General features: G+C 70.5%; 59 protein-coding genes and 1 riboswitch (2 of these 60 cut by a window edge). Of the genes, 36 read left to right on the forward strand and 23 right to left on the reverse strand.

The features are described from left to right. The 16 genes from BKH32_RS09360 to BKH32_RS09435 all read left to right on the forward strand — a co-directional run. Positions 1–521 carry the 3' portion of a response regulator gene (locus BKH32_RS09360; RefSeq protein WP_075249770.1) on the forward strand. The gene continues 193 nt to the left of window position 1, outside the view, so 521 of the gene's 714 nt are visible here — the last part of the coding sequence; its start codon lies off the left edge, out of view; its stop codon occupies positions 519–521. Between the two features lie 140 nt (positions 522–661). Then, the gene (locus BKH32_RS09365; RefSeq protein ID WP_075249771.1) at positions 662–1,426 is read left to right on the forward strand and encodes an L-threonylcarbamoyladenylate synthase; all 765 of its coding nucleotides are present in this window, start codon (positions 662–664) and stop codon (positions 1,424–1,426) included. Further along, positions 1,423–2,673 (forward strand): MraY family glycosyltransferase, encoded by a 1,251-nt coding sequence (locus tag BKH32_RS09370; protein ID WP_075249772.1) that lies wholly within the window; start codon positions 1,423–1,425, stop codon positions 2,671–2,673. The genes BKH32_RS09365 and BKH32_RS09370 overlap by 4 nt, the downstream gene beginning before the upstream one ends. After that, entirely contained in the window at positions 2,670–3,131 is a 462-nt protein-coding gene (locus tag BKH32_RS09375) for a pseudouridine synthase (protein ID WP_075249773.1), read from the forward strand. The genes BKH32_RS09370 and BKH32_RS09375 overlap by 4 nt, the downstream gene beginning before the upstream one ends. Before the next feature lie 94 nt (positions 3,132–3,225). Continuing rightward, entirely contained in the window at positions 3,226–4,209 is a 984-nt protein-coding gene (gene atpB, locus BKH32_RS09380) for a F0F1 ATP synthase subunit A (RefSeq protein ID WP_081376769.1), read from the forward strand. Positions 4,210–4,286: 77 nt separating this feature from the next. Next, positions 4,287–4,493 (forward strand): ATP synthase F0 subunit C, encoded by a 207-nt coding sequence (gene atpE / locus BKH32_RS09385; RefSeq protein WP_075249774.1) that lies wholly within the window; start codon positions 4,287–4,289, stop codon positions 4,491–4,493. Continuing rightward, positions 4,493–5,077: a F0F1 ATP synthase subunit B gene (locus BKH32_RS09390; RefSeq protein ID WP_075249775.1), complete on the forward strand. Its 585-nt coding sequence runs from the start codon at positions 4,493–4,495 to the stop codon at positions 5,075–5,077. Before atpE ends, BKH32_RS09390 begins: the two co-directional genes overlap by 1 nt. Continuing rightward, a complete protein-coding gene (locus tag BKH32_RS09395; protein ID WP_075249776.1) occupies positions 5,074–5,889 on the forward strand; it encodes a F0F1 ATP synthase subunit delta in 816 nt (271 codons plus the stop codon). Before BKH32_RS09390 ends, BKH32_RS09395 begins: the two co-directional genes overlap by 4 nt. 103 nt (positions 5,890–5,992) lie before the next feature. Beyond that, a complete protein-coding gene (gene atpA / locus BKH32_RS09400) occupies positions 5,993–7,624 on the forward strand; it encodes a F0F1 ATP synthase subunit alpha (RefSeq protein WP_075249777.1) in 1,632 nt (543 codons plus the stop codon). 1 nt (position 7,625) lies between these two features. Further along, the gene (locus BKH32_RS09405; RefSeq protein WP_070661188.1) at positions 7,626–8,573 is read left to right on the forward strand and encodes a F0F1 ATP synthase subunit gamma; all 948 of its coding nucleotides are present in this window, start codon (positions 7,626–7,628) and stop codon (positions 8,571–8,573) included. Positions 8,574–8,667: 94 nt separating this feature from the next. Beyond that, complete coding sequence (atpD, locus tag BKH32_RS09410; RefSeq protein WP_075249778.1) at positions 8,668–10,104, forward strand: F0F1 ATP synthase subunit beta; 1,437 nt, start codon at positions 8,668–8,670, stop codon at positions 10,102–10,104. 52 nt (positions 10,105–10,156) lie between these two features. Further along, positions 10,157–10,423: a F0F1 ATP synthase subunit epsilon gene (locus tag BKH32_RS09415; protein ID WP_075249779.1), complete on the forward strand. Its 267-nt coding sequence runs from the start codon at positions 10,157–10,159 to the stop codon at positions 10,421–10,423. Positions 10,424–10,426: 3 nt separating this feature from the next. After that, complete coding sequence (locus BKH32_RS09420; RefSeq protein ID WP_075249780.1) at positions 10,427–10,843, forward strand: DUF2550 family protein; 417 nt, start codon at positions 10,427–10,429, stop codon at positions 10,841–10,843. Positions 10,844–11,270: 427 nt separating this feature from the next. Then, on the forward strand, positions 11,271–11,966 hold the full coding sequence (gene nucS, locus BKH32_RS09425) for an endonuclease NucS (protein ID WP_075249781.1): 696 nt from the start codon (positions 11,271–11,273) through the stop codon (positions 11,964–11,966). Between the two features lie 10 nt (positions 11,967–11,976). Further along, positions 11,977–13,233, forward strand: coding sequence for a DNA glycosylase AlkZ-like family protein (locus BKH32_RS09430; protein WP_075249782.1), 1,257 nt, complete (start codon positions 11,977–11,979; stop codon positions 13,231–13,233). Between the two features lie 109 nt (positions 13,234–13,342). Further along, positions 13,343–14,578, forward strand: a complete 1,236-nt coding sequence (locus tag BKH32_RS09435) for an N-acetylglucosamine-6-phosphate deacetylase (RefSeq protein WP_178384605.1) — start codon at positions 13,343–13,345, stop codon at positions 14,576–14,578. A gap of 116 nt (positions 14,579–14,694) precedes the next feature. Here the strand turns inward: BKH32_RS09435 and BKH32_RS09440 are convergent, their stop codons facing one another. The 15 genes from BKH32_RS09440 to rpmB all read right to left on the reverse strand — a co-directional run bounded on the left by BKH32_RS09440 (position 14,695) and on the right by rpmB (position 24,180). After that, positions 14,695–15,219: a DUF664 domain-containing protein gene (locus tag BKH32_RS09440; RefSeq protein ID WP_075249784.1), complete on the reverse strand. Its 525-nt coding sequence runs from the start codon at positions 15,217–15,219 to the stop codon at positions 14,695–14,697. A gap of 371 nt (positions 15,220–15,590) precedes the next feature. Continuing rightward, positions 15,591–16,463, reverse strand: a complete 873-nt coding sequence (gene purU / locus BKH32_RS09445; RefSeq protein ID WP_075249785.1) for a formyltetrahydrofolate deformylase — start codon at positions 16,461–16,463, stop codon at positions 15,591–15,593. A 4-nt stretch (positions 16,464–16,467) separates the two neighbouring features. Further along, positions 16,468–17,403, reverse strand: coding sequence for an urea transporter (locus BKH32_RS09450; protein WP_075249786.1), 936 nt, complete (start codon positions 17,401–17,403; stop codon positions 16,468–16,470). A gap of 63 nt (positions 17,404–17,466) precedes the next feature. Then, positions 17,467–18,282, reverse strand: coding sequence for an urease accessory protein UreD (locus BKH32_RS09455; protein ID WP_075249787.1), 816 nt, complete (start codon positions 18,280–18,282; stop codon positions 17,467–17,469). Next, positions 18,279–18,956: an urease accessory protein UreG gene (gene ureG / locus BKH32_RS09460; RefSeq protein WP_178384599.1), complete on the reverse strand. Its 678-nt coding sequence runs from the start codon at positions 18,954–18,956 to the stop codon at positions 18,279–18,281. The genes BKH32_RS09455 and ureG overlap by 4 nt, the downstream gene beginning before the upstream one ends. A 34-nt stretch (positions 18,957–18,990) precedes the next feature. After that, a complete protein-coding gene (locus BKH32_RS09465) occupies positions 18,991–19,734 on the reverse strand; it encodes an urease accessory protein UreF (protein WP_075249788.1) in 744 nt (247 codons plus the stop codon). Further along, on the reverse strand, positions 19,715–20,206 hold the full coding sequence (gene ureE / locus BKH32_RS09470) for an urease accessory protein UreE (protein ID WP_075249789.1): 492 nt from the start codon (positions 20,204–20,206) through the stop codon (positions 19,715–19,717). The genes BKH32_RS09465 and ureE overlap by 20 nt, the downstream gene beginning before the upstream one ends. Positions 20,207–20,227: 21 nt before the next feature. Beyond that, a complete protein-coding gene (gene ureC / locus BKH32_RS09475; RefSeq protein WP_075249790.1) occupies positions 20,228–21,940 on the reverse strand; it encodes an urease subunit alpha in 1,713 nt (570 codons plus the stop codon). Positions 21,941–21,957: 17 nt separating this feature from the next. Next, the gene (locus BKH32_RS09480) at positions 21,958–22,269 is read right to left on the reverse strand and encodes an urease subunit beta (protein ID WP_075249791.1); all 312 of its coding nucleotides are present in this window, start codon (positions 22,267–22,269) and stop codon (positions 21,958–21,960) included. Then, the gene (locus BKH32_RS09485) at positions 22,266–22,580 is read right to left on the reverse strand and encodes an urease subunit gamma (protein WP_075249792.1); all 315 of its coding nucleotides are present in this window, start codon (positions 22,578–22,580) and stop codon (positions 22,266–22,268) included. Before BKH32_RS09485 ends, BKH32_RS09480 begins: the two co-directional genes overlap by 4 nt. 286 nt (positions 22,581–22,866) lie before the next feature. Then, on the reverse strand, positions 22,867–22,989 hold the full coding sequence (gene ykgO / locus BKH32_RS09490; protein WP_003782012.1) for a type B 50S ribosomal protein L36: 123 nt from the start codon (positions 22,987–22,989) through the stop codon (positions 22,867–22,869). A 79-nt stretch (positions 22,990–23,068) separates the two neighbouring features. Continuing rightward, a complete protein-coding gene (locus BKH32_RS09495; protein WP_009403829.1) occupies positions 23,069–23,320 on the reverse strand; it encodes a type B 50S ribosomal protein L31 in 252 nt (83 codons plus the stop codon). Between the two features lie 145 nt (positions 23,321–23,465). Next, positions 23,466–23,771, reverse strand: a complete 306-nt coding sequence (gene rpsN / locus BKH32_RS09500; protein ID WP_075249793.1) for a 30S ribosomal protein S14 — start codon at positions 23,769–23,771, stop codon at positions 23,466–23,468. Further along, complete coding sequence (gene rpmG, locus BKH32_RS09505; protein ID WP_003789591.1) at positions 23,771–23,944, reverse strand: 50S ribosomal protein L33; 174 nt, start codon at positions 23,942–23,944, stop codon at positions 23,771–23,773. Before rpmG ends, rpsN begins: the two co-directional genes overlap by 1 nt. After that, positions 23,941–24,180 (reverse strand): 50S ribosomal protein L28, encoded by a 240-nt coding sequence (gene rpmB, locus BKH32_RS09510; protein WP_034514114.1) that lies wholly within the window; start codon positions 24,178–24,180, stop codon positions 23,941–23,943. Before rpmB ends, rpmG begins: the two co-directional genes overlap by 4 nt. Before the next feature lie 55 nt (positions 24,181–24,235). On the opposite strand from rpmB, the gene BKH32_RS09515 reads away from it, so the two are divergent. From BKH32_RS09515 to BKH32_RS09530, 4 genes are all read left to right on the forward strand, one after another. Then, on the forward strand, positions 24,236–25,447 hold the full coding sequence (locus BKH32_RS09515; RefSeq protein WP_075249794.1) for a GTP-binding protein: 1,212 nt from the start codon (positions 24,236–24,238) through the stop codon (positions 25,445–25,447). A gap of 63 nt (positions 25,448–25,510) precedes the next feature. Continuing rightward, positions 25,511–25,596: riboswitch (ZMP/ZTP riboswitch) on the forward strand. A 65-nt stretch (positions 25,597–25,661) separates the two neighbouring features. Beyond that, entirely contained in the window at positions 25,662–26,972 is a 1,311-nt protein-coding gene (gene glyA / locus BKH32_RS09520) for a serine hydroxymethyltransferase (protein ID WP_075249795.1), read from the forward strand. Continuing rightward, a complete protein-coding gene (locus BKH32_RS09525; protein WP_075249796.1) occupies positions 26,969–27,865 on the forward strand; it encodes a bifunctional methylenetetrahydrofolate dehydrogenase/methenyltetrahydrofolate cyclohydrolase in 897 nt (298 codons plus the stop codon). Before glyA ends, BKH32_RS09525 begins: the two co-directional genes overlap by 4 nt. 41 nt (positions 27,866–27,906) lie before the next feature. Beyond that, complete coding sequence (locus BKH32_RS09530) at positions 27,907–29,649, forward strand: glycoside hydrolase family 32 protein (protein ID WP_075249797.1); 1,743 nt, start codon at positions 27,907–27,909, stop codon at positions 29,647–29,649. Positions 29,650–29,756: 107 nt separating this feature from the next. On the opposite strand, the gene BKH32_RS09535 is transcribed toward BKH32_RS09530, so the two are convergent. Beyond that, positions 29,757–31,664 (reverse strand): glycoside hydrolase family 68 protein, encoded by a 1,908-nt coding sequence (locus tag BKH32_RS09535; RefSeq protein WP_075249798.1) that lies wholly within the window; start codon positions 31,662–31,664, stop codon positions 29,757–29,759. Positions 31,665–32,050: 386 nt separating this feature from the next. Between BKH32_RS09535 and BKH32_RS09540 the strand changes: the two genes are divergently transcribed. Beyond that, a complete protein-coding gene (locus BKH32_RS09540; RefSeq protein ID WP_075249799.1) occupies positions 32,051–33,196 on the forward strand; it encodes a choice-of-anchor L domain-containing protein in 1,146 nt (381 codons plus the stop codon). A gap of 102 nt (positions 33,197–33,298) precedes the next feature. Here BKH32_RS09540 and BKH32_RS09545 read toward each other — a convergent pair whose 3' ends face one another. After that, complete coding sequence (locus tag BKH32_RS09545) at positions 33,299–33,523, reverse strand: hypothetical protein (protein ID WP_075249800.1); 225 nt, start codon at positions 33,521–33,523, stop codon at positions 33,299–33,301. Between the two features lie 12 nt (positions 33,524–33,535). Further along, positions 33,536–33,841, reverse strand: coding sequence for an acylphosphatase (locus BKH32_RS09550; RefSeq protein WP_075249801.1), 306 nt, complete (start codon positions 33,839–33,841; stop codon positions 33,536–33,538). Between the two features lie 46 nt (positions 33,842–33,887). Between BKH32_RS09550 and BKH32_RS09555 the strand changes: the two genes are divergently transcribed. Further along, positions 33,888–34,721 (forward strand): exodeoxyribonuclease III, encoded by an 834-nt coding sequence (locus tag BKH32_RS09555; protein ID WP_075249802.1) that lies wholly within the window; start codon positions 33,888–33,890, stop codon positions 34,719–34,721. Positions 34,722–35,025: 304 nt separating this feature from the next. Here the strand turns inward: BKH32_RS09555 and BKH32_RS09560 are convergent, their stop codons facing one another. The 5 genes from BKH32_RS09560 to BKH32_RS09580 form a co-directional block, all read right to left on the reverse strand. Further along, positions 35,026–36,444 carry an ABC transporter permease gene (locus tag BKH32_RS09560; protein ID WP_075249803.1) on the reverse strand — a complete coding sequence of 473 codons (1,419 nt, stop codon included), beginning with the start codon at positions 36,442–36,444 and terminating at the stop codon, positions 35,026–35,028. Continuing rightward, positions 36,441–37,229 carry an ABC transporter ATP-binding protein gene (locus BKH32_RS09565; protein ID WP_075249804.1) on the reverse strand — a complete coding sequence of 263 codons (789 nt, stop codon included), beginning with the start codon at positions 37,227–37,229 and terminating at the stop codon, positions 36,441–36,443. The genes BKH32_RS09560 and BKH32_RS09565 overlap by 4 nt, the downstream gene beginning before the upstream one ends. Further along, positions 37,226–38,293 (reverse strand): efflux RND transporter periplasmic adaptor subunit, encoded by a 1,068-nt coding sequence (locus tag BKH32_RS09570; protein ID WP_075249805.1) that lies wholly within the window; start codon positions 38,291–38,293, stop codon positions 37,226–37,228. Before BKH32_RS09570 ends, BKH32_RS09565 begins: the two co-directional genes overlap by 4 nt. 181 nt (positions 38,294–38,474) lie before the next feature. Then, positions 38,475–39,746: a galactokinase gene (galK, locus tag BKH32_RS09575; RefSeq protein ID WP_075249806.1), complete on the reverse strand. Its 1,272-nt coding sequence runs from the start codon at positions 39,744–39,746 to the stop codon at positions 38,475–38,477. After that, positions 39,743–40,618: a DeoR/GlpR family DNA-binding transcription regulator gene (locus tag BKH32_RS09580; protein ID WP_075249854.1), complete on the reverse strand. Its 876-nt coding sequence runs from the start codon at positions 40,616–40,618 to the stop codon at positions 39,743–39,745. Before BKH32_RS09580 ends, galK begins: the two co-directional genes overlap by 4 nt. 312 nt (positions 40,619–40,930) lie before the next feature. Here BKH32_RS09580 and BKH32_RS09585 point away from each other — a divergent pair, with 312 nt between their 5' ends. From BKH32_RS09585 to BKH32_RS09650, 14 genes are all read left to right on the forward strand, one after another. Beyond that, positions 40,931–41,593, forward strand: a complete 663-nt coding sequence (locus BKH32_RS09585) for a 2'-5' RNA ligase family protein (RefSeq protein WP_075249807.1) — start codon at positions 40,931–40,933, stop codon at positions 41,591–41,593. Beyond that, the gene (locus BKH32_RS09590; protein ID WP_075249808.1) at positions 41,590–42,612 is read left to right on the forward strand and encodes a YihY/virulence factor BrkB family protein; all 1,023 of its coding nucleotides are present in this window, start codon (positions 41,590–41,592) and stop codon (positions 42,610–42,612) included. The genes BKH32_RS09585 and BKH32_RS09590 overlap by 4 nt, the downstream gene beginning before the upstream one ends. Before the next feature lie 72 nt (positions 42,613–42,684). After that, the gene (locus BKH32_RS09595) at positions 42,685–43,935 is read left to right on the forward strand and encodes a mannose-1-phosphate guanylyltransferase (RefSeq protein ID WP_075249809.1); all 1,251 of its coding nucleotides are present in this window, start codon (positions 42,685–42,687) and stop codon (positions 43,933–43,935) included. 239 nt (positions 43,936–44,174) lie between these two features. Then, positions 44,175–45,275 carry a BMP family lipoprotein gene (locus BKH32_RS09600; protein ID WP_075249810.1) on the forward strand — a complete coding sequence of 367 codons (1,101 nt, stop codon included), beginning with the start codon at positions 44,175–44,177 and terminating at the stop codon, positions 45,273–45,275. 57 nt (positions 45,276–45,332) lie between these two features. Then, positions 45,333–46,862: an ABC transporter ATP-binding protein gene (locus BKH32_RS09605; protein ID WP_075249811.1), complete on the forward strand. Its 1,530-nt coding sequence runs from the start codon at positions 45,333–45,335 to the stop codon at positions 46,860–46,862. Beyond that, complete coding sequence (locus tag BKH32_RS09610) at positions 46,859–48,202, forward strand: ABC transporter permease (RefSeq protein WP_075249812.1); 1,344 nt, start codon at positions 46,859–46,861, stop codon at positions 48,200–48,202. Before BKH32_RS09605 ends, BKH32_RS09610 begins: the two co-directional genes overlap by 4 nt. A 3-nt stretch (positions 48,203–48,205) precedes the next feature. Beyond that, positions 48,206–49,498, forward strand: coding sequence for an ABC transporter permease (locus tag BKH32_RS09615; protein ID WP_075249813.1), 1,293 nt, complete (start codon positions 48,206–48,208; stop codon positions 49,496–49,498). Further along, positions 49,495–49,929, forward strand: coding sequence for a cytidine deaminase (locus BKH32_RS09620; protein WP_075249814.1), 435 nt, complete (start codon positions 49,495–49,497; stop codon positions 49,927–49,929). Before BKH32_RS09615 ends, BKH32_RS09620 begins: the two co-directional genes overlap by 4 nt. Before the next feature lie 24 nt (positions 49,930–49,953). Next, entirely contained in the window at positions 49,954–51,315 is a 1,362-nt protein-coding gene (locus tag BKH32_RS09625) for a thymidine phosphorylase (RefSeq protein ID WP_218638464.1), read from the forward strand. Further along, positions 51,312–52,115: a hypothetical protein gene (locus tag BKH32_RS09630; RefSeq protein ID WP_075249816.1), complete on the forward strand. Its 804-nt coding sequence runs from the start codon at positions 51,312–51,314 to the stop codon at positions 52,113–52,115. Before BKH32_RS09625 ends, BKH32_RS09630 begins: the two co-directional genes overlap by 4 nt. A 161-nt stretch (positions 52,116–52,276) precedes the next feature. Further along, positions 52,277–52,930 carry a deoxyribose-phosphate aldolase gene (deoC, locus tag BKH32_RS09635; RefSeq protein ID WP_075249817.1) on the forward strand — a complete coding sequence of 218 codons (654 nt, stop codon included), beginning with the start codon at positions 52,277–52,279 and terminating at the stop codon, positions 52,928–52,930. Between the two features lie 144 nt (positions 52,931–53,074). Then, positions 53,075–54,259 carry a metal ABC transporter substrate-binding protein gene (locus tag BKH32_RS09640; RefSeq protein ID WP_075249818.1) on the forward strand — a complete coding sequence of 395 codons (1,185 nt, stop codon included), beginning with the start codon at positions 53,075–53,077 and terminating at the stop codon, positions 54,257–54,259. An 8-nt stretch (positions 54,260–54,267) separates the two neighbouring features. Next, a complete protein-coding gene (locus tag BKH32_RS09645; RefSeq protein ID WP_075249819.1) occupies positions 54,268–55,086 on the forward strand; it encodes a metal ABC transporter ATP-binding protein in 819 nt (272 codons plus the stop codon). Beyond that, positions 55,083–55,184 carry the start of a metal ABC transporter permease gene (locus BKH32_RS09650; protein ID WP_075249820.1) on the forward strand. The gene runs 957 nt beyond the window's last position, so the window shows 102 of its 1,059 coding nt (coding positions 1–102); its start codon is at positions 55,083–55,085; its stop codon lies beyond the right edge, outside the window. The genes BKH32_RS09645 and BKH32_RS09650 overlap by 4 nt, the downstream gene beginning before the upstream one ends.

Raw genomic sequence — 55,184 nt, forward strand, 5'->3', positions numbered from 1 at the left:
ACGCCCTGCGGCCCGACGTCGTCCTGCTCGACGTCCACCTGCCCGGAGGCAACGGCGGGGGAGGGGCCGAGGTCGTCGCCTCCTGCCACGACGTCCCCGAGACGCGCTTCCTGGCCCTGAGCGTCTCGGACGCCAGCGACGACGTCGTCGGCGTCATCCGGGCCGGCGCCCGCGGCTACGTCACCAAGGCGATCTCCACCGCGGACCTGGCCCAGGCCGTGCGGCGCGTGGCCGCCGGAGACGCCGCCTTCTCCCCGCGCCTGGCCGGATTCGTCCTGGACGCCTTCGGCGCCGGAGCGGGCGAGGTGGCCGTGGCCGACACCGAGCTCGACCGCCTCTCGGCGCGCGAGCGGGAGGTAATGCGGCTCATCGCCCGCGGCTACACCTACAAGGAGTGCGCCTCCGAGCTGTTCATCTCGGTCAAGACCGTCGAGACCCACGTCTCCGCGGTCCTGCGCAAGCTCCAGCTGTCCAACCGCAACGAGCTCACCCGCTGGGCCGTGGCCCGCCGCATCGTCTAGGAATCGGGCCAGTCCTGGGCTCGTCCTGGCAACGAACCGGGGGCGTGCGGGTGAGCAGCAGCCCGGTCAGGTGACGGTCCGGCATCGCGTCCGGGCCCACACCGCCGCACTGTCCCGCCGCCGACCCGATCCGTGGCAGGATGCAGGACGTGAGCCAACCCCCGCAGCCCTCCGCGAGCACCGCTCATCCCCACCCCGACCCTCTCCAACCGGCCTGCGAGCACCTGCGCGCAGGCGGGCTCGTCATCCTGCCCACGGACACCGTCTACGGCATCGGGTGCAACGCCGCCGACGCCGGGGCGGTCGAGCGGCTGCTGGCCGCCAAGGGGCGCGGACGCCAGATGCCCCCGCCGGTCCTCGTGGCCGACCCCGCCGACCTGAGCGGGATCGTGGCCCGGGTGCCGGAGGCCGCCCGCGCCCTCATGGAGGCCTTCTGGCCGGGCGCACTGACCCTCATCCTGGAGGCCGACGAGACCCTGACCTGGGACCTGGGGGAGACCGGCGGCACCCTCGCCGTGCGCATGCCCGCCCACGAGCTCGCCCTGAGTCTCCTGCGCCGCAGCGGCCCGCTGGCCGTCACCTCCGCCAACCCCACCGCCTCCCCGCCCGCCACTGACGCCGCCTCCGCCCGGGCCGCCTTCCCCGGACGGGTCCGGGACCTCGAAGAGCTCGCGCCGGGTAGCGCCGGCGCCGCCCGGCGCGAGGACATCCTGCTGCTCGACGGCGGCGCCACCCCCGGACCGGTTCCCTCCACCATCGTCACCCTCGCCGGGGCGTACGCCCGCACCCCCCGGATCCTGCGCCAGGGGGCTTTAGCGCACGAGGACCTGGAACGGGTGGCCGGCGTCGCCCTGTCCGAAGGGACGGCAGGGGCGGCGCGCGACAGGACGGGGGCGGGCGCGTGAAGGTCTACCTCCTGGTCATGGCCATTGCCGCCGCGACCACCTACGTGGCCGTCCCGATCATCCGGCACATCGCCCTGGTGGGGGACGCGCTCACCCCCGTGCGGGCCCGCGACGTCCACTCCACGCCCATCCCGCGCCTGGGCGGCGTGGCCATGTTCTTCGGCCTGTTCTCCGCGATCTCCGTGGCCTCCACCATCCCCTACCTCTCCGACGTCATCGACTCCAGCGCCTGGGCGGTGGTCCTGGGTGCGGGACTGGTGTGCCTGCTCGGCGTCGTCGACGACCTGTGGGAGCTGGACTGGATGACCAAGCTCGCCGGCCAGATCCTGGCCGCCGGCGTCATGGCCTGGCAGGGCGTCCAGCTCCTCACCTTCCCCGTGGCGGGACTGACGATCGGCTCCTCACGCCTGTCCCTGGTCTCCACCGTCATCGTCGTGGTGGCCGCCATCAACGCCGTCAACTTCGTCGACGGACTCGACGGGCTGGCGGCCGGCATCATCGGGATCGGCTCGACCGCCTTCTTCCTGTACACCTACGTCCTCACCCGCGCCACGAGCCCGGGCTCCTACAGCTCCCTGGCCGCCACCATCGTGGCCGCGCTCATCGGCGTGTGTGTGGGCTTCCTGCCCCACAACTTCAACCCCGCCACCATCTTCATGGGCGACTCCGGGGCGATGCAGCTGGGACTGGTCTCGGCCGCCTCCACCATCATCGTCACCGGGCAGATCGACCCGGGCAGCTTCGACGGCTCGCGCGCCCTGCCGGCCTTCATGCCGATCCTCCTGCCGTTGGCGGTGCTCCTGCTGCCCCTGACCGACATGATCATGGCGATCGTGCGCCGCGCCCGGAAGGGACTGAGCCCCACCCACCCCGACCGCATGCACATGCACCATCGGCTGCTGGCCGCCGGGCACTCCCACCGCCGCGCGGTGCTGGTGATGTACCTGTGGACGGCCGTCGCCTCCTTCCCCGTGGCCGCCATGGCCTTCTTCCCCCTGCCCTGGGTGCTGGCGGGGCTCGCCATCTCGGTGCTGTTCGCCTTCGTCGTCACCGTCGACCTCATGCCCGGAGTGCGCCACGGCCTGCGCTCGGCGCTGCGCCGTCGCCGCGACCGTCAGGAGCATCGGATCGTCATCTCCCGCAACGTCTCGGGGACCGGTGAGGTGACGCGCCCGGCCGAGGGACAGGCGCCGCATGGGATCGCCCTGCAGGCGTCGCCCGGCCCCTCTGAAAGGACACGCCAGTGAGCGAGGCGCCCCCTACTAACGCCCGGGCACTGCGCGAGGCCTCAGCGCGGCTGCGCCGAATCCTCTCCGTGTCCGCCGTCGTCATCGTGGCCGGCGAGGCCCTGTGGTGCCTGATCGGCGGAGTCCGCGGCGCCGTGGCCCAGCCGCTGGGCACGCTGCTGACCGCAGTAGGGACGACGACGCTGCTCCTGACCGCGAGCTGGTGGTTCCTGGACCGTATGGTCCGCTCCGAAACGGGGGGCCTGGTGGCCTGGGTGGCAGGCGGCTACCTGGGAAAGATCGCGCTCCTGACGGTGGGGCTCCTGGGAGGAAGAGCCCTGGGATACGACACCAGAGTGATTGGGGTCTCACTCATTGTGGCGATCCTGGTGGGCATGTTCGCCGAGTCGACCGTCCTGGCGCAGGCGCGAATCCTCGCGGTGGAGCCGAAGAAGGATGAGCCTGCGGACCGCCCCTGACCGACGGGTGGGGCCGGGCGCGCAGGATGTCGTGACTGTGACGGACCGCGATAAGGCCCCAGATTGCTTCGTGAGACCACTATGAGGCGTTAGCATGGCTTGTGATGAGCAGGCCTGTCAGGACGGGCCTCGAAAGCGTGAGAGACATCGGGAGGAACTCCTGTCCACCAACACCGTCACCGAGAACGGCACGGCAGCCGACGCCGTGCCGCGGACGGCTGACGCCAAGCCGTTCGTCAAACCGCTGTGGTACTGGGTACTCCTGATCGTCCTGGTCGCTGTCATCGCGGTGACCGCGGTGCCCGCCTTCACGGAGGACACGCACATGCCCGGTGTCGCGGACTTCACCCCCGAGGCGCTCTTCGGTGAGGGGACTCTCCTGCAGTTCAACCGCCTCACCTTCGTCCGCCTGGTCATGGGTGGGGCCCTGTGCCTGATCCTGGGGGTGGCCGCCGCCCGCCGCTTCAGGCTGGTTCCCGGACGAGGCCAGGCCCTGCTGGAGATCATCGCCGACTTCGTGCGCAGCAATGTGGCTCTCATGCTCCTGGGCAACAAGAACGGTCGCCGCTTCGCCCCGCTGCTGGGAACCCTCTTCCTGGGCATACTCGCCATGAATATCTCCGGCGTCATCCCAGGCCTCGACATCGCCGCCTCCTCAGTGGTCGCCGTCCCCATGGTGTTCGCGGCCCTGACCTACGTCACCTTCATCGGCGCCGGCATCAAGGAGCAGGGGGTCGGGCACTTCTTCGCCTCCCAGCTCATGCCTCCGGGACTACCCAAGGCGATGTACCTGCTCATCACCCCCATCGAGTTCCTCTCGAACTTCATCGTGCGGCCGGTGACGCTCACCCTGCGTCTGCTGTGCAACATGGTCTCCGGGCACATGCTGCTGGGGATGACCTTCTACGGCACCACCATCCTGCTCCACCAGCTGCAGGTGACCTCGGCGGCCAGCGCCCTCACCGGCGCCGCCATGATCGTGGTGACCCTGTTCGAGATCTTCGTCGCGGTCCTGCAGGCCTACATCTTCACCATCCTCAGCGCCGTCTACATCAAGCTCTCCATCGAGGCCCACTAGACGCCACAGCGCGTCGCCCCAAGCCTCTTCCACCGACCCCACCTGCGCCACCCGGCGCCAGAAAGAAGGAACCAGATATGACCTCCGTCGCGCTCGCATACGTCGGCTACGGCCTGGCCACGCTCGGCCCGGGCATCGGCATCGGCCTGATGGTTGGCAAGACCCAGGAGGCCACGGCCCGTCAGCCCGAGGTGGCCGGACGCCTGTTCACCAACATGATCATCGGCGCGGGCATGGTCGAGGCCCTCGGCCTCATCGGCTTCGTCCTGCCCCTCATCAAGTGATGCTCCCGCTGGCTGCTGAAGGCGGGCACGGAGGAGAGTCGGAGTTCAGCCTCCTCCCCCCGGCCTATGAGATCTTCTGGGCGGCGATCGTCCTCCTGCTCATCCTCCTGGTGGTGGGCCGCTTCGCCCTGCCCCGGCTCTACGCCGTCCTGGACGAGAGGGCGCGCCGCATCCAGGAGGGCCTCGACCTGGCCGACAAGGCCAAGCAGGACCAGGCCGACGCCGAGAAGCGCGCCGCCCGGCTCGTGGACGAGGCTCGTCGCGAGGCCGCCCGCATCCGCGACAACGCCCAGAGCGAGGCCAAGGAGATCGTCGCCCAGGCCCGCAACGACGCCCAGGCGGAGGCCGCCGGCATCGTCGAGGGCGCCCAGCGTCAGATCCTGGCCGAGAAGCAGGCCGCGCAGATCTCGCTGCGCACCGACGTCGGCATGCTCGCCTCCACCTTGGCCGAGCGCATCGTCGGTGAGCACCTGAGCGACACCGCCCTGTCCGAGCGGGTCATCGACCGCTTCCTCGACGAGCTCGAGACCATGGAGCCGGTCGAGGGACTCGACGCCGGTTCCACCGCGGAGGCGACGCGGTGAGAACAGGAACTGCCGCCACCCGTGAGACCGTGAGCCAGGCCTGGAGCCCGGTGCTCACGGCCGCGGGCGTCGAGGGCCAGGAGCTGGGTCGTCAGATCCTGGCCCTGGCCCACCAGGTCGCCGTCCACTCGCTGCCCGGTCCGCTGACCGACCCGGGCCGCGAGGCCGAGGACAAGGTGGCCCTGGCCCGCCGGCTCTTCACCGGCACCGTGGACGAGCGCGTCGTCGACCTGCTCAGTGCCATGGTCCGTGGCCGCTGGTCCAAGGCCGTCGACCTGGTCTCCGCCCTCCACGACCTGGGCATCGAGGCGATCCTCGCCGGCGCCCACGCGGACGGCTCGGTGGGGCAGATCGAGCAGCAGCTCTTCGAGGTCCACGAGCAGATCGCCGACAACCGTGAGCTGCGCGAGGCCCTGACCCCCTCGCGCCGTACCAGCACCGAGGCCCGGGTCCGCCTGGTCGAGGCCGTCTTCGCCCCCCACGTCAGCGCCCCCGCCATGAGCCTGGTGGACTGGTGCGTGCGCCACCACGCCGAGGGTGGTCCGTTGCGCAACCTGCGCCGCGTCGTCGAGCTGGCCGCCGAGATGCGCCAGCGCACCATCGTCGACGTCGTCACCGCCATCCCCATGACCTCGGCCCAGGAGGAGCGCCTGCGCACCATCCTGGAGCGCCGCCTGAGCACCCGGATCGAGCTCAACTGCGAGGTCGACTCCGCGGTCATCGGCGGAGCCCGCATCTCGACGAGGAACTACGTCATGGACCGCACCGTGCGCAGCGCCGTCGCCGAGCTGCGCACCCGCCTGGCTGGCTAACCCCGCCATCGCACACCGACCCACAACTTCACCACCCCACCGCGCCGTCGTCGCTCACGCCCAGCGCCGCCGGCCCCAAGAACGCAACCAGCAAGGAGACGAGATGGCAGAGCTGACCATCAGGCCCGAGGAGATCCGCTCGGCCCTGAACGAGTTCGCCGAGTCCTACAAGCCCGCCGAGGTCGCGGCCGAGGAGGTCGGGCACGTCGTCTTCGCCGCTGACGGCATCGCGCACGTCGAGGGCCTGCCCGGCGTCATGGCCAACGAGCTGCTCACCTTCGAGGACGGCACCGCCGGCCTGGCCATGAACCTCGAGGACCGCAGGATCGGTGCCGTCGTCCTGGGCTCCTTCGACGGCATCGACGAGGGCCAGGTCGTGCGCCGCACCGGCGAGGTCCTCTCCGTGCCCGTGGGCGACGCCTACCTGGGCCGCGTCGTCGACCCGCTGGGCCGGCCCATCGACGGCCTGGGTGAGATCGAGGCCGAAGGACGCCGCGCCCTGGAACTCCAGGCCCCCGGTGTCATGGCCCGCAAGTCCGTCCATGAGCCCCTCCAGACCGGGCTCAAGGCCATCGACTCGATGATCCCGATCGGCCGCGGCCAGCGCCAGCTCATCATCGGCGACCGCCAGACCGGCAAGACCGCCATCGCCCTGGACACGATCCTCAACCAGAAGGGCGCCTGGGAGTCCGGCGACCCGAACAAGCAGGTGCGCTGCATCTACGTGGCCACCGGCCAGAAGGGCTCCACCATCGCCGCCGTGCGCGCCACCCTGGAGGAGCGCGGCGCCCTGGAGTACACCACCATCGTGGCCTCCCCGGCCTCCGACCCGGCCGGCTTCAAGTACCTGTCGCCCTACACGGGCTCGGCCATCGGCCAGCACTGGATGTACCAGGGCAAGCACGTCCTCATCGTCTTCGACGACCTGTCCAAGCAGGCCGAGGCCTACCGCGCCGTCTCCCTGCTGCTGCGCCGTCCGCCGGGCCGCGAGGCCTACCCCGGTGACGTCTTCTACCTCCACTCGCGCCTGCTGGAGCGCTGCTCCAAGCTCTCCGACGAGCTGGGGGCGGGCTCCATGACCGGGCTGCCGATCATCGAGACCAAGGCCAATGACGTCTCGGCCTACATCCCCACCAACGTCATCTCCATCACCGACGGGCAGATCTTCCTCCAGTCCGACCTGTTCAACGCCGACCAGCGCCCCGCCGTCGACGTCGGCATCTCTGTGTCCCGCGTGGGCGGCGCCGCCCAGGTCAAGGCCATGAAGAAGGTCGCCGGAACCCTCAAGATCACCCTGGCGCAGTACCGCTCCATGCAGGCCTTCGCCATGTTCGCCTCCGACCTTGACGCCGCCACCCGCGCCCAGCTCACCCGCGGTGAGCGCCTCATGGAGCTGCTCAAGCAGCCCCAGTACACGCCCTACCCGGTGGCCGAGCAGGTCGCCAGCGTCTGGGCCGGAACCAAGGGCTACCTCGACGACATCGACGTCTCCGACGTCCTGCCCTTCGAGGCCGCCTTCCTGGACCACCTGCGGCGCAACACCGACATCCTCGACACCATCGAGTCCACCGGCCAGCTCACCGACGAGACCGAGGATGCCCTGGTCAAGGCCGTCGAGGCCTTCCGGCGCACCTTCGCCTCCGGTGAGCAGATGCTGGGCGCCCAGGTCGCCGAGCCCGAGGAGGAGCCCGCCGCCGAGAGGACCACCGAGCAGCTCGTGGTCAAGAGGGGCTGACGTGGCAGGAAACCAGCGCGTCTACAAGCAGCGCATTCGATCGACCCAGACCCTCCAGAAGGTGTTCCGGGCGATGGAGCTCATCGCCTCGTCCCGGATCGGGCAGGCGCGCCGCAACGCGCAGGAGGCCTCCCCCTACGATCACGCCCTGAGCCAGGCGGTGGCCGCACTGGGGACCTACTCCCGCTTTGATGAGCACCCCATCACCCAGAAGCGCACCGACACCAAGCGCGTGGCGATCCTCGTGGTCACCTCCGACCGCGGCATGGCCGGCGCCTACTCGGCCACCATCCTGCGCGAGACCGGCCGCCTCATCGAGGAGCTGGTCAAGGACGGCAAGGAGCCGGTGATCTTCACCTTCGGCCGACGCGCCCATAACTACTTCAGCTTCCGGGACAGGCCGATCGAGTTCTCCTGGACCGGACAGTCGGACCGTCCCAGCGACGAGTCCATCGAGGAGGTCGCCACCGTTCTCCTGGACTACTTCCTCCAGCCGCCCGAGGCCGGTGGCGTGGCCGAGGTCCACATCGTCTTCACCCGCTACGTCTCGATGATCTCCCAGGTCCCCGAGGTGCGTCGTATGCTGCCGCTCAAGGTGGTCGACGTCGAAGGCGCCGGTGAGCTTGACGAGGCCGGCAACGAGGCCCTGGAGAAGGAGCTGGAGGCCGAGCGCGGCAGCTCCATGCCGTTGTATGAGTTCGAGCCCGGGCCCTCCGAGGTGCTTGACGCCCTCTTGACCCGCTACATGGGCTCGCGCATCCGCAACGCCCTGCTGCAGTCGGCCGCCTCCGAGCTGGCCAGCCGCCAGCAGGCCATGCACACGGCCACGGACAACGCCGAGGACCTCATCACCACCTACACCCGCCTGGCCAACGCGGCCCGCCAGGGCGACATCACCCAGGAGATCACTGAGATCGTCTCGGGTGCCGACGCCCTGGGGGCCGAATAGACCGGGCAGCCCCCCGACGTCGTCGAGAACCCCACACAGACTCACCTCACCGAGCAGGACCCCTCTCAGCTCTGGAAGATACGGAAGAACGCACATGGCTGACACCACTACTCCCGGGACGGGACGTATCACCCGCATCATCGGCGCCGTCGTCGACGTCGAGTTCCCGCCTGATGCGATCCCGGCGATGTACAACGCCCTCAAGGTGACCGTCCAGGCCACCAGCGCCGGCGAGGAGCCCCACGAGATCACCCTGGAGGTCGCCCAGCATCTGGGTGACAACATCGTGCGCACGATCTCCCTCAAGCCCACCGACGGCCTTGTGCGCGGCTCGCAGGTGCGCGACACCGGAGCGCCGATCTCCGTGCCCGTGGGCGACGTGACCAAGGGCCACGTCTTCAACGTCACCGGCGACGTCCTCAACCTCGCCCCCGGCGAGCAGCTGGAGATCACCGAGCGCTGGCCCATCCACCGCCAGCCCCCGGCCTTCGACCAGCTCGAGTCCAAGGAGCAGATGTTCGAGACCGGCATCAAGGTCATCGACCTGCTCACCCCCTACGTGCAGGGCGGCAAGATCGGCCTGTTCGGCGGCGCCGGCGTGGGCAAGACCGTCCTCATCCAGGAGATGATCCAGCGCGTGGCCCAGAACCACGGCGGTGTCTCCGTGTTCGCCGGCGTGGGGGAGCGCACCCGTGAGGGCAACGACCTCATCGTCGAGATGGACGAGGCCGGCGTGTTCGACAAGACCGCCCTGGTCTTCGGCCAGATGGACGAGCCGCCGGGCACGCGTCTGCGCGTGGCCCTGTCCGCCCTGACGATGGCCGAGTACTTCCGCGACGTCCAGCACCAGGACGTGCTGCTGTTCATCGACAACATCTTCCGCTTCACCCAGGCCGGCTCCGAGGTCTCCACGCTGCTGGGCCGCATGCCCTCGGCCGTGGGCTACCAGCCCAACCTGGCCGACGAGATGGGCCAGCTCCAGGAGCGCATCACCTCCGCCGGCGGCCACTCCATCACCTCGCTGCAGGCGATCTACGTGCCCGCCGACGACTACACCGACCCGGCGCCGGCCACGACCTTCGCCCACCTGGACGCCACCACCGAGCTCAGCCGTGAGATCGCCTCGCGAGGCATCTACCCCGCCGTGGACCCGCTGACCTCCACCTCACGCCTGCTGGCCCCCGGCTACGTGGGCCAGGAGCACTACGACGTCGCCACCCGCGTGAAGTCCATCCTCCAGAAGAACAAGGAGCTTCAGGACATCATCGCGATCCTCGGTGTTGACGAGCTCGGTGAGGAGGACAAGGTGACGGTGGCCCGTGCCCGCCGCATCGAGCAGTTCCTGTCCCAGAACACCTACATGGCGGAGAAGTTCACCGGCGTGGCCGGCTCCACCGTGCCGCTGTCGGAGACCGTCGAGGCGTTCCGCCGCATCTGCGAGGGTGACTACGACCACCTGCCGGAGCAGGCCTTCTTCAACATCGGTGGCATCGAGGATCTCGAGCGTCGCGCCGCCGAGCTCAAGGCCTGAGTCGTTAGGATCCGGGTAGAGCCGGACGCAGGAAGCAGGAAAGGAGGGGGACATGGCCTTACATGTTGAGGTGGTCTCGCCGGCGGGCGAGGCCTGGGCCGGTGAGGCGACGCAGGTCTCCGTGCCCCTGATCAACGGGGAGCTGGGGGTCCTGCCGGGTCGTCAGCCCCTTGTGGCGGTCCTGGGGTCCGGTCCGGTGCGACTGAGTGCCGTCGACGGTGAGATGCGCAGGATCGAGGTGTCCGGCGGCTTCTGCTCCGTGGACCACGACGTCATCACGATCGCCGCCGACCACGTGAAGCAGGGCGCGGAGGCCTGAGTCATGGGGCAGCACGTGTGGATGGTCGTGGTGATTGCCGTCACCGCCCTCGTGCTGCTGACAGGCGGGTTCCTGGTGCGTCTGCGCTACCTGGCCGGGCAGGTCGGCTCCTTCGAGTGCGCCATGCGCCCCACCGGGGGGCAGCGTTGGATGAGCGGGGTGGCCTCCTTCCAGCTCGACTCCCTGGAGTGGTACCGGCTCGTGTCCCTGTCCACGCGGCCCACACGGGTGTGGAGGCGCCTGGACCTGGAGCTCTCCGCCGCCCGGCGCCGCCGGGAGCAGGGGCGCGTCGTCGAGGTGCACTGCGTAGACGCCACCCGCAGCCCCGAGGGCTTCGACCTGGCCATGATGGAGGAGTCCCACTCGGCGCTGGTCGCCTGGGTGGAGTCCGCCGCCCCCGAGCAGCCCAGGCTCTACTGAGGCCCGCCGCCGGGCTCGGCGATGAGCCCGGCGGTTGAGGCTGGCCGATGAGCCTGGCCGATGATCACAGCGGCCGGATCCGCTGGGGCTGGGGGCCTCTGGGGCGGAGACACAGCCCCTGGCCGGATCGGCGACGTACCTTTCGCCCGAGGACTGCGTTTTCCTCCAGGCCACTGGGGTCTGCTCCCAGTCATCTGGAGGACATCGCAGTCCTCGATCACGATGTACGTTCTCGATGACGGGGCAGGGCGCTGCCATCGCCTGACGCTGCGTCCCCGGGCCCCGGGTCACGCCTGAGAAACAGCCCCTGATCCGGTGCGGGCGCCGTGCATGTGGACAGGAGGGGAGCGCCTCGGGTGACACGATGCTCAGGCCCGCCGGCCCCGGTGTTGCGCCGAGGCCGGGCCCGCCCCGCTAGGGTGGACGGGTGCGCCTCGTTATCGCCTCATGCTCCGTCGACTACTCCGGCCGCCTGGACGCCCACCTGCCCCGGGCCACCCGCGTGCTCATGCTCAAGGCCGACGGCTCGGTCCTCATCCACTCCGACGGCGGCTCCTACAAGCCCCTGAACTGGATGAGCGCCCCGGCCCGCCTGGCCGTCACCGAGCCGGACGAGGAGGCCGCCGCCGACGGCGTGCGCGAGGTCTGGGAGGTCAGTGCCACCAAGACCGACGACCGCCTCGTCATCAGCCTCTTCGAGACCATCTCCGACGTCAGCCACGAGCTGGGCGTGGACCCCGGGCTCACCAAGGACGGCGTCGAGGCCCACCTCCAGGAGCTCCTGGCCGAGCAGATCGAGGTCCTGGGCGCCGGCTACCGCCTGGTGCGCCGCGAGTTCCCCACCGCCATCGGCCCGGTCGACATCATGGCCAAGGACGCCCAGGGCCGCTCCGTGGCCGTGGAGATCAAGCGCGTCGGCGGGATCGACGGCGTCGAGCAGCTCACCCGCTACCTCGAGCTCCTCGACCGCGACCCGCTGCTGACCCCCGTCCAGGGCGTCTTCGCCGCCCAGACGATCAAGCCCCAGGCCCGCGTCCTGGCCGAGGACCGCGGCATCCGCTGCGTCACCCTCGACTACGACGCCATGCGCGGCATGGACGACCCGAGCTCCCGCCTGTTCTGAGGAGACTGCCGTGCCCGCCGCCCGCGCCTCCTCCGCGCCGCTGCCGACCGAGGTGAGCCTGGCCCGCATCATCTCCCAGGGTCTCATCCCGGCCACCGCCGCGCCCGACGTCGTCGCGGCAGTGGCGCGCCAGCTCGCCATCCAGGGCCAGCAGGTCTCCGCCGTCCCCCACGCCCTGCTCGTGCGGGCCCCGCAGGCCGCCCCGGCCGACGTCGAGGCCGCCTTCGCGCGAGGCGACCTGGTGCGCTCCTGGCCCATGCGCGGCACCGTCCACATCACCACCGCCGCCGACCACCACTGGCTGCGGGCCGCCCTCATGCACCGCACCGACACCTGGGTGCGGAACAGCGAGAAGGCTTACGGCGTCGATGCCGCCCTGTGCGAGCGCGCCGCCGAGGTGGCCCTCGGCCTCATCGAGGACCAGGGCCCGCTGACGCGCTCGGTGCTGCTGGCGGCCTGGCAGGAGGCCGGTCTCATGGAGGCCTTCCGCGGCGAGGACATTTCGGCCTACCGGCGCCGCCACCTCCTGGTGCGCCTCCAGCGCGAGGGGATCCTCGTCCAGGGGCCGCGGTCCGGCAACGAGCACCTCGTCATGGACGCACGTTCCCTCCCCGACGCCGACTCCGGGCCCGCCGGAGCAGGCGTCGCCCACGGCGGGACCGGTCACCGCGCCGCCTGCGCGCACATCGCCTACCGCTACGCGGCCGGCCACGGCCCGGTCGGTGCTGAGGACCTGGCCCGCTGGACCACGCTGCCCAAGACGCAGGCCGCCCGTGCCCTGGAGGACGCCGTCGAGCTGGGGCAGGAGCAGGCCCCGGGCTCAGCCGGGGGTGCCGGCGGGCCGGCTGGGAGCCGCCTCCCGCTCGTACGGGCGCTCGTCGAGGGCGGGGCCCGCGGAGGCCTGCGCCCGCTCGGTCCCGGCGAGTCGGCCCCGAAGGCCGGCCTGCTCTACATGCGCGCCGACCTGCCCGACCTCCTGTCCGCCCACCGCGGCGCCGCGCAGGCCACGCACTTCCTGGGCTCCTTCGACGAGCTGCACGTGGGCTACAAGGACCGCTCCTGCCTGACCGACGACGACGGCGAGCGCCTCATCTGCCCGGCGAGCAACGGCATGTTCCGCCCGATTCTGGTGGACCGCGGCCGCGTCGTCGCCGTGCGGCCGGTCGGTGAGGGCCTGCTGTGGAAGGGCGGGGCGGCGCCGTCGGCCCGCGTGGAGCGCGACGTCAACCGGGCCGTGTCCCGCATGGAGCAGCGCCTGGCCGGGTGACCGGAGCAGAAGCGGAACCCACCTGCGCAGTGTGGGGGAGGAGACGCCCCGAAGGAGGTTGTCTGATGTCTGAAGAGGTGACAGAATCCGACTCATGAGCAACGAAGCCATGCAGGTCCGCGCACTGCGGGGGTGCGTCGTCACCCCCGACCACATCATCGACGACGGGGCGGTCGTCCTGTCGGGATCCCACATCGCGTGGGTCGGGCCCGCTGACCAGGCCGCCAGGGCCGGCTTCGGGGGCGCCGTCGAGCAGGCCCAGGCCGCCCCCGAGGGCGGCTACCTCCTGCCGGGCCTGGTGGACGTCCACTGCCACGGCGGGGGCGGTGAGTCCTTCCCCAACGCCGAGACCGCCGAGCAGGCCATGGTCTCCGTGCTCGAGCACCGCCGCTTCGGCACCACCTCGCTCGTGGCCTCCTGCGTGACGGCCGCCCCCGACGTCCTGCGCGCACGCACCCGGGTCCTGGCAGGGCTGTGCGAGGACGGCGAGCTCGCCGGCATCCACTTCGAGGGGCCCTTCGTCTCGGTGGAGCGCTGCGGCGCCCAGGACCCCACCTACATCATCGACCCCGACGCCGCCCTGACCCGTGAGCTCATCGAGCTCGGCGGCGGGCACGTCGTCACCATGACCATCGCCCCGGAGAAGCCCGGCATTGCCGGCGACGACGGCGTCAACGCGGCCCTCATCGAGGGTGGGGCGCTGCCCTCCTTCGGGCACACCGACTCCGAGGCCGCCCCCGTGCGCGCCGCCCTGGCCGACGCCGCCGCCCGCATCGCCGAGCGCCTCGAGGCCGGCAAACCGGTCCGCTCCCCGCGCTCGACCGCCACCCACCTGTTCAACGGCATGCGCCCGATGCACCACCGCACGCCCGGGCCCGTGCCTGAGTTCCTGGCGGCCGCCCAGCGCGGCGAGTGCGTCCTGGAGATGATCGGCGACGGCGTGCACTTGAGCCCCGCCATCGTCCTGGACATGTTCGAGACCCTGGGGCGCGACAACGTCGTCCTGATCACCGACGCCATGGCGGCGGCCGGCATGGCCGACGGCGACTACGTGCTTGGCTCCCAGCCGGTCACCGTGGCCGACGGCGTCGCCCGCCTCACCGAGGGTGGTGCGATCGCCGGGGGGACCGCTCATCTCATCGACGTCGTGCGCACCACCTGGCAGGGGGGAGTCGACCTGGTCGACGCCGTCTACGCCGCCAGCGTCCAGGGCGCCCGGATCCTCGGCGACCCCTCCGTGGGGGCGTTGCGGGCGGGCCTGTGGGCCGACGTCGTCGTCACCGACGCGGAGCTGCGGCCCGTCACCGTGCTGCGCCGCGGCGAGGCGGTGGAGCCCGCCGCCTGAGCCTCCGGGCCACCGGCCCACGCGGGCCCCAGCAGACTCTTGTCATGTGGGAGCCGTTCGCCCCGACCTGAACCGCCAGGTCGGGGCGAACGTGTGGTGCGGGGTGGGCTGCGCGCTTAGCCCGGCAGGCCCAGGAGGCGGCGGGTGTAGATGGCCTGGCCGGAGTGCTGGGCGGCGTCGTCGATGACCGAAGCGAGGCGGACAGCCCGGGTGACGGGTGGGTCCCAGGAGTCGTCGACGATGTCGTCGAGCGTCTCCGGGGTGAGGGAGCGCAGGTAGGTGGTGGCCAGGGCGTAGGCGTCGTCGAGGTAGGAGAAGAGGAGGCTGAGGTCGCTGACGATGACCTGGGCTGCCTGTTCGGGTGTGTGGTGCCAGTCCTCGGTGTCGTCGGGCAGGGGCAGGGCGAAGCGCTCGCGGTGGCCGCCGGTGACCCAGACGGGCTCGACGCCCGCCAGGGGCGCGACCTGGATGTCGAGCTCTCGGGCCGTGTGCCAGGCCAGCCAGGTCAGGGAGTCGATGCGGGGCGCCAGGTCCGGGGCGGGCCGGGTGTTGGCCTGCTCGAGCGTGACGCCGTCGAAGGCGCGGTCGAAGCGCTCGCGGGACCGGGACAGGACGTCAATGAGCATCTCAAGAGTTGTCATGGTGTCAGGTTACGTTCCGGGCCTGGGTGGCGGTGGGTTGTGAGGTCTTGGTGTCACGATTGGCGACTTTTAGGGCACCTGTCGGCTGACGTGCCTGAGCCTGTGTGTCTCTGACCTGCGCATACGTGTCGGAGCGTGACGGCAGTCAGTCTGGCTTGTCCCTAAAAGTCGCCCACAGTGACACCACACTAAGAGACCCACCCGATTCCAGGTGTGGGAAACCAGCCCCAGGTGGCACGAGTTGGGCAGTGGTGGCCCTGAAGGAACCACGCCGGTTCTGCGGAGAACGCGGCATGGCCCCGAGTGGGCGTGAGATCAGGGAAATGTGGGTCTCCCGCCCTGTCGCCCGGCCAGCACCGGCCCGCCCCCGCTCAGGCGAAGACGACGGTGCGGTGCCCGTTGAGCAGCACCCGGTGCTCGGTGTGCCAGCGCACCGCCTGCGCCAGCACCCGGCGCTCGACGTCCTGCCCCTTGGCCTGCAGCACGGACACGGAGTCCTCGTGCCCGGCCCGCGTCACGTCCTGCTCGATGATCGGCCCCTCGTCGAGGTCCGCCGTCACGTAGTGCGCCGTCGCCCCGATGAGCTTCACCCCGCGCTCGTGGGCCTGGGCGTAAGGACGCGCCCCCTTGAAGGACGGCAGGAACGAGTGGTGGATGTTGATGACGCCCCCGTGCAGCCGCTCGCACAGGGCGGGGGAGAGGATCTGCATGTAGCGGGCCAGCACCACCAGCTCGACATTGAGAGAGTCCACCAGCCCCAGCAGCTCGGCCTCGGCGGCCTCCTTGGTCTCCTTGGTGACCGGGATGTGGTGGAAGGGCACCCCGTAGAACTCGGCGACGTCCCGCAGCGTCTCGTGGTTGCCCACCACGCCGACGACGTCGACCGGCAGTCCCTGGCTGCGCGCCCGGAAGAGCAGGTCGGTCAGGCAGTGCCCCTCCTTGGAGACCATGATGAGGGTGCGCATCGCGCGCCCCACCTCATCGAGGCTCCACTCCATCTCGTACTCGCCGGCCAGCTCGGCCAGGTCCTTCTCCAGCTCCACTCGCGGCACGGTGGTGAGCACCTGGACCCGCATGAAGAACAGGCCCGTGGAGGAGTCCCCGAACTGCTTGGACTCGGTGATGTTCCCGCCGCGGCGCGCCAGCGTGCCGGTGACCGCGTGGACGATCCCCGGGCGGTCGGGGCAGGACAGGGACAGGACCAGGTGGGCGGCGGAGTCGGGTTGCGCCGTGGAATGAGCCATGGCCTCAGCCTAGTCGGCGCTCGCGCCACTTGACGACGGCGAGCACCAGCCACGTGGTCACGATGAAGGGCCAGGTGTAGGTCGGCACCGGGATCGCCGTGAAAACCCGGTCCACGACGACGGTCAGCACCGACCCCACCACCGCCAGCACCCAGGCCCGCCTCCCGGGAGGCAGAAGGACGACGCCGATCGCGATCGCCGTCAGGCACGGCGAGTATCCGCCCAGACCATGCGCCGCCTGACCGGCGGGAACGAGCGCCAGCGTCGCTGCCGTCCCGACGACGCTGCCCAGCAGCGCCGCCGCCCCGACTCTCCACCCGGCGATGAACAGCCCGGCCAGGATCAGCGCCCCGCCCACCCAGGAATCGACGAGCACCACCTGGGACTCCCCGGTCAGCACCGCCTCCGGGACCAGCCACGCCGTCGCCCCACTGACCGGCGCCGGATCCGGCACCATCGGCGCATCGATCGCCCTGAGCAGAGCCGTCAGCAGGCCGGAGACGATGCAGAAGGGAGCCGTGAGCGCCGGGAGCCCGACCGGGGCGAGTGCGCGCTCCAGCGCGCGGTGGACCGCGGGGCACGCCGCCGCCCCGACCACGGTGACCAGCGTCGCCGGCCAGAAAACCCCCACAGCGGCCCAGGCCGCCGCTCCCACCAGCGCCCCGTTGTAGCCCTGGAGTCCGTCACGCACACGCAGATCCAGCAGCCTGGCCGCCACCGTTGACACCGTTGTGCCGAGGACCACCTGCAAGGCCATGAGCGGTGAGTAGACGGCGATGCCGGCCACGATGAGCAAACCGGTGAGCGCCCGGGGCTGGAGGAAGATCTGCCCCACCCCACGCCCCAGCGCGCCCACGCCGGATGAGACGATCGACGGGACGGCCGAGGTGCCCGGTCCGTCAGCCGGGCGGTGGGACTGGTGAACAGGTGACTCAGGCATGAGGGGCTCCGATCGATAGAGGCATCGCGGGAGGTGCCCGCTGACCAGGCGAGCGGGCTGTTGCTAGTACTTGCGCAGGTTGAGCCTCGGCGCGCCGAACCACCGGCCGCGCAGAAGCTCGCTGATGTCGAGCATGAGAGCGGTCAGACGGGTCGTGTCATCGCCCAGCGCCCGGGCGATGAAGCCGGGTCCCTGCACCCGCGTCACTGCCCCGCGCACGTCGTCGACCTCCAGCATCTGGGCCGCCTCATTGACCAGGGCGGCATCGACCCGGGCGTCGAGCGCCGTGAAGGAGGCCAGGTGGCTGTGCCCCTCCAGGCCTCCCAGGCCCGCCAGCCCGGCCTCACCGGGGACCAGGCGCAGGTTGTCGACGACGGCGCACCGGCCACCGACTCGGATGTCAGTGCGCATCCGCACGCAGTCGTAGCCGAAGGCCGAACCGTCCGGGGCCCATCCGGGGGTGAGGACCTCCAGGGACATGAAGGTCGCCGTCGGGTCCATCTCAACCAGGGTGGTCTGCCGGTAGGAGGACTCCCGGTAGGCGATGACCTGGTCGGGAACGAGCTCCAGCAAGGCCCGGGGCCCCAGGCTCACCCGGGTGTCCTGGCGGACCGGGCAGGTGGGGGTGCGGTAGATCTTCGTGGCCGCCTGGGTCGTCAGCACCGCCGAGGCCCCCTGGAGGACCTCGACCTCGGTGAGATAGGAGTCGCCGTCCAGGTACCCGCCTCCGGGATTGACCACGTAGTAGGTCACCTGCCCGGTCTCATCGAGGTACAGCGGGCGGAACACCCTCAGTGCTCCCCGGTGGTACTGCTCGACGGCGGTACTCCGGTCCCCGCCCCGGGCGATCCGCAGGTGCAGCTCGCCGGTGGTGCTCACGGCTCCAGGTCCGTCATGAGCACGTCGTGGTGGATCCACTCGATGACCTGCTCCAGGCCCTCGTCGGTCTTGAGGTTGGTGAAGCAGAAGGGCTTGTCACCTCGGAACACCTTGGAGTCGGCCTCCATGACCGCCAGGTCGGCGCCGACGTGAGGGGCCAGGTCCGTCTTGTTGATGACGAACAGGTCGGACTTGATCATCCCCTGACCGGCCTTGCGGGGAATCTTCTCGCCCTGGGCGACGTCGATGACGTAGATGGAGAAGTCGACCAGCTCGGGGGAGAAGGTGGCCGAGAGGTTGTCGCCTCCCGACTCCACGAACACCACCTCCAGGTCGGGGTGGCGCTCCACCAGCTCGGCGATCGCCGCCTCGTTCATGGAGGTGTCCTCACGGATGGCCGTGTGCGGGCAGCCCCCGGTCTCCAGCCCGACGATGCGGTCCACCGGCAGGACCCCCTGGGCTGCGAGGATCTTGGCGTCCTCGATCGTGTAGATGTCGTTGGTGACGGCGGCCATGGAGACCTCCCGGCTCATGGCCCGGGTGATGCGCTCGATGAGCTGGGTCTTGCCGGCCCCCACCGGGCCGCCCACTCCGATACGGACCGGACCGGGGTGGGAGCGGGGCGCCGGCCGCCCGGGCGCATCCGCGTTCTCCTGGCTGGTTGCTGCTGACATGCGATTCTCCTCAATTGCTCTTCAGGAAGGTCTTTCAGGACATGAACATGCGGGCGCGCTGGCGCTCGTGCCGCATCTGGCTGATCTCGATCCCGGGCGCGGCGGCCCCCAGATCCGTCTCGTCGAGGCCCCCGATCCGCCTGACTGCGGCGTAGACGTCCTCGCGCACCGAGGCGATGGCGCGCTGACCGGCGTCCTGCCCCAGGGGGATGGCTCGTACGGCGTTCTGCGTCAGTGAGACGACACTGGACTGGAGGTGGGCCGCCGTGACCGCCGCCGGCGGCGCCGCCAGCGCGTAGCCGGCGATCGCCAGCACGATGGCGGGGTGGGAACGGCAGCCCCCGGTGTCCACGAGCGTCGCATAACGGCTCAGCAGCCTGTCGCCGTCGGTGCCTTCCAGGGCCAGGCGGGCGATGGTGAGCAGCCGCCGTCCCATCGTCACTCCGGCCCGGCGCACCTGGATCGGCACCGCCTGAGCCACGAGGAGCTCGTCGAGGTGCGCGATCGCCTCCCAGTCGTCGGCCGCCACCGCCTCGAAGGCCAGCCTCAGCCCCAGCCCCTCGGAGAAGGTCAGCTGGGTGGACACGAGCGCGCGCAGCCAGGACACGAAGGAGGCCTCGCCGTCCACGACGCCCTCGCAGATGTAGGTCTCCAGCCCGAAGGAGTGGGAGAAGGCGCCCGTGGGCAGGGCGGAGTCGCACAGCTGGGCCAGCGGCAGCTGCCAGCCGGCGGGCTCGCCCCACTGCGGGTCGGGGGTGTCAGTGAGTGTGCTCGGCATGACGGAAGGGGACGGGCATGGACCGTTCCATCCGCGCGTGACGCACCCCCAGGTGCTCCAGGTAGTGCTCGGCGGTGTGGTCGTACTGGATGACCATGACGCCGTCATGCCCCTCAAGGCCCGGGAAGGGCTCCTCGGGGCCGAAGAACTGGGCGGGCAGGTGCCGGTTGCCCAGGTTGTGGGCGACGACCCCCATCTCGCGCACCGTGGCGGGCGCGATGACCAGGACGTCGGTGGGCTCCAGGCGCACGACGACGATTCCGCGCTCGTTGCGAAGCAGGATGTCTCCCTCGCGCAGGTCCGGTGCGCCCGGCGCGAGCCGGATGCCGAGCTCGGTGCCGTGGTCGGAGCGCACTCGTTGGATGCGTTTCGTGAGATCGGCCAGAGGGAGGACCACGCTCTCAACGTGCACGTCCTCCAGGTCCTCGCCGGGCAGGTCGTGGATATTGCCTGAGATGGACTCGATGATCATGAAGGCTCCAGGATTGAGAGATCAGAAGAGGAAGTAGCGCTGGGCCATGGCCAGGACCTGGGCGGGCTCGCAGGTGATCTTCTCGCCGTCGACGGTGACCTCGTAGGTCTCGGGATCGACGGTGAGCACCGGAGTGGCGTCGTTGAAGGCCATGTCCGCCTTCGTCAGCCGCCTGACCCCGCGGGCCGGGCAGATCTTCTTGCGCAGCCCCAGGCTCTGGGGCACTCCCGCGTCGATGGCCGCCTGGGACATGAAGGTGATCGAGTTCGACGCCGGCGCCGTCCCGTAACCGCCGAACATGGTGCGCATGAGCGTGGGCTCGGGGGTGGGGATCGAGGCGTTGGCGTCACCCATGACCGCCGAGGCGATCTGGCCGCCCTTGAGGATCAGGGACGGCTTGACCCCGAAGAAGGCGGGGTCCCACAGCACCAGGTCGGCCCACTTGCCCACCTCCACGCTGCCCACGACCTCGGCGATCCCGTTGGTGCGGGCCGGGTTGATCGTGTACTTCGACACGTAGCGCTTGATGCGCAGGTTGTCGCCGCCCTGCGGGTCCCCGGCGAGCCTGCCGCGCGCCTTCTTCATCTGGTCGGCCACCTGCCAGGTGCGGATGACGACCTCGCCGACACGCCCCATGGCCTGGGAGTCCGACGACGTCATCGAGAACACGCCCAGGTCGTGCAGCACGTCCTCGGCCGCGATCGTCTCCGGACGGATACGCGAGTCGGCGAAGGCGACGTCCTCCGGGATGGCGGGGTTGAGGTGGTGGCACACCATGAGCATGTCGAGATGCTCCTCAGCGGTGTTGCGCGTGAAGGGCAGCGTCGGGTTGGTCGAGGACGGCAGGATGTTGGGGTCCTGCGCCAGGGTGATGATGTCGGGGGCATGGCCGCCGCCGGCGCCCTCGGTGTGGAAGGTGTGGATGACCCTCCCGCCGATCGCGCGGCGGGTGTCCTCAACGAAGCCGCACTCGTTGAGCGTGTCGGTGTGGATGGCCACCTGCACGTCGAACTCGTCGGCGACCTTGAGGGCCTCGTCGATGACGGCGTGCGTGGCGCCCCAGTCCTCGTGGATCTTGAAGCCGACCGCACCGGCGCGCAGCTGCTCGGCCAGAGGCTCCCGGGTCGAGGCGTGGCCCTTGCCCAGCAGGCCGATATTCATGGGGAAGTCCTCGACGGCCTGGAGCATGCGGGCCAGGTTCCACGCCCCGGGGGTGATCGTGGTGGCGTTGGTGCCGTCGGCGGGTCCTGTCCCTCCTCCGATCATGGTGGTCACCCCCGAGGCCAGGGCGGTGGCGACCTGGGTGGGGGAGATGAAGTGAATGTGGGAGTCGATGCCTCCGGCCGTCAGGATGCGGTGCTCGCCGGCGATCACCTCCGTGGAGGCGCCGATGACGATGTCGACATCGTCCATGATGTCCGGGTTGCCCGCAGCGCCGATAGCGCTGATGACGCCGTCGCGGATGGCGACGTCGGCCTTGTAGATGCCGGTGTGGTCGATGATGATCGCGTTGGTGATGACGGTGTCGGGGATGCCCTCGTCCCGCGTGCGCTGGCCGTTGTGGCCCATACCGTCACGGATGACCTTGCCGCCTCCGAAGACGGCCTCGTCACCACGGTGGGTCAGGTCCCGCTCGATCTGGGCGAAGAGGTCGGTGTCGGCCAGGCGGACGGCGTCCCCGGTGGTGGGGCCGTACAAGGCGGCATGCTCCCGACGGCTGAGTTCCTTGCTCATGATGTGCTCCTGTGCTCTCAGCCCTCGACCGGGCCGTTCGTCTCGCCTGCCAGTCCGAAGACTCGTCGCGCTCCCGCCAGCGCCACCAGGCGGACTGGTCGGGAGTCGCCCGGCTCGAAGCGAACCGCGGTTCCGGCCGGAATGTCGAGGCGGAAACCACGAGCGGCCCGCCGGTCGAAGGACAGCGCGGAGTTGACCTCGGCGAAGTGGAAGTGCGAACCGACCTGAATGGGACGGTCCCCGGTGTTGATGACGTCGAGACGGAGGGTGGGGCGGCCCTCGTTGATGGTGATGGTGCCGCCCGCGAGTCGGTACTCTCCGGGGATCATGGCAGCCTCCTGCGAATCGGGTCGTGGACGGAGACGAGCTTGGTCCCGTCGGGGAAGGTCGCCTCCACCTGGACCGCGCGGATCATCTCGGGGACTCCCTCCATGACGTCGTCGTAGGTCAGCAGGGTGGTCCCGTAGGCCATGAGATCCGTGGCAGTGCGCCCTTCGCGGGCCCCCTCGAGGATCTCAGCGGTGATGTAGGCGACTGCCTCGGGGTGATTGAGACGGATGCCCCTGTCCTTGCGTCTTCGTGCCAGGTCTGCGGCGACGACGATGAGTAGCTTCTCCTGCTCACGAGGGGTGAGGTGCATCGGGGCTCTCCCAGAGACGGTTCTAAGCGGGCGCATAGGCGCGAGCTTGTCCGCACACGACGGACGCTTTATAGGCAATGCCTGGCATGTTGCGGAAATATTTCCGGCTGTTGAGTGGTGAGGTTCAGGGTGCTCCTGCCTCGCTGGTTTTCCGCGTCATGGTGGGGTGAGACTGATTGTGGTTGACGTGCCATCAATCGTCGGCGACTGACATCGATGCTGAGGAAAAGAAGGGCCGGGATGCGTGCTGATGCGCATCCCGGCCCTGCGTGGGTGGTGGTGAGTGTCAGCCCTGGCGGGCCTTGAGACGGGGGTTCTTCTTGTTGATGACGTAGGTGTGGCCGCGGCGTCGGACCACCTTGGACCCCGGCTGCTTGGCCAGGGACCGGATCGAGGCACGAACCTTCATGCCGGCTCCTTTCCTTCTTCGTGTCCAGTGAGGGCGGTGAGAGATCGAGGGGGCGGGGCTGCGCGCCCCGCCTGTGCGCCTACCGCTTGCGCTTGCCGTAGCGGCGCTCGAACTTCTCCACCCGGCCGGCCGTGTCCAGGATCTTGCCCTGGCCGGTCCAGAACGGGTGCGAGGCGCTGGAGACCTCGACGTCGTAGACCGGGTAGGTGTTGCCGTCCTCCCACTCGATGGTCTCCGACGACGTCAGGGTCGAACGGGTCAGGAAGGCGAAGTCGGCGGACTTGTCGCGAAAGACGATGGGCTGGTAGCTGGGGTGGATCCCAGGACGCATACGAGCTCCTTGGATGGGGGTGAATGTGAGAACTGACGTGGTGAACGAGTGCCGGCGGCGGCGCTGCGAGGGGGTGGTTACGACTGCGGCGCGCCGCGAGCCCCGGCGGGTGCGGGCTCGCAGGCCCCGTCCCGCCCGCACCCGCCTACCAGGAGGACTTGACGATGCCCGGCAGCTCGCCGCGCAGCGCCATCTGGCGGAAACGCACCCGGGAGGTCCCGGTGACGCGCAGGTGCCCGCGCGGGCGGCCGTCGACCGCGTCACGCCGACGCAGGCGAGTGGGGGAGGCGTCGCGCGGCAGCGCGTGCAGCGCCGCCATTGCCTCATCGCGCTCGTCCTGGCTCAGGTGGGGGTTGACTGAGGTCCGCTTGAGCTCGGCGCGGCGCTCTGCGTAGCGCTCCACCACCTGCTGGCGTCGCAGCTCGGCGGCGATCTTGGACTTCTTGGCCATCAGCGCGACTCCTTGTACTCCACGTGCCGGCGCACCACCGGATCGAACTTGCGCAGGACCAGCCGGTCGGGGGTGTTGCGGCGGTTCTTACGGGTCACGTAGGTGTGGCCCGTCCCCGCGGTGGAGACCATCTTGATGATCGGCCGCAGGTCCTTCCCCTTGGCTCCGCTCATGACAGCTTCTCCCCCCGGGCGAGCATCTGAGCCACGACGACGTCAATGCCCAGTTTGTCGATCGTGCGGATACCCTTGGCGGACACCGTCAGGCGCACGGTGCGGCCCAAGGATGGCACCCAGTAGCGCTTGCGCTGCAGGTTGGGGTTCCAGCGCCGGGGTGTGCGCTTGTGGGAGTGGGAGACGGACCGGCCGAAGACAGGCCGGGTCCCCGTGACTTGGCAGTAGGTGGTCATGACGAGCATCATATAAGAATGATTCTCAGTTTCGTCAACTCTGCTGGAGGACCTCGTGACCGATCCCTCGGATGACTTTGCCGGCAACTTCGCTGACATCCCCGGCTCCCCGGCCGCAGCCGGCGGCCGCCACACCCTGGCCGTCATCGGCGCCGTCGACCCCGCCCTGCTGGACCTGGTCGATCTCGCCCTGGCCGGCCAGGACGCCGTCGTCATCCGCTCCGGGCTCCGCTTCGGCGCCGACGAGGAGGCCGGGAGCGGCGACGCCGCCGACGACCTGGTCCGGCTCGTCAGCCACAGCTCGGCCGAGGGCTTCGACGACGAACCGGTCACACTTGACGTCCCCATGCCCTTCACCTGCCCCACCTGCTCCCTGCGGGAGGTCCTGGCCGCCGTCGCCCAGGACCGCGCCGCCCAGGAGCCGGGCGGCACCACTGTCATCCTCCTGCCGGCGGCCATCGAGCTCGCCCACCTCCTGCCCGGACTGGCCGAGGAGCTCGCCGGCACCGGCGTGAGACTGGCCGGAGCCGGCCACGTCCTGGACGCCACGACCGCCCTGGACGAGCTCCTCGAGCACCGCCTGCTGAACGCCTTCCCCGGTGACTGTCGCTGCACGGGCGCCGTCCACCTGAACAACCTCGGATACGCCGACGTCGTCCTGGCCCTGGGACGTGACGAGGACCCCGCCGGGGCCGACCTCATCGAGCACCTGCGCCCTCACGACGCCCTCCTGCTCCCGGGGCTCGACGCGCCCCTCCTGGAGACCCTCGCCTCCCTCACCCACGACGTCGCCGCCTCCCTGAGCCGCATCCACCCCGCCACCACCAGCGCCTGGGGCGGCCCCGACGAGCACGGCGTGTGGACCCTGGACCTCAGCGCCACCCTGCCCTTCCACCCCGGACGCCTGCGGTCCCTCGTCGTCGACCTGGCCGGTCAGGGCCTGTGCGCTCGCGGCTGCTTCTGGCTGCCCAGCCGCCCCGGCCGGGTGTGCACCTGGGAGGTCGCCGGAGGCGCCGTGAGCGTCGGCGACGCCGGAACCTGGGCGGAGGTCCCGGCTACCCCTTCCGCCGCCGGCGACGATGCCGCCGGCGAGCCCCGCTGCCACCTCGTGGTCACCGGCGTGGGCGATGAGGAGATGCGCGAGCAGGTGCGCCGCGCCTTCGCCCGGATCCTCCTGCGCCCCGAGGAGATGGCCCAGGCCCTGGCCTGGATCGGCGCCGACGACGGCCTGGGCGACTGGTTCGGGCAGGAGGACCAGGAGGGCTGAGCGCCCACCCCACGGCGCGAGCCCCACCCCAAGGCGGCACGGCTCCGCCCCGGCGCGGTAGGGTGTCCCCGTCGCGACTGGCGCCGGGTGGATCACCACCGGGGAGCGGCACGAACACGACTCCGGGGTCGCCCGCCTGGGCCACGGATCGCCCACCAGTGCGCGCACAGCCGCCTGCCACGGCGCAGCGTGCGCCCCACACCTGAGGAGAGACATGACCGCGCAAGCCGTCACCCCGTCCCTGAACCAGCCGCTGGCCGAGCTCGACCCGGACATCGCCGAGGTCCTCACCGGCGAGCTCGCCCGCCAGCGCGAGACCCTGGAGATGATCGCCTCGGAGAACTTCGTTCCCCGGGCCGTCCTGGAGTGCCAGGGATCGGTCCTGACCAACAAGTACGCGGAGGGCTACCCGGGGCGCCGCTACTACGGCGGCTGCGAGGTCGTCGACGTCGCCGAGTCCCTGGCCATTGAGCGCGCCAAGGCCGTCTTCGACGCCGAGTGGGCCAACGTCCAGCCCCACTCCGGGGCTCAGGCCAACGCCGCCGTCCTCCACGCCCTGGCCACCCCCGGCGACACTCTCCTGGGCCTGTCCCTGGCCCACGGCGGCCACCTCACGCACGGCATGAAGATCAACTTCTCCGGCAAGAACTACAACGCCACCGCCTACGGCGTGGACGAGACCACCATGCGCATCGAGATGGACCAGGTGCGCGAGGCCGCCCTGCGCGAGCGTCCCACGGTCATCATCGCCGGCTGGTCCGCCTACCCCCGTCACCTCGACTTCGCCGCCTTCCGCTCCATCGCCGACGAGGTCGGCGCCGCCCTGTGGGTGGACATGGCCCACTTCGCCGGGCTCGTCGCCGCCGGCCTGCACCCCAACCCCGTCCCGCACGCCGACGTCGTGTCCACCACCGTCCACAAGACCCTGGGCGGCCCCCGCTCCGGCATGCTCCTGTCCAGCCGCGCCGAGCAGTGGGGCAAGAAGCTCAACTCCGCCGTCTTCCCCGGCCAGCAGGGCGGCCCCCTCATGCACGTCATCGCCGCCAAGGCCGTGGCCATGAAGATCGCCGGCACCGAGGAGTTCCGCGAGCGCCAGGAGCGCACCGTGCGCGGCGCCGCCATCATCGCCGAGCGCCTGGGGGCCGACGACGTGCGTGCCGCCGGCGTCAGCCTGGTCACCGGAGGCACCGACGTCCACCTGGTGCTGGTGGACCTGCGCGACTCCTCCCTGGACGGCCAGCAGGCCGAGGACCTCCTGCACACCGCCGGCATCACGGTCAACCGCAACGCCGTCCCCTTCGACCCGCGGCCCCCGCGCGTCACCTCCGGCCTGCGCATCGGCACCCCCGCCCTGGCCACCCGCGGCTTCGGTGACGCCGAGTTCACCGAGGTCGCCGACATCATCGCCGCCACCCTCGTCCAAGGCGCCGCCGGCACCGCCGATGACGAGACCCTGGCGACCTTGCGCGGCCGCGTGCGAGCCCTGACCGACGCCTTCCCCCTCTACCCGGGGCTGGACCAGTGAGGGCGCCCTGGAGCGGGGCGGCCCGGGTCCTGGACGGCAAGGCCACGGCCGCCGCCCTCAAGGCGGAGCTCAAGGAGCGTGTCGCGGCGCTGCGCGAGCGCGGAGTCACTCCCGGCCTGGGCACGGTCCTGGTGGGGGAGGATCCCGGCAGCGTCAAGTACGTCGCCGGTAAGCACGCCGACTGCGCCGAGGTCGGCATCCTCTCCATCCGCGAGGACCTGCCGGCCAGCGCCACCCAGGCCGAGGTGGCCGCCGCCGTCGACCGCCTCAACGCCGCCGACGCCTGCACCGGCTACATCGTCCAGCTCCCGCTGCCGGCGGGCGTGGACACCAACGCGATCCTGGAGCGCGTCGACCCGGACAAGGACGCCGACGGCCTGCACCCCACCAACCTGGGGCGCCTGGTACTGCGGGCCTCCGGGCCCATCGACTCGCCCCTGCCCTGCACGCCGCGCGGCTGCATCGAGCTCATGGAGCGCCACGGCATCGACCTGGCCGGCCGCAACGTGTGCGTCGTCGGCCGCGGGGTCACGGTGGGCCGCTCCATCGGCCTGCTCCTGGGCCGCAAGGACGTCAACGCCACCGTGGACATCTGCCACACCGGCACCACGGACCTGGCCGAGCACGTGCGCCGGGCCGACGTCGTCATCTCGGCGGCCGGCAGCCCCGGCATCATCACCCCGGAGATGGTCGCCCCCGGCGCCGTCGTCCTGGACGTGGGCGTCTCGCGCGTCGTCGACCCCGCCACCGGCAAGGGCCGCATAGCCGGTGACGTCGCCGACGGCGTCGATGAGGTGGCCTCCTGGCTCTCGCCCAACCCCGGCGGCGTGGGGCCCATGACCCGCGCCCTGCTGCTGGCCAACGTGGTCGAGACCGCGGAGCGCTCGCTCTAGAGGGCGCCGCCCTCGTCTGACCGGCCGATAACCTTGAGGTCATGACGGACGAGTCCCACGGCGCCCATCCCTTGGATCCTCACCACCCCACCCATCCGGCTGAGTCGGCAGGCTCCACGAGCTCCTCGGAACCTGAGCCGACTCAGCCGGAGGCATGTCCGCCGGCCCCTGGGGACGCGGCGCCGGTGGCGCCCTCGCCGGACGCGACCGGCACCCAGGACCCGCAATCGCACGGGACCGGCCTGCGGCGTCGGACCCTGATCCTCAGCGCGGCCGGTGCCGGCGCCCTCATCGTGGGCGGAGCCGTCCTGGTTCGCTGCTCCGCCGGGCGCCGGAGCTCGCCGGCGCCCACGGCCACCGACTCGCCGGCCTCGGCCGCCTACCGCCCCGCCTACCACTACAGCCCCGCCACGGGGAATCTCGCCGACCCCAACGGCCTGGTCCTCCACGAGGGCGAGTACCACCTCTTCCACCAGCAGGACGGCACCTGGGGCCACGCGATCAGCTCGGACATGGTGCACTGGAAGCGCCAGGGGACGGCCCTCGAGCACGACGCTCAGGGCCTGGCCATGTCCGGCAGCTGCGTCGTCGACGGAGCCAACACCTCCGGCCTGGTCACCGGCGGCGGCATGGTCGCCGTCTACACCTCCACCGAGAGCGGAGAGGCCCAGTCCCTGGCCTACTCCACCGACCGGGGGAGGAGCTGGCAGCGCTTCTCCGGCAACCCCGTCATCCCCAACGACGGGCGCAAGGACTTCCGCGACCCCAAGGTCTTCTGGCACGAGGACTCCAAGGCCTGGATCATGATCGTCTCCGCCGGCGACCACGTCTCCCTCTTCCGCTCCACCGACCTCAAGACCTGGACCCATGCCAGCGACTTCGGCCAGGGCGTCGGCTCGCACGCCGCCGTGTGGGAGTGCCCCGACCTCTTCCCCCTGACCGACTCCAGCGACGGCCGCACCCGCTGGGTCATGACCCTCTCGGTGGGCGCCAACGAGGAGACGGCCGGTTCCACCGCCCAGTACTTCATCGGCGACTTCGACGGCTCCGTCTTCTTCCCCGAGGACCGCCAGACCCGCTTCACCGACGTCGGCCAGGACTTCTACGCCGCCCAGAGCTTCGAGCACGTCGAGGGCCGCCGCGTGTGGATGGCCTGGCTGGGCAACTGGAACTACCCCTACTCACTGCCCACCGGGGACTGGCGCGGTGAGATGAGCATCCCGCGCGAGCTGTCCCTGACCACCGTCGGCGGCACGCGCACCCTCGTGCAGAAACCCGTCCCCGAGCTCGACGCGCTGCGCGGGCGGGCCACCGACATCTCCGGCCTCAAGGCCACCGACACGGTGACGGCTCTGGGCTCGGGCCGCACGGTCGAGATCGACCTGACTCTGGACGTCTCCCAGGCCTCCGAGGCCTGGCTGGGCCTGGCCCGCGGCACGGTTGACGGCAGGACCCAGGAGGTGCGCGTCGGCGTCGACATCTCGACCGGCACCCTCTACCTCGACCGCACCGACGGCGGGCTCACGCAGGTCGGCGGCAAGGACGAGGGGACCCGGACCGACTTCGCCCTGCGCCGCCAGACGCAGTACCACCCCACCGGCTCCACGGTGCGTCTGCACCTCTACCTGGACCGCTCCAGCCTCGAGGTCTTCGTCGACGACGGCGCCACGGTCGGCAGCCTCCTGGTCTTCACCGACCCCTCCTGCCAGGAGATCGTCCTGGGGGCCAAGGGCACGGCCACCATCGCCTCGGGCAGCCTCACCCCGCTGTCGGCCGCCCTGTAGGCGTACTGCAGCACGCTTCGACGACGGATGATGACGGTGGGGCCGTCGGAACAGAGGTTCCGACGGCCCCACCTCCTGCTCGAGCAGTGATGCCCTGAGCGCGGCGTCTACTTCAGTCGCTGCGGGCGGGTGTCACCACCGTTGCTGCGGGCCCGGTCGGCGGGGATGTCCGCGAAGCCTCCCAAGCCGTTGGTGCCGTAGGTGCGGTCCACGGAAGTGGTGTCCCCGGAGATGGTGAGCTTCACCGTCGGGGCCAGTGAGCCTCCGCGCACCGGGTTGCCGTCCTTGTTGCCGCCGATGGAGTCGATGAAGGACTCCACCAGGCCGCCGGGCATGACGTAGTGCGAGTAGGACTGGAAGGCGTACGGGCTCTGGTTGAAGTCCGGCGAGTAGGGCTTGCCCGGGTTGAAGTTGAGGTTGATGGGGTTGCCCAGTGCGATACCCGTGTTCTGGTTGAGCGGCTTGTAGTCGCTTCGCAGCCCGTCACCCACGAAGCCGTAGACGCCCTCGGGGCCCTGGAGCCCGTCGGCATAGGTCTCCCGGTGCGAGATCGTGAACAGGTAGTACTTGCCGTCCTGGAAGTAGATCTGCGGACGCTCGGTCTGGTCGTTGACGCAGTTGCCGCTCAGCAGCGGAGGCAGGTACTCCCACTGGGTCATCGCCTTGTTCGTGGCACGGGCCAGACCCACGTTGGCCAGCTGGTAGCGGCCGCCGCGCTGGTTGACCGCCTCGACCGTCTCCGCCTTGGGGTCGCCCTGCGCGTAGCCGAGGTCCTCCGCGGTGCAGGTGGCCAGAGCGGTGTTCTGCCCGGCCTTGGCCGCGGCGTCGACGTATTGCTGCTCACGGACGAAGGCCGAGTTGCCCTCGAAGACCATGTACTCGGTGGGGTCCGAGGGGTTGTTCTGGTCACGGAAGGTGAAGGGGTCGCGGAAGTTCACGCCCGGGTTCTGCTCGCGGGTCTGGTAGTACTTGCCATCCGGGACGAGCAGCTGGTGCTGGGTGCGGAAACCGGTGAGCCACACGCCGTTCTCGTCGGCGTAGATGCGTCCCTCGGACTGCACGATCCGCGGGTCGTAGGGCTTGGAGGCCGCATTGCTGCCTTCCTGACCGGAGCCCTTGTCGCCACTGCCGCCGGTGGTGGTGTTGTAGAAGGCCACCGAGGTGTAGAACATGCGGATCTTGTTGCCCTCCATGAGGCGGGCCGAACCGGACCACTCGGTCTGGGCCGTGAAGCTCTGGTCCTCGAAGATCGAGCCTGAGGCGCCGTCGGGGAAGACGTGCCCGCCGTAGACCCACCCGCCGTTGGAGCTGCTGGCGCCGTCGGCCGAGGAGGTCTGCGTGCCGGCCTTGCGGTAGAAGAAGCCCAGACGCGCGTGGGTGTGGCGGTCGTCGAAGGTGTAGCCGGCGTGCCGGTCGGCCACCAGGGAGAAGGCGATCTCCCAGCCGTTGTAGGAGATCTGGTGGGCGGCCTCATCGGTCAGCGTCCAGGTGTCCCACACCCACACGTCCTGGCTCGTGGCCGGGAAGCCGTTGGAGATCTCCGGCATCGTGAGCTGCTCGGGCATCGAGTTGGTGCCCGACGGCGCATTGGGGTTGGAGACGCGCTGGATCTGCATGGCGTCGGCGCGGGTCCACTTGGCGGTGTAGTTCTCCTCGACCCCGTGCGCCGCACCGGTGTGCTTGGTGGCGTTGGCCCAGCCGGGGTTGTCGGCCTTGAATCCGTTCGCGTCCTGGACGGCGGCCCCGGCGGCCTGCTGGTCGCTCTGACCCGCCTGGCCCTGTTCAGTGGGGCTCTGGCTCGCCTGCGCCTGGCCGGCAGGGGACTGGTCGTTCTTCTGGTCCGCTCCCGCCTCGGGCGAGGCCTCGGCGGTTGTGGTGGCGGTGGGGGAGGCACTGGGGGAGGGCGTCTCATCGGCGAGCGCGGTGGTGCCGGACCCGGCCACCAGGAGTCCGAGTGTCAGCGCCGCGGCCAGTCGTCTGCGACGGGCGCGGAACGAAGTGTGTGTCACGGTCATTGTCCGTACTGTCCTTACTCATGAGGGATGAGGGTGTCAGTGCGCCGTGAGCCGATGTTCTTGATCTCCCAGCCCCAACCTTAGGAGAACCTGGAGGTGGAGGACAGGCCTTTGGACCGCTCTGTCAATATCGGGACACTGCTACCAAAGACGTAGGCCCTGTGTTCTCAGGGTTTGTTGAGGTTTTTGGAATATTGGTGACATAGACCACAGGCCAATGTGTTATCGGCCGGTTAGTCTTGAATGCGTTCTCCGTGAGCTGTCTGGTCTCCCAGCCTGTCGGTTCAGGTGGTCGTCCGCTGCCGGGCGGCCCCGTGTCTAACGGAGATCCTGTGAATACTCTTCCCATCCGTCTGCGACGGTTATCCGCATCAACAATCGCTTTCATGGCTGCGCTCGCCCTGAGCGCGGCCGGCCCGGCGGTGGCCGCTACCGCGCCGAACACGGCGGGGCAGTCCACCACCTCCCTACGTGACACCTCCACGGTGAGCGCCCAGTCCCTGGCTCAGATGGTCGCCGGTCCGAAGGCGACAGTCTCCAACGCGTCCGTCTCCGGCAAGGACGTCCAGATCGGCACGGTCAAGGGCCTGCCCGGTGACGGCAACGCCATCACCGAGGGCGTCGCCCTGTCCACCGGATCCCTCATCGACCCCGATCCCACCGCCGACTCCGACACCGACATCACCCGCTCCGCGGTCCTGGGACCCAACGACGCCCTGGACACCACCGGTGACTTCGGCGTCGTCAAGGACCCAGCGGGACTGGCCGAGGTGGCCGGCACCGACGTCTATGACGAGGCCGTCCTGGAGTTCGACGTCACCGCCACCAGCTCCAACATCGTCCTCTACTACAGCCTCGGCTCCGAGGAGTACGCCGGCGCCACCGAGGGCACCCCGGCCCCCTGGCAGTCCCGCGGATACAAGGACCCGCTGAGCATCCAGGTCAACGGCACCGAGTGCGCCCACGTCCCCGGCACCCAGACGGCCGTGAGCGCCGCCTCGATCAACGAGTCCTCGAACGCCGCCTACTACACGGCCAATGTCTCGGGCCACACGCCGGGGCGGATCCCCGTGGAGTTCAACGGCTACACCTCCGCCCTGCCCTGCCAGGCCTCCGTCACCCCGGGGCAGAAGGTGCACGTGCGTGTGGCCATCGCCGACGCCCAGGACGGTCAGCTCGACTCCACGGTTCTCCTGCGCACCCAGGGACTGGGCTTCACCGACAAACCGATCACCAACCCCTGCAACGCCAAGACCGGCACCTGTGACATCCCCGGAAACGGCAAGGGCTCCAACGGGAACGGGTCGAACAACGGCAAGGACTCCACCACTCCGCCCGGTCAGGGCAAGCCGGGCGTCACCGACTACAGCACCGCCTCGCCCACCACGAGCCCCAAGAAGACTGTGGCCGGTCTGCCCCTGACCGGAACCCAGGCGCTCTTTTTGGGAGGCATCGCCCTGCTGCTCCTGGCCGGCGGCGGTGTCGCGCTCATGCTGCGTCGGCGTCGCCTGACCGGCTCTGAGACCGGCTGACAGCGAGGCTGCGGCCAGCAGACGGCTGACGGGGCGGATGAGGCTCTCCTCATCCGCCCCGTCAGTGCCGGCTGTGACTGACCACCGTTGACCGTTGGAGGCTCAGTCCTCCTCCTGCCTGGAGGCGCGACGTGCCGCCAGCTCCTTGGCCAGCATCGCGCAGCCCAGGATGCACAGCGGCATGGAGGCCAGCCACAACAGGGCGCTGATGCGGGACAGCAGCGAGGTCTGAGCCAGGACGGGGAGGACGGCGGCGATGACGATGACGGCCATCCACACGCCGACTCGCCGTGCGCTGCGCGGTGTGCGGACGTCGTCGGGATTCATGACCCGATCCTCTCACCCGGTGATCTCGAACCTGCGCTCATCCAGGCAGCCGGCGCGCAGGTCGGTGACGGTGAGTCGGCGCACCGAGGCCCACCGGGGGCCGTGCCGCAGCCACGCGATCAGCCGGCCCACGGCCTCCGACTCGCCCTGGGCCATGACCTCGACGTCGCCGTCGGGCAGGTTGCGGACCTGCCCCACCACCCCCAGCTCCTGGGCCGTGTAGGCGCAGTGATAACGGAAGCCCACCCCCTGGACCGTGCCCTGGACCAGGACGTGAACGGTTCTCACGGTGCTGGCACTCATACCGGCGTCGCTCATGACCCTATCGTCTCAGGCTCAGGGCCGAGCGCGTAGGCTTGCCGCCATGCGTATCGCCACCGTCAACGTCAACGGTATCCGGGCCGCCGCCCGCAAGGGCATGGGGGAGTGGCTCACCGCCTCCGCCCCCGACATCCTCCTGCTCCAGGAGGTCCGGGCCGACGCGCAGATCGCCGTCGACCTCCTGCCCGGCTACGAGGCCGCCATCTGGCCCTGCCGCATCAAGGGGCGTGCGGGCGTGGGCGTCGCCGTGCGCGAGGGCGGCCCCGCCACCCTCGGCGAGCTGCGATACGGCGTGGCCGCTCCGGGCACCGAGGAGCCCGACGTCGACTCCGGTCGCTGGCTCGAGGCCGACCTGAGCCTCACTGGCTTCGACGGCGTCGAGCGGCTCACCGTCATCTCCGCCTACCTGCACTCGGGTCAGCTGGGCACCGAGAAGATGGACCAGAAGTACGCCCACCTCGAGCAAGTCGACACCCGTATGGCCGACCTCTTGGCCGCCGCCCGCGACGGCGGCCCTCAGGTCCTCATGGCCGGGGACCTCAACGTGGTGCGCTCCGAGCGCGACATCAAGAACTGGAAGCCCAACCACAACAAGATCGCCGGTGTCATGGACGAGGAGATCGCCCACCTGGAGGGCTGGTTCGCCTCCGGCTGGGTGGACGCCTCGCGCCACCTGGTGGGGGACGAGGAGCAGGGGCCCTACACGTGGTGGTCCCAGCGCGGCAAGGCCTTCGACAACAACACCGGCTGGCGGATCGACTACCAGGTCCTCACCCCCGCCCTGGCCGAGCGGGCCCGCAGCGTCACCGTGGACCGGGCGCCGGACTACGCCTCGCGCTGGTCCGACCACGCCCCGCTCGTCGTCGAGTACCTCTGAGGACGCCGCTGAGAACCTGCCCCGGCGAAGGGGGGTGACACGACGCCGGCCGGGGGTTGGCGCGCCGGTTCAGCTCAGGCTCACTGACCGCCGGCCCGCCCGCCCGCATCGGGGACTTACCTATTCGCCGGGGACTGCGCTGTCCTACAAACGACTGGGGTTCCACCATCACCGTTTGGGGGAGAAGTACGTTCTGGTCGGAGAACGCAGTTCTCGATCCGCTCCGCTGACAGCTGTGCGTGCCAGCCGCTGCCGGTAGGGCGGGCGAGGACTCTCGCGTGCGGTCTGCCCGTCGACCGGTGTCTCAGTAGCGTATCGCGTCGATCGGCCGGATGCGGGTGGCCACGATCGCCGGGATGATGCCCGCCAGCGCGCCCACGGCGGTGGCCGCGATGAGGCCGATGACGGCCGCCACCATGGGGAAGGGCGGGGTCGTGGCCACCGGGATGCCCAGGAAGGTGCTCAGCGGCATGACGCGCATCCCCACGATCGCGATCCCGATGCCGACGACGCCGGCGACCACGGTGGCCACCACCGACTCCAGCATGATGGAGAAGAAGATGCGTCGGCTCGTCGCCCCGAAGGAACGCCGCACCCCGATCTCGTGGATGCGTTGACGCACGGTCACCAGCGAGATGTTGACCAGGCTCAGGGCCCCCAGCAGCATGACGAACACGCCGGCGGCCGTGACCACCTGGGTGAAGGTGTTCGCGCTGGAGACCATGCCGCCGCCCTTGAGGTTGTCCTCGGCCTGGGTCGATCCCTGACCGAAGCGCGCGTCCAGGTCCTTCTTGGCCAGGCCGGCGACCTCCTTCGCACCGTCCTGACCGGCCCAGATCTCCAGCGTGGGGGCGGGCCGGGCGGCGTCCTTGGGCAGCCAGTGCTCGTAGGGCGTGTTGAGGGCGAAGGCGGTCACGGGCTGTGTGCACGGCAGGCCCGCGTCCCGCTCGGGGTCGCCGCTGCAACCCATGAGGGCAAGATCCTCCGCCTCCAGGACGCCGACGATCGTGAAGGAGGTCTGCACGGGGGAGAAGGAGGTGACGGTGACCGGCTCGGTGAGCTGCTGGATCCCCAGCGCGTCGAGGAAGCCCTGGGTGACGACCATGCTCGGGGAGAGGTCGTCCTCATCCTGTGCGGTGAACCAGCGCCCCTGGGAGACGGTCTTGTGGTGCAGGAGCCCGTAGCTCAGGCTCACGGTCTGGGTGGGCACGCTCCGAGCGCCGTCGGGGAAGGAGAAGCGGACGTTGGAGGTGTAGGTCGTCGCCCAGGACTTGACCTCGTAGCGCTCGACGAAGCTGTTCATCGCCCCCGAGATCTTCGCCGCGGTCGCAGCGCTGGTCGTGGAGCCTCCGCCCGCGCTACCCGCGCTACCCGCGCCGCCCGCGCTACCCGCGCCGCCCGCACCGTTGCCGCCGCTGCCGCCGCTGCCGCCTGAGTCTCCGCCGGTGCTCGACTCGGGTGCGTCATCGGCCTGGAGGGCCTGGTCCAGGCCCTTGCCGGTGGGGCTGACGTTGATCGTCACCGTGCCCGGGCGGCCGGTGTACTTCTCGCTGACCTTGTTGATGGCATCGACGGAGACCTGACCCAGGGCGATGACGAAGGTCATGGCCGCCACCGCCGCCGCCACGCCCACCAGGGACAGCAGGACCCTCAGCTTGCCGATGCGCAGCTGGGCCCAGGCCTCGACGATGGCGCCGAAGAATCCGGTGAGAATGCCGTTCATGAGGCTCCTTCGTGGCTGGTGGGCACTAACGGGGCGGGGGGTGCCGGAGGGGCGACGACCTCACCGAACTCCTCGAGGCTGCCGACCTTGCGACGCATGACGGAGATCGGGGTGAGGGTGCCGTGATCGAGCCGGTACTGCGTGTGGGCGCGGCCGGCCACGGCCAGGTCGTGAGTGATGATGATGAGGGCGGCGCCGTTCTCGGCGCACTGGCGCTCCAGGAGCGTCATGACCGAGTTGCCGGTGTCGACGTCGAGGGCGCCGGTGGGCTCGTCGGCCAGGATGACGCTGGGGCGGCGGGACAGCGCCCTGGCGATGGCCACCCGCTGCTGCTCGCCTCCCGACAGACGTGAGATGGGCGAGCCCACCTTGTCTCCCAGGCCCACCGCCTCCAGCAGCTCCGCGGCCCGCGCGCTGCGGGTCCAGAAGGCCCTGCCGGTGTCGTACAGGAGCGGGGCGGCCACGTTCTCGGTGGTGGTCAGCCCCGGGATGAGGTTGAAGGACTGGAAGACGAAACCGAAGGTCTGCCCCCGCAGGTGGGCGCGGCGACTCTCCCCGAGCCGGGAGGTGTCGGTGCCGGAGAGCGCGTAGTGGCCCGACGTCGGCCTGTCGATGAGGCCCAGGATGTTGAGCAGGGTGGACTTGCCCGTTCCCGAGCGTCCCACGATGGCCACGTGCTCACCGGGGAAGACGCTCAGGTTGACTCCCGTGAGGATCTGCAGGGGATCGGAGTCGGGAACGGTGAAGGTGCGGGTGATCTCCCGCAGCTCCAGCAGCCCGCTCACAGGATCTCCTTGCCTTCGGAGTCGTAGCAGGCGGAGTTGTCCGGCTCGCAGGTGTCCGGCGTCCCGGTGCGGCGCGTGTCCTTGTTGGGGACGAACTGCAGGACCTGCTGGTCGGCCTTGAGACCGGCGGTGATCTGGATGTTCGTACCGTCCGTGATCCCCAGCTTCACAGCGGTCTTGACCGCCTTGGAGGTGTCCCCGGACTCGGGCACCAGCCACACGAAGCCCGAGCCGACCTTGCCCTCCACGGCGGTGACCGGAACCATCAGGGTGTCTGAGGCGCTGCCCGCGTCAACGCTGATGGTCACTGGCATGCCGGCGAAGACCTTCTGGTCTCCGGGAACCGCGCAGCGCATCTCCACGCTGGTGCCGTCACCGGAGGTGGTCGTCGTCGAGCCGTCCCCACCGGTGGTCGTGGAGGTGGAGGCCTTGGTGCCGACCTTGAGACTGTTGCACTGGAAGGGCGCCGGGCCCCCTTCCGGGGTCAGGGTCGCGGCAGTGGGGGCGTTGGTGAGCCGGTACTGCTGCGCGGCGCTGACGGTGCCGGTGGCCGAGTAGGTCGAGGGGGTGATGGTGGCCACGACGACGCCGACACCGGTCTCCTGCTGCTTGATGACCTTGGGGTTCACGGTGCCGCTGACGGGGGCGTAGATCGTGGACCAGGTGACCTTGTCCTCAGTCGGTGTCTGGGTGACGTTGCCGCTCTCATCGGTCTTGGTCGTCGGGGGCTGGGACTCGGAGTGCTTGATATAGAGCAGTGGGTCGCCGGCACTGACCTGGCTGTCCTTCTCCACGGCGACGGAGTCCACCACGCCGGCCAGGTCGGCCTGGACCTCGACCGTGGCGTCCTGAACGATGTGCCCCTTGACCGAGACCGTGTTGGAGATGCTGCCGGTGGTCACGGTGGCGGTCTTGACATCAGCGGCGTAACCGGGGGAGATGTCAGCGCTCGTGCCGTTGCTGTGCGAGGGGAAGAAGGCGATCTTCACCAGGGCGACGGCGACGACCACCGCGATGAGGGTCTTGAGGGCGGGCCAGACGAAGCGCTTCACGGCGTCCTCCATGGAAGGCAACGGAATCAGCACCGGGTAGAAAGACCGGGATCCTGATTAATACGCACAGAGACTACGGCAGGGGTGGTTGCCTGACCTCATCCTGAAGGAGGAACGCTGAAAGCCCTCTCCAACCAGGGTTGGAGAGGGCTGATCACCGTCAGGTGCGGGTCCCAGCGGAGCGCTGCGCTGCTCAGACGAGCCGTCCGGCCGGGGCGGCGGGAACCGCGTCGAGGAAGGCCGGCGGGTTGAAGCCCTCACGTCGGTAGGCGTCGGCCACGGCGGCGGCCACGGCGTGGACGGCGTCGGCGTCCACCAGGGCGATCGCCGAGCCGCCGAACCCGCCACCGGTCATTCGCGCCCCGTGGGCGCCGGCGGCGCGGGCCGCCTCCACGGCCACATCCAGCTCGGGGCAGGTGCACTCGTAGTCCACGCGCAGTGACTCGTGCGAGGCATCCATGAGCCTGCCCGCCTCGGCGAGCTTCTCACCGCGCAGGGGGCGCCCGTCCTGCAGGAGCGAGACGAGCCGGCGGGTACGGTCGATCTCGGTGACGACGTGGCGGGTGCGCTTGACCAGCTCGTCGGCGTCGTCGGCCCCGGAGAGCCGCTCCAGGGCTCCGGGCAGGTCCTCGATCGCGATGTCCGCCAGGAGCTCCACCCCGAGGATCTCGGCGGCGCGCTCGCAGGCGGCTCGCCTGGCCCCGTACTGGCCGTCGTCCAGCGAGTGCTTGGCCTTGGTATCGATGACCAGGAGGGCCAGGCCCTCGGCTGCCAGGTCGAAGGGCACGTGGGTCACCGAGCCGTCGCGGCAGTCCAGCTCCAGGGCGTGGCCCTCGCGGCAGCGCAGGGAGGCCGACTGGTCCATGCCGCCGGTGGGGGCCCCGGCCATCTCGTTCTCCGTGCGCACGCAGCTGGTCACCAGGCGGGCGCGCCCGGTGTCGTCGGGCTCCTGCGCAGTCCCGGCCAGGCCCAGGTGAGCGACCTCGTCGATGGCGACGGCCGCCGAGCACTCCAGGGCCGCCGAGGAGGACAGACCGCCTCCCAGAGGCACGCAGGAGACGAGCGCGGCGTCGAAGCCGGGCAGGTTCTCGAAGCCGTCGCGCTCCAGGGACCAGGCGACGCCGGCGATGTAGGAGGCCCAGTGCTCCACCTCCCCGGGGGTTCCCTTCGGGCCGATCGTGTCGAGGTCCATGACGTCGACCTTCTCCCGGGTCTGGGGGGAGACCAGGCGCACGACGCGGTCCTCGCGGCGCCGCAGCGCCAGGTGCGCCCGGTGGGGCAGGGCTATGGGCAGGGCCAGGCCGCCGTTGTAGTCGGTGTGCTCGCCAATGACGTTGACGCGCCCGGGGGCGTACCAGACGCCGTCGGGCTCGGCCTCGAAGACCTCGCGGAACAGGGCGGTCGCGGCCTCGGAGCCCTCCTTGGGGCTCAGTGCAGGGGCGAAGACGGGAGCATCGTTGGTCATCGTGGTCTCCTGTGTTGGGTGTTTGTGAGGGTGGGCGGACAGGCTGTGGAAGGGGCCGGTGGAGAGGGGCGGGGGCAGGTCGCGATGGTCAGGCGGGTGCCGGCCTGTTGCAGGGCGTCGACGCCGTCGGCGTCGGGCTCGGCCTCGGTCACCAGGACCCCGATGTCCCGGGTGGCGCAGAAGGAGCGCAGCCCCAGGACCCCCCACTTGGAGGAGTCCAGCGTGGCCACCACCGTGCGCCCCGCGGCGACCAGCGCCTGATTGGCGGAGGCCTCCTGCAGGTTGGGGGTCATGAGGCCGGCCTCGGGAGTGAAGCCGTGGGCGCCCAGGAAGACCCACTCCACGCGCATCGTGCGCAGCGCGTCAACCGCCACCAGCCCCACCAGGGCGTTCGACGGCGTGCGCTCGCCCCCGGTGATGACCACCGTGGGGGCGTCGCGGTTCTCGGCGCGGGCGGCGTCGGCGGCGTCGAAGAGCACCTGGGCGGCGGGCAGCGAGTTCGTGATGACGGTCAAGGTGGGGAAGTGCTCCAGGTCGGTCAGGGCCTGGGCGAGCGCCAGCGTGGTGGTCCCGGCCGACAGTGCCAGGGAGTCCCCGGGGCGGACCATGGCGGCCGCGGCCTGGCCGATGCGGCGCTTGGCCTCCAGGTTGAGAGTCGACTTGGCGGTGAACCGCGGCTCGAGGGTGGTGGGGCCGGCCGCCACCGCCCCGCCGTGGACGCGCTCGACCAGCCCCTGGGTGACGAGCTCGGTGATGTCGCGGCGCACGGTCATCTCGGAGATCCCCAGCTCCTCGACGACGTCGGCCACCCGGACCCCGCCGGTGGCTGCGACCCGCTCCAGGATGTGCTCCTGGCGCTGACGGGCGAGCATCGGGGCCGGGCGGGGCGATCCGACGGCGGAGGCTGACAGGCCGGGTTGCATGGGGCCAGTCTGCCAGACCTCGGCGCCAAAAACGCCATGTTCGCACGTTCCCGCACAGAGTCGCACAGCGGGAGGGGTGCCGATGTTCCACCCGTTCGGTCGGTCATGGCACACTTATCCCGCTCGTGTCGCGCCCCCGGCTGGGATAACAGGGGCGTGACACGGTAATGTGTTCGGGTCACCCGCGTGGTCATGCGTTCTCCGGACGCAGGAACTCACATCAGCCCGATCAGCCAGTCATCCCGTAGGAGCTCAGGAGTCATGCAGATCCCCGCACCAGACGCGCACCAGTGCGTCATCGGTGTGGCCATCGCCCTGCCCTCCCACTACGCCGCCCAGGTGCGTGCGGTGCGGCAGGCCGCCGGGGATCCTCTCGCCGAGGTCGTACCGCCTCATATCACGCTGCTGCCGCCCACGGCCGTCGACGTCGACTCCCTGGAGGAGGTCATGCGGCACCTGCGCGACGTGGCTGTCGGGACGAGCCCCTTCGGGGTGCGTCTTGACGGGGTCGGCACCTTCCGGCCCGTCAGTCCCGTGGTCTACCTCGGTCTGCGCAGCGGCGCTGAGGAGTGCGACCGTCTTCAGGCGCGGGTGCGCGACCGCCGGGGACCCCTGGCCCGTTCGCTCAGCTTCCCCTTCCACCCGCACGTGACCCTGGCTCACGAGGTCGCCGAGGACGGCCTCGACACCGCGGCGAGGAAGGGCGCGGACCTGACCATGGACTTCACCGTCACCGAGATTCATCTCTACCGTCATCGCGGCCGGCCCGCCGACCACAGCGGCAGCCGGTGCTCGGCTTCGGAGGGGGGCTGGGACGTGGTGGCCGCCTTCGCCTTCGGAGGCTCCCTCGCCTCCGGCGCCCCCGCTGGCAGTCAGGCGCCCGCGGTGCCGGCGGTCCCGACGACTCCGGTGGTCTCGATGTGATCGAGCGCGTCAAGGCGTTGCTGGCCGCCGGACGGCGCACACGGGGCGGCCGGGCCCTGGTCCGCTACGGCACGGCGCGCGGCGCGCTCATGGCCGGAGGGATCGCCTACACCGGCATGTTCTCGGTCTTCGCCGTGCTCGTCATCGGCGTGAGCATGCTCATGGCGATGCTCGGCCAGCACCCCACCATCCGGGCTGCCGTCGTGGACTCCATCAACTCTCTGCTGCCCGGTGTCATCGACACCGGCGACGGCAAGGGGCTGGTCTCGGTCAAGCAGCTGACGCTCTCCTCGGCGCTCAACCTGGGATCGGTGCTGGCGGCCGGGGCCTTCATCTACTCGGTCATCAGCCTCATGGGCACTCTCAAGATCGCCTTGCGGGCCATGTTCGGGCTGGTCAATCCCGTCATGAGGCCGGTGATCGGGCAGCTGGCGAATATTGCGGGGTTCCTCGTCATCGTGGCCGGAGTGCTGGTGACCGCCGTCGCCTCGGTGGTGACGACGATGCTGTCGGGCAGCGTCGGTCGGGCCCTGGGGCTGCCGCAGTCGCTGACCGGAACCGGGGCGTGGATGACGACGCTCCTGCTGTCCTTCCTCATCGACACCGGTGTCCTGGCGCTGCTCATCACCATGTGCGGCATCCGCCCTCCCCGACGCGACCTGGTGCAGGGCTGCATGCTGGGCGCCTTGACCCTGGGCGTGCTGCGCCAGGTGGGAACCGGGGCGGTCGGCTCGGTGACGCGCAACCCGTTGCTGGCCTCCTTCGCCGCCATCGCCGTCCTCATCCTGTGGCTGCACCTGACCAGCCGCGTCGTACTGCTCGTGGCGGCCTGGATGGCCAACCCGCCGCTGCCCCGCGACGTCGACCACCCTGACGAGGTCCACGCCCACGAGCGCCCCAACTACGTGACGCTCTCCGTGCCCGAGACCCTGACCTGGCCCCGCCAGTCCATCACCGGAAGCCTCGAGGCGGACCCGACGGCGCACCCCGACTACGTCCCCCCGGTGCCGATCCCGTGAGGATTGAGCCTGGGCGCGGCCTTGACTCCGGCCTGGCGAACAGGTAGCGAGCCAAGGCGATAGCCTGTCCCAGTGACTGACACTCCTGGTAACCCCGGCAACCCTGGCGGCTCCACTCCGGCCGTCGATCTCAGCGGCTCGGCTCCCTCCGACGGCTCGACGCCGGCCATTCACGCCATCATCCCCGCCGGAGGCGCGGGCACCCGGCTGTGGCCGCTCAGCCGACGCCACCGTCCCAAGTTCCTCCTCGACCTCACCGGGACCGGCCGCAGCCTCCTGCAGGACACCGTCGATCGCCTGGCCCCGCTGACCTCCACCACGACGGTCGTCACCGGTGTCGCCCACATCGCCGCCGTCGCCGACCAGCTCCCGGGCATCCCGCGCGACAACCTCCTGGCCGAGCCCTCCCCGCGTGACTCCATGGCGGCCATCGGCCTGGCCGCCGCCGTCATCGCCCGCCGCCACGGGCGAGACGCCGTCGTCGGCTCCTTCGCCGCCGACCACACCGTGGCCGACCGGGCCGCCTTCGCCGACGCCGTCCGCCAGGCCGCCCGCCTGGCCGAGCAGGGATGGGTGGTCACCATCGGGATCGAGGCCACCGGCCCCTCGACCGCCTTCGGCTACATCCACGCCGGCGACCCCACCGACGTGCCCGGGGCCCCCGACGGGCGCCGGGTCCTGGGCTTCACCGAGAAGCCCGACGCCGACACCGCCGCCGCCTACCTGGCCACCGGCGACTACCGCTGGAACGCAGGCATGTTCGTGGTCCGCGCCGGCGTCCTCCTGGACCACCTCACCGAGCTCAGGCCCCAGCTGGCGAGGGGCATCGAGGCCATCGCCGCCGTCTGGGACGCCCCCGAGCGCGAGGAGGTCCTGGCCGAGCGCTGGCCCGCCCTGGAGAAGATCGCCATCGACCACGCCATCGCCGAGCCGGTGGCCGCCGCCGGGGGAGTGGCCACCGTGCCGGTCTCCATGGGCTGGAACGACGTCGGCGGCTTCGACGCCCTGACCGACCTCGTTCCGCCGCGCACCGAGGGGCCGGCCACCGGGGCCGGCGTCCTTGACGACGTCGACGGTACTGCCGGCACCAACGCTGCCGGCGACGCCGCCCCCGCGGCCCCTCACCCGGAGGTCCACGCCCTCGACTCCGACGGCGCACTCGTCGCCTCCACCTGCGGACGCACGGTCGTGCTCCTGGGAGTGCCGGGCACCGTCGTCGTCGACACTCCCGACGCCCTCCTGGTCACCACCCCCGAGCACGCCCAGGACGTCAAGAGCGTCGTCGACGCCCTCAAGGCGGCCGGCCGAGAGGACCTGCTCTAGCCGAACCACTGCACCGGGGACGCAGCAGCCGTCGAAGTCGCTGGGACCGCTGGAACCGCTGAGGTCTTGAGGGGCCCGGCGCCGGAAGAAGACACTCCTCCGGCGCCGGGCCCCTCATCGAACCCAAGACGATCACGAGGTCATACCGACGGAACGGGTGGTGTGATAATGGGAGGTTCTCGCCTATCCTTGTCACTCGAATGTGTCCCCCGTCGCACGTGAGAACCACGGAGGTTTCCATGAAGAAGGCCTGCTCCGCGATGACGCTCGGCGCGGCCGTGGCCCTGGTCCTGGCCGCCTGCGGGACGCCGCCTGCGCAGCGGCCCACCCGCAACCTGGAGGGCGCCAAGGACTTCACCGCCTGCATGCTCTCCGATGAGGGCGGATTCGACGACCACTCCTTCAACGAGTCCGGCAAGAAGGGCCTGGACCGGGCCGGCAAGGAGCTGGGAGTCAAGACCATCGCCGTGCAGTCGGAGAGCTCGGCCGACTACGCCACCAACATCTACGCGCTCATCCAGCAGAACTGCAAGCTCGTCATCGGTGTCGGCTTCAACATCGCCGCCGACCTGACCGAGTCGGCCAAGGCCAACCCCGACATCCAGTTCGCCCTCATCGACGCCTCCTTCATCGGCGCCGACGGAAAGCCCGCCACCCTGCCCAACACCAAGCCGCTGCTGTTCAAGACGGCCGAGGCCGCCTACCTGGCCGGATACGCCGCCGCCGGCACCTCCCGCACCGGGGTCGTGGGCACCTACGGCGGCAAGCCCCTGCCCACCGTCCAGATCTTCATGGACGGCTTCGCCAAGGGCGTGGCCCGCTACAACCAGGACACCGGCGCCCAGGTCCAGGTCAAGGGCTGGGACACCACCACCGGCAAGGGCGGCTCCTTCGTCGGCAACTTCACCGACGCCGCCAAGGGCCAGGCCATCACCGAGCAGTTCATGTCCCAGGGCGCGGACGTCATCATGCCGGTGGCCGGCCCCGTCGGCCAGGGCACGCTCTCCTCCGTGCGCCAGAAGAACGACGCCGGAGGCACCAACGCCGTCATCTGGGTCGACTCCGACGGCTACACCTCCACCGGTGACGGCAGCATCATCATGACCTCCGTGGTCAAGGAGATCGGCAACTCGGTCTTCGACACCGTCAAGAACGCCTCCGAGGGGAGATTCTCCTCCGAGCCCTACATCGGAACCCTCAAGAACAACGGGGTGGCCGCCGCACCCTTCCACGACTTCGACTCCCGGGTACCGGCGCCGGTCAAGGCCAGGCTCGAGGAGCTGCGAGGCCAGATCATCGACGGGTCCCTCGACGTCTCCACCCCCTACGACCCCTCCTGAACGCCCGGCCGGGGCCGGCGCCCCGAGCCTCCACCGCCACCCGGAAGCGAGTCTGTTGTGAAGCTTGAGCTGCGTGGGATCACGAAGGCCTTCGGGCCGCTCGTGGCCAACGACCACATCGACCTGACCGTCGAACCCGGCCAGATACACGCCCTCCTGGGCGAGAACGGTGCGGGCAAGTCCACACTCATGAACGTCCTCTACGGCCTCCACCAGCCCGACGCCGGAGAGATCCTCATCGACGATGAGCCCGTCACCTTCTCCGGTCCGGGCGACGCCGTGGCCGCCGGCATCGGCATGGTCCACCAGCACTTCATGCTCGTGCCCGTCTTCACCGTGGCCGAGTCCGTCGCCCTGGGCTACGAGCCGGTCGGGTCGCTGGGGCTCCTCAACACCGGCGCCGCCGCCGCCAAGGTCACCGAGATCTCCCGCCGCTTCGGCTTCGACGTCGACCCCGACGCCCTCATCGAGGACCTGCCCGTGGGTGTCCAGCAGCGCGTGGAGATCATCAAGGCCCTGGCCAGAGACGCCAGGGTCCTCATCCTCGACGAGCCCACCGCCGTGCTCACCCCGCAGGAGACCGACGAGCTCATCGCCATCATGCGCGAGCTCAAGGCCTCGGGCACCTCCATCGTCTTCATCACTCACAAGCTGCGCGAGATCCGCGAGGTCGCCGACACCATCACCGTCATCCGCCGCGGCCGCGTCGTCGGCACCGCCGAGCCCACCGCCTCGGCCGCCGAGCTCGCCGGCCTCATGGTCGGCCACGACGTCTCCCTGACCGTCGACAAGCCACCGGCCGACCCCGGGGACGACGGGCTCGCCCTGGAGGGCATCAGCCTCATCGAGGACGGCACCGTCCTGCTTCAGGACATCGACCTGCACGTGCGATCCGGCGAGATCCTCGCCATCGCAGGCGTCCAGGGCAACGGTCAGACCGAGCTGAGCGAGGTCATCCTCGGGCTGCGTCCGCCCACCGCCGGCTCCATCGCCTTCGACGGCCAGGACGTCACCGGCCACACGGTGCGCCGACGCCTGCGATCCGGACTGGGCTTCGTACCCGAGGACCGCACCACCGACGGCATGGTCGCCGAGCTCTCCGTCGCCGAGAACATGGTCCTGGACCGCTACGACGACCCCTCCCTGGGGCGGGGCCCGTCACTGTCCCCGACGCGCGTGCGCCACGCCGCCCACCGGATGCGCGAGGAGTTCGACGTGCGCGTCACCGACGTCGACGACGCCATCTCGACCCTCTCGGGAGGCAACCAGCAGAAGGCCATCCTCGCCCGCGAGCTCTCCCGGCCCCTGAAGGTCCTCGTCGCCTCCCAACCCACCCGCGGCCTGGACGTGGGCTCCATCGAGTTCGTCCACCGGCGCATCGTCGCCGAGCGGGACACCGGCACCGCCGTCCTCATCATCTCCTCCGAGCTCGACGAGATCTACGCCCTGGCCGACAGGATCGCCGTCATGTACCGCGGCCGGATCGTCGGCACCGTCCCGGCCGACACCGCCCGCGACGCCCTGGGCCTCATGATGGCCGGCACCCCCGCCGAGCAGGCCCTCGACCCTCAGGAGCAGACACGATGAGCACTCCCACCACCGGCTCCAGCACCGAAGCGACCCCGACGTCCCCGTCCGAGGACCGCCCCGAGGATCGGACCGAACGCGGCCCGAGCGGCCAGCCGGGCAGACGGCCTGCCGGCCAGGCCGCCCTGCTGCGGCAGGTCGCCTCCTCGCCGGCCGTCGTCGGGCTGCTCGCGGTCCTGACCGCCCTGATCCTCAGCTCGATCCTCATCCTCGCGGCCGACTCCGAGGTGCGCTACACCGCCACCTACCTGTTCAACCGTCCTGGCGACTTCCTCCACGCCACCGCCTCCACCCTGAGCGAGGCCTACAGCTCCCTGCTGCGCGGCGCCGTCTTCGACTGGCGCGCCACCACGGGCGTGCGCATGATCCGCCCCATCACCGACACCCTGACCAACGCCACCCCACTCATCATCGCCGGACTCGGCATGGCCGTGGCCTTCCGAGCCGGCCTGTTCAATATCGGCGGCCAGGGGCAGATGATCCTCGGAGCGATCACGGCCTGTTACGCGGGCATCGCCTGGAACCTGCCCCCGGTGGCCCACCTGCTCGTCGCCGTCATCGGGGCGGCCCTGGGCGGACTGGTGTGGGGCGGCATCGCCGGCGTCCTCAAGGCCCGCACCGGAGCCAACGAGGTGATCGTGACGATCATGCTCAACTCCATCGCCGCCCACCTACTGTCCCAGGCGCTCAGCCTCAAGGCCTTCAACGGGGAGGGAGAAACCGGCAACCGCAAGTCCCTGACCGTGGCGGACACCGCCCAGTACCCCTCACTGGCCGGCGACTCCTTCCGCCTCCACGCCGGTTTCCTCCTGGCCCTGCTGGTCGCCGTGGCCGTGTGGTGGCTCATGGAGCGCTCCCGCCTCGGCTTCCAGCTGCGGGCCACCGGCCTCAACGCCGACGCCGCCCGCACCGCCGGCATGAGCGTGCCCTGGGTGACGAGCCTGGTCATGATGATCTCCGGCGCCCTGTGCGGGCTGGCCGCCACCGCTCCGGTCCTGGGCACCCAGAAGAGCATGGACGAGTCCGTCGTGGGAACCATCGGCTTCGACGCCATCACAGTGGCACTCCTGGGCCGCTCCCGCCCCCTGGGGACCGTGCTGGCCGGCCTGCTCTTCGGGGCGCTGCGCGCCGGGGGCACCGCCATGCAGGCCGCACCCGGCACCCACATCAAGATCGTCCTGGTCCTGCAGTCCACGATCGTGCTGTTCATCGCCGCGCCGCCCCTGATCCGGGCCATCTTCCGGATCCCGGAGCGCCGAGAGTCCCTCGGCGGCAATGATCCGTCCCCCGTCTCAGTGCCGGCCGCAGCCCCGGCCGCTCCCGCCGCGAAGGAGGCCTGAGCCATGAGCGCATCAACTGCTCCAGTCGATTCTCACGCCGCGACCGCATCGGATGCGCCCGCGCCCGCGGCGGTTGCGCCCATGGACCCGAAGATCCCGATCACCGGCTTCGTCGTGCTCCTCCTGCAGGGGCTCATGGCCCTGGGGGCCCGCGGCTCAACCACCTTCGACCTCACCGCCTCCTCCGACCTCTTCCGGCTCGGGGCCCCCGAGCTCAACGCACGCCTGGTCATCCTCGCCGCCGCCGCGATCGTCGCGGCGGCCACCGCCGTCGCCTTCGACCGGGCCCGGCGTCGCAGCAGGATCCCGACCTGGGCCGCCGCCCTCATCGGCATCGGATTCGTCCTGGCCTTCCTGGCCTGGGCCGGGGCCGGAAGCAGCGGCGTCATCCCCCTGGTGACCATCCTGTCCTCCGCGCTGGGACTGAGCGTCCCCCTCGTCTACGGCTCACTGGCCGGGATCATCGGGGAGCGATCGGGCACCATCAACATCGCCATCGAGGGCCAGCTCCTGGGCGGGGCCTTCCTGGGGGCCGTCGTCGCCTCGGCCTGCTCCAACCCGTGGGTGGGGATCCTGGCCGCACCCGTGGCCGGAGTCCTCGTGGCCCTCCTGCTGGCCCTGTTCGGACTGCGCTACCGGGTCAACCAGATCGTCGTCGGCGTCGTCCTCAACGTCCTGGTCTCCGGGCTCACCGGCTTCCTGTTCTCCACCTTCCTGTCCTCCAGCCCCAGCCTCAACCGGGCCCTGCGCCTGCCCACCCTGGCGGTGCCGCTGCTGTCCCGGATCCCGATCATCGGGCCGGTCCTCTTCCGCCAGACGATCCTCGTCTACCTCATGTACGCGGCCGTGGCGGTCCTGTCCGTCATGCTCTTCCGCTCCCGGTGGGGACTGAGGCTGCGGGCCTGCGGTGAGCACCCCAAGGCCGCCGACACCGTCGGCATCAACGTCATGCGCACCCGCGTGACCAACCTGGCCCTGGCCGGGGCGCTCGCCGGACTGGGAGGAGCCTTCTTCACCGTCGGCTCGGGCCTGTCCTTCGAGAACGACATGACCGCCGGCAACGGCTACATCGCCCTGGCCGCCATGATCCTGGGGGCCTGGCGGCCCCTGGGCTCCCTGGGGGCGGCCCTGCTCTTCGGCTTCGCCACCTCCGTGGCCCAGACCCTGCCGGTCATCGGCAGCTCGGTCTCACCGGACATCATCTCTATGATCCCCTACATCGTCACGATCCTGGCGGTGGCCGGATTCGTGGGCAAGGTGCGCGCGCCGGCCGCCGAGGGGGTGCCCTACCCGTGAGCAGCATCGCGCCCACCGATCTGACCGACGCCCACTGGCAGGCCCTGCACGAGCTCGCCGTGGAGGCCATGACCCACGCCTACGCCCCCTACTCCCGCTTCAAGGTCGGGGCCGCCGCCCTGGTCGACGACGGCCGACTCGTCTCGGGATGCAACGTGGAGAACGCCGGCTACGGCGTCACCCTGTGCGCCGAGTGCGGCCTCGTCTCCGAGCTCACCCGCACCGGAGGAGGGCGCCTGGTCGCCTTCGCCTGCGTGGACGCCCACGGCCGGGCCCTGGCTCCGTGCGGGCGCTGCCGCCAGCTCCTGAGCGAGCACGCCGCCGACGCTATGGTGCTGGCCATGCCCTCGGGGATGATGAGCATCGACGAGGTCCTGCCCGACCGCTTCACCGCCGACGACGTCGAGCGCGTCGTCGGCCAGCAGAGCTGAGGGCCGGCTGACCAGTAGCCACAGATGGAGGAGAGCCCCGTGACCGTCCCCGCCGCCACGTCGGGCGTCGAGCCCTTCGACGCCGTCGACGTCATCGCCGCCAAGCGCGACGGCGCCGCCCTGACCGACGCCCAGATCGACTGGGTCGTGGACGCCTACACCCGCGGCGCCGTCGCCGAGGAGCAGATGAGCGCCCTGGCCATGGCCATCTACCTGCGCGGCATGAGCCGGGCTGAGATCGCCCGCTGGACCGACGCCATGATCGCCTCCGGGGAGCGCATGGACTTCTCCGGCCTGACCCGCCCCACGGCGGACAAGCACTCCACCGGGGGAGTGGGGGACAAGATCACCCTGCCGCTGGCGCCGCTCGTGGCCGTCTTCGGCGTGAGCGTCCCCCAGCTGTCCGGACGCGGGCTCGGGCACACCGGCGGGACCCTGGACAAGCTGGAGTCCATCCCCGGCTGGCGGGCCGACCTCACGGGCGAGGAGATCCTGACGATGCTCGATGCCGGCGGCCCCGGCGCCGTCATCTGCGCCGCCGGGGCGGGCCTGGCCCCCGCCGACAAGCGCCTCTACGCCCTGCGCGACACCACCGCCACCGTCTCCTGCGTCCCCCTGATCGCCTCATCGATCATGTCCAAGAAGATCGCCGAGGGGACCGGCGCCCTCGTCCTGGACGTCAAGGTCGGCTCGGGCGCCTTCATGAAGGAGCTCGACCAGGCCCGCGAGCTCGCCGCCACCATGGTGGCCCTGGGCACCGACGCCGGCGTGACCACTCGCGCCCTGCTCACCGACATGTCCACCCCGCTCGGGCTCACCGCCGGCAACGCCCTCGAGGTCGCCGAGTCCCTCGAGGTGCTCGCCGGCGGGGGACCGGCCGACGTCGTCGACCTCACCGTGGGCCTGGCCCTGGAGATGTGCGCCGCCGCCGGCAGACCCGTGGAGGAGGACGAGGCCCGAGCCGCCCTGGCCGACGGGCGCGCCATGGACATCTGGCGCGACATGGTCGCCCGCCAGGGCGGCGACCCGGACGCGCCCCTGCCCCTCGCCCCGCAGACCGAGACCGTCACCGCCCCGGCCGACGGGGTCCTCACCACCCTGGACGCCCTCGCCGTCGGGGTGGCCGCCTGGCGCCTCGGGGCCGGACGGGCCCGCAAGGAGGACCCGGTCCAGGCCGTCGCCGGCGTCACCATGCACGCCAAACCGGGCGACGAGGTGCGCGCCGGCCAACCACTGCTCACCCTGCACACCGCCACGCCCGAGCGCTTCACCCGCGCCCGGGAGGCGCTCGCCGGCGGCATCGTCATCTCCCAGGCCGGATCGCCGGAGGCGGCCGACGCCGTGGCCCGCCGGGAGCGCGGAGTCATCCTGGAGCGCATCGGATGACTACGCCCCGGCAGATGGAGCCTGCCATCGTCGCCCGAGCCGTCAACTCCCGGCTGCGGGTGGGCCGCCTCAGCCAGGCGGGCCAGGCCATCACCCTGACCCAGACCGACGCCACCACCTGCGGGCCCACCTGCCTCCTGGCCGCCCGCCTGCTCCTGGAACCCGGCGAGCGCGCAGCTGTGACCGGTGACCTCGCCCGGGAGATGACCGCCTCGCCACCCGGCCGGGAGGGCAAGCACCTGGTCTCCGTCCTGTCCCGCCAGCAGGTGCGTCTCCAGCGGGCCATGAATGTCCGCGGCCTGGGGGCACTGCCCTGGCCGAGGGCGCTCGGCTCCACGCCCTGGTCCGTGGCCCGGCAGATGACCGAGATCGCGAGCACCTGCACCCCGGGCGGCGGGAGCCGTCGTTACACGGTGAGGTGGGTGAGCGACCACGGCCCCGCCTGGGGGCCTGAGGTCTCCTCGATCCGTGAGGTGCTGGCAGGCGGGCTCCCGGTCATCCTGGTCACCGGCGGTCCGCTCGTCCTCGATGACGACGCCGAGGGCGAGCCCACTGCGAGGGCGAGGCTGCGCGCGTCCCTGGCACGAACCCCGGCCGTGCCCCGCCACTACGTCCTGGCCCTGCCCTGGCGGACCATCGGGCAGGAGGACCCCGGTGAGGGGCGCGCGCACATCTACGAGCCCTCCAGCGGCGCCGTGCGCCCCCTCGACCTGACCGCCCCGCGCGATCCGCACCGCCCCGGCCCCCGCGAGCTCGGCAACTGGCCCCGCGTCCTCGCCGTCATCGCGCCCGAGGACTGACCATCAAGAGTATTATCCTGGTTCGAGGGGTGGGAAAAAGTCCTGTCACCCTGAAAGGCGGGCGCATGTTCTCTCGGTCCCCTTCGCCGGGCCGAGTCGACTTTGCCCGGATGAAACCGGTCGGGCCATGATGTCGTGACTGCCCACCAGGAAGGACCCCCATGACCACGCGCACCCAGGTCGCCCGCCTCATCGACCACACCCTCCTCAAACCCGAGGCCACTGCCGCACAGGTCAATGCGCTCATCTCCGAGGCCGCCGCCCTGGGTGCCTACAGCGTGTGCGTCTCCCCGAGCCTCCTGCCGGTGGAGGTGCCCGAGGCACTGCACGTGGCCACCGTCTGCGGCTTCCCCTCCGGCGCCCACGCCACCTCCGTCAAGGCCGCCGAGGCCGCCGACGCCCTCGCCAAGGGCGCCGAGGAGATCGACATGGTCGTCAACCTCCGCCTCGTCAAGGAGGGCGATGCCGACGCCGTCGAGGCCGACATCCGCGGCGTGCGCGAGGCCTGCCGGGGCGCCGTCCTCAAGGTCATCATCGAGTCCGCCGCTCTCACCGATGAGGAGATCGTCTCCACCTGCCGCGCCGCCGAGGCCGCCGGAGCCGACTTCGTCAAGACCTCCACCGGCTTCCATCCCGCCGGCGGAGCCTCCACCCACGCCGTCGCCCTCATGCGCGACACCGTGGGAGAGCGCCTCGGCGTCAAGGCCTCCGGCGGCATCCGCACGGCCGCCGACGCCCTGGCCATGGTCGAGGCCGGCGCCAACCGCCTGGGCCTGTCCTCCAGCACCGCCGTCCTGGAGGGGCTGAGCGACTGAAGGAGACAGCGCGTCACCGGCGGGCCCGGCACCGCAGCCGGGCCCGTCGCCGTCCCCGTCGGCACGAATAGGGAAGGATCGCCTCAACTTGCCAAGTTTCGGGTCCCCGAAACTATACTCAGCGCTATGAGAACCATCCCCAGTATGAGTCGCCGCAGCATTGTGGCGCTCGCTTGCCTCGCCCTGTTCGCTCCCGCCCTGGCTGCCTGTGGTCACAGCTCGACCTCGGCCGACGCCGCGGGAACGGTCAAGGCGGTCGCCTCCACCACGCAGATCTGCGACTACATCACCCAGCTCGCCAGCGGCGACGCCTCCAGTGACCTCTCCTTCGACCGTACCGGCGCGGACGGCAAGACCCAGCACTTCGGAGCCGACGCCGCCAAGGCCAAGTCCCACCTCAAGCTCACCTGCCTGCTGGCCCCCAACGCCTCGGCGCACGAGCACGACATGACCACGGCCCAGTCCAAGGCCCTGTCCGAGGCGGATCTCTTCTTCATCTCCGGCGTCGACCTGGAGCACTTCCTGGACTCCGCCGTCGACTCCACCGGCTTCAAGGGCACCATGGTGGTGACCTCCGGGGTCGCCGGTGCCGCCGACGTCGACGACCTGGCCGCCCAGAAGAAGAAGGAGGAGGCCAAGCCCTACAAGGTCGACCGGGGCAGCGCCAAGGTCGAGGTCGCCAAGTGGCCCTTCCCACCGGAGGAGGGCGAGAGCGAGCCCGAGTTCCGCTTCGACCCGCACGTGTGGACCTCGCCGAAGAACGCCATCATCCAGGTCACCAACATCGGTGCCGCCCTGGAGAAGGCCTCCCCCGAACAGGCCGGCGTCTTCCGCAGCCACGTGGACGCCTACGTCGCCAGGCTCAAGAAGCTCGACGAGTGGGCCGCCAGCTCCCTCAACTCGGTGCCCCAGGACAAGCGGGTCCTGTTCACCAGCCACGACGCCTTCGGCTACTTCAGCAAGGAGTTCGGCGTGAAGTTCGAGGGCGCCGCCCTGTCCGACTTCAACGCCCAGCAGGACGCCACCGCCGACAAGATCAAGGAGACCGCCGACAAGGTCAAGGCCTCCGGGGCCGTGGCCATCTTCGCTGAGAACTCCAACAACCCCAAGTCCGTCCAGAAGGTCGCCGAGGTCGCCGGCGTCAAGGCGGTCATCGGCGACGAGGCCCTCTACGGTGACTCCCTGGGGACCCCCGGATCCGACGGCGAGACCTACATCGGCTCCATCCTCCACAACGTCTCCAACCTCACCAAGGCCTGGGGCGGCAAGGTCACCGAGATCCCCGCCGACCTCGCCCAGTGGACCCCCAAGGCCTCCGACGTCAAGTGAGGAACCGTATGACAGACCCCCGTGATCGCGCTTCCGGGCAGACCACCCCATCCACTACCGCCGAACCGGTCGTCACCCTGGAGGACGCCTCCTTCTCCTACGGCTCCTCCACCGTGCTCACCGGCGTCAGTGGTCGGGTCCCGGCCGGGCAGGCCCTCGCCCTCGTGGGCCCCAACGGCTCGGGCAAGACGACACTCATGCGGGCGCTGCTCGGCATGGTGACCGTCAGCAGGGGCCGGGTGCGTGTCAACGGGGCGGCACCGGGCAGAGCGCCACAGGGGTCCGTCGGATACGTTCCTCAGCTCAGCGACCTCGACCCCACTTTTCCCGTCACCGTGCGGGAGGTGGTTCAGATGGGCATGTACTCCCAGCTCGGCATCCTGCGGCGCCCCGGCGCCGAGGTCCGTCGTCGGGCGCTGGAGGCCCTCGAGAGCGTGGGCCTGGCCGACCGCGCCGACAGGCGCTTCGGCACCCTGTCCGGCGGCCAGCAGCAGCGCGTCCTCGTGGCGCGCTGCGTGGCCGCCCGGCCCCGCCTCATCCTCCTCGATGAGCCCTTCAACGGCCTGGACCAGCCCAACCGCGATGCCCTGCTGTCCATCATCGCCGACCTCAAGGAGCAGGGCATCTCCCTGATCATCTCCACCCACGACCTCGTCCTGGCCCAGGAGACCTGCGAGCAGGTGGCCCTCCTGGCCGGACGGCAGATCGCCTTCGGCCCGCGCGACGAGGTGCTCGTGGCCCACTACATCGACGAGGCCTACGGCGGCCACGGCACCACCCGGCTGCTGGGGCTGCGCTCGGGCCCGGGCACGCAGGAGCTGTCATGAGTGACGCGATGACGCTCTTCAGCCAGGCCCTCGAGCAGCTGCGCCTGGCGGCCGCCAACGTCCCCGGACTCATGGACCTGGCCGAGGCCCCTTTTCTC

The sequence above is a fragment of the Actinomyces oris genome (genome assembly GCF_001929375.1).
Lineage (GTDB): Bacteria > Actinomycetota > Actinomycetes > Actinomycetales > Actinomycetaceae > Actinomyces > Actinomyces oris_B.

What these genes read in the sequence shown, in the direction of transcription:
- BKH32_RS09415 (WP_075249779.1), top strand. Translation starts at nt 10,157, where the DNA reads ATGGCCTTACATGTTGAGGTGGTCTCGCCGGCGGGCGAGGCCTGGGCC.
- BKH32_RS09550 (WP_075249801.1), bottom strand. Translation starts at nt 33,841, where the DNA reads ATGAGCGACGCCGGTATGAGTGCCAGCACCGTGAGAACCGTTCACGTC.
- ureE (WP_075249789.1), bottom strand. Translation starts at nt 20,206, where the DNA reads ATGATCATCGAGTCCATCTCAGGCAATATCCACGACCTGCCCGGCGAG.
- galK (WP_075249806.1), bottom strand. Translation starts at nt 39,746, where the DNA reads ATGACCAACGATGCTCCCGTCTTCGCCCCTGCACTGAGCCCCAAGGAG.
- BKH32_RS09555 (WP_075249802.1), top strand. Translation starts at nt 33,888, where the DNA reads ATGCGTATCGCCACCGTCAACGTCAACGGTATCCGGGCCGCCGCCCGC.
- rpsN (WP_075249793.1), bottom strand. Translation starts at nt 23,771, where the DNA reads ATGGCCAAGAAGTCCAAGATCGCCGCCGAGCTGCGACGCCAGCAGGTG.
- BKH32_RS09585 (WP_075249807.1), top strand. Translation starts at nt 40,931, where the DNA reads ATGCAGATCCCCGCACCAGACGCGCACCAGTGCGTCATCGGTGTGGCC.
- BKH32_RS09420 (WP_075249780.1), top strand. Translation starts at nt 10,427, where the DNA reads ATGGGGCAGCACGTGTGGATGGTCGTGGTGATTGCCGTCACCGCCCTC.
- BKH32_RS09570 (WP_075249805.1), bottom strand. Translation starts at nt 38,293, where the DNA reads ATGGAGGACGCCGTGAAGCGCTTCGTCTGGCCCGCCCTCAAGACCCTC.
- ureC (WP_075249790.1), bottom strand. Translation starts at nt 21,940, where the DNA reads ATGAGCAAGGAACTCAGCCGTCGGGAGCATGCCGCCTTGTACGGCCCC.
- atpA (WP_075249777.1), top strand. Translation starts at nt 5,993, where the DNA reads ATGGCAGAGCTGACCATCAGGCCCGAGGAGATCCGCTCGGCCCTGAAC.
- BKH32_RS09365 (WP_075249771.1), top strand. Translation starts at nt 662, where the DNA reads ATGCAGGACGTGAGCCAACCCCCGCAGCCCTCCGCGAGCACCGCTCAT.
- BKH32_RS09615 (WP_075249813.1), top strand. Translation starts at nt 48,206, where the DNA reads ATGAGCGCATCAACTGCTCCAGTCGATTCTCACGCCGCGACCGCATCG.
- BKH32_RS09610 (WP_075249812.1), top strand. Translation starts at nt 46,859, where the DNA reads ATGAGCACTCCCACCACCGGCTCCAGCACCGAAGCGACCCCGACGTCC.
- rpmG (WP_003789591.1), bottom strand. Translation starts at nt 23,944, where the DNA reads ATGAGCGGAGCCAAGGGGAAGGACCTGCGGCCGATCATCAAGATGGTC.
- BKH32_RS09645 (WP_075249819.1), top strand. Translation starts at nt 54,268, where the DNA reads ATGACAGACCCCCGTGATCGCGCTTCCGGGCAGACCACCCCATCCACT.
- purU (WP_075249785.1), bottom strand. Translation starts at nt 16,463, where the DNA reads ATGGCTCATTCCACGGCGCAACCCGACTCCGCCGCCCACCTGGTCCTG.
- atpD (WP_075249778.1), top strand. Translation starts at nt 8,668, where the DNA reads ATGGCTGACACCACTACTCCCGGGACGGGACGTATCACCCGCATCATC.
- atpE (WP_075249774.1), top strand. Translation starts at nt 4,287, where the DNA reads ATGACCTCCGTCGCGCTCGCATACGTCGGCTACGGCCTGGCCACGCTC.
- BKH32_RS09435 (WP_178384605.1), top strand. Translation starts at nt 13,343, where the DNA reads ATGCAGGTCCGCGCACTGCGGGGGTGCGTCGTCACCCCCGACCACATC.
- BKH32_RS09480 (WP_075249791.1), bottom strand. Translation starts at nt 22,269, where the DNA reads ATGATCCCCGGAGAGTACCGACTCGCGGGCGGCACCATCACCATCAAC.
- BKH32_RS09600 (WP_075249810.1), top strand. Translation starts at nt 44,175, where the DNA reads ATGAAGAAGGCCTGCTCCGCGATGACGCTCGGCGCGGCCGTGGCCCTG.
- BKH32_RS09630 (WP_075249816.1), top strand. Translation starts at nt 51,312, where the DNA reads ATGACTACGCCCCGGCAGATGGAGCCTGCCATCGTCGCCCGAGCCGTC.
- BKH32_RS09450 (WP_075249786.1), bottom strand. Translation starts at nt 17,403, where the DNA reads ATGCCTGAGTCACCTGTTCACCAGTCCCACCGCCCGGCTGACGGACCG.
- BKH32_RS09530 (WP_075249797.1), top strand. Translation starts at nt 27,907, where the DNA reads ATGACGGACGAGTCCCACGGCGCCCATCCCTTGGATCCTCACCACCCC.
- BKH32_RS09545 (WP_075249800.1), bottom strand. Translation starts at nt 33,523, where the DNA reads ATGAATCCCGACGACGTCCGCACACCGCGCAGCGCACGGCGAGTCGGC.
- ureG (WP_178384599.1), bottom strand. Translation starts at nt 18,956, where the DNA reads ATGTCAGCAGCAACCAGCCAGGAGAACGCGGATGCGCCCGGGCGGCCG.
- BKH32_RS09640 (WP_075249818.1), top strand. Translation starts at nt 53,075, where the DNA reads ATGAGTCGCCGCAGCATTGTGGCGCTCGCTTGCCTCGCCCTGTTCGCT.
- glyA (WP_075249795.1), top strand. Translation starts at nt 25,662, where the DNA reads ATGACCGCGCAAGCCGTCACCCCGTCCCTGAACCAGCCGCTGGCCGAG.
- BKH32_RS09560 (WP_075249803.1), bottom strand. Translation starts at nt 36,444, where the DNA reads ATGAACGGCATTCTCACCGGATTCTTCGGCGCCATCGTCGAGGCCTGG.
- BKH32_RS09495 (WP_009403829.1), bottom strand. Translation starts at nt 23,320, where the DNA reads ATGCGTCCTGGGATCCACCCCAGCTACCAGCCCATCGTCTTTCGCGAC.
- BKH32_RS09465 (WP_075249788.1), bottom strand. Translation starts at nt 19,734, where the DNA reads ATGCCGAGCACACTCACTGACACCCCCGACCCGCAGTGGGGCGAGCCC.
- BKH32_RS09485 (WP_075249792.1), bottom strand. Translation starts at nt 22,580, where the DNA reads ATGCACCTCACCCCTCGTGAGCAGGAGAAGCTACTCATCGTCGTCGCC.
- ykgO (WP_003782012.1), bottom strand. Translation starts at nt 22,989, where the DNA reads ATGAAGGTTCGTGCCTCGATCCGGTCCCTGGCCAAGCAGCCGGGGTCC.
- BKH32_RS09390 (WP_075249775.1), top strand. Translation starts at nt 4,493, where the DNA reads ATGCTCCCGCTGGCTGCTGAAGGCGGGCACGGAGGAGAGTCGGAGTTC.
- atpB (WP_081376769.1), top strand. Translation starts at nt 3,226, where the DNA reads ATGGCTTGTGATGAGCAGGCCTGTCAGGACGGGCCTCGAAAGCGTGAG.
- BKH32_RS09535 (WP_075249798.1), bottom strand. Translation starts at nt 31,664, where the DNA reads ATGACCGTGACACACACTTCGTTCCGCGCCCGTCGCAGACGACTGGCC.
- BKH32_RS09625 (WP_218638464.1), top strand. Translation starts at nt 49,954, where the DNA reads ATGGAGGAGAGCCCCGTGACCGTCCCCGCCGCCACGTCGGGCGTCGAG.
- BKH32_RS09440 (WP_075249784.1), bottom strand. Translation starts at nt 15,219, where the DNA reads ATGACAACTCTTGAGATGCTCATTGACGTCCTGTCCCGGTCCCGCGAG.
- BKH32_RS09580 (WP_075249854.1), bottom strand. Translation starts at nt 40,618, where the DNA reads ATGCTCGCCCGTCAGCGCCAGGAGCACATCCTGGAGCGGGTCGCAGCC.
- rpmB (WP_034514114.1), bottom strand. Translation starts at nt 24,180, where the DNA reads ATGACCACCTACTGCCAAGTCACGGGGACCCGGCCTGTCTTCGGCCGG.
- deoC (WP_075249817.1), top strand. Translation starts at nt 52,277, where the DNA reads ATGACCACGCGCACCCAGGTCGCCCGCCTCATCGACCACACCCTCCTC.
- BKH32_RS09540 (WP_075249799.1), top strand. Translation starts at nt 32,051, where the DNA reads ATGGCTGCGCTCGCCCTGAGCGCGGCCGGCCCGGCGGTGGCCGCTACC.